We start from the raw sequence: 49,727 nt of genomic DNA on the forward strand, positions 1-49,727 counted from the left end.
TTAGGGGAATCGGGTCTCCCAATAACCACTGGGCTAAATCCGCCGGAAACGTCTCAGCTAGGAACTTACAAACATTGTCGAACATATTAGCATTATATCCCAATCTACGGGCGGTTGTGGGGAGTCTGTAGGGAGTCAGAAAAAAGTATTTTTCAAGCCTGTTATAAATTAGCTGTAATCGCCATCATGTTGGGGTAATTAGTAAATTACCCCTAGGCGGAAATTCCGGTTGATATTTATTCGGGCTGATGGCTTTGTAGCCATTCCAGCAAATCATCTATCTCCGAAAAGTCTAGTAATGCTTCTCCTAACTCCTCTAATGCGGGTAATGGTAACTGATTGATTTGACCGATGACCGTTTCTGGTAAACCGCCTAATCTCCTATTTAGCAGCCGGAAAATTAGGGATTTTTCTCCTTCGGTTGCCCCCTGTTGTAATCCCTGTTGTAATCCCTGTTGTAATCCTCGTTGTAATCCTCGTTCAAGGGCTTCTTCCCAAATGTCTTGATAAATTACTGATTCTTGCATAATTTCTTGCCTCAATAATCGTTTAATCAGCACTTTGTCTAATACCAAACCCGCCAGAATCGCTGTCGATGCTGCCACGTTATTTTGGGTTCTCCGGTCAGCGATCGCATTAATTTTTTCAGCCACCCGCTCTAATAACTTTTGGCGATCGCCCGTTTGAGCTAGTATCGCAAAAGGTAATAATCCCGGCACATTTATAAACGTATCTACAGATTCTTCCCAGAGTCTAATTACCTGAAATTTATGGCGAGTTTGAGCTATTTCTAGCTGGGTTTGGTAGACTAAATCCGAGGAACTTTCCCTTAAATAAATCACCACTTGCCGCATTTGGCACTCCGGGAAACGACGATAGACCCGCACCCAATAATCTAACATCCTAAACGGAATAGTTGGGTCTGGTTGCGTCTGAAATTCCAGATGAAGGATGACTCCCTCTGATTTCAGCAAGATGAGACTATCAGCCCGAATTGGTTCTAGGGAAAGTTCCGACGGGCTGAGTTCAGTTAGGGGAATCGGTTCTCCCAATAACCACTGGGCTAAATCCGCCGGAAACGTCTCAGCTAGGAACTTACAAACATTGTCGAACATATTAGCATTATATCCCAATCTACGGGCGGTTGTGGGGAGTCTGTAGGGAGTCAGAAAAAAGTATTTTTCAAGCCTGTTATAAATTAGCTGTAATCSYSATCATGTTGGGGTAATTAGTAAATTACCCCAAGGCGGAAATTCCGGTTGATATTTATTCGGGCTGATGGCTTTGTAGCCATCCCACCAAATCATCTATCTCCGAAAAGTCTAGTAATGCTTCTCCTAACTCCTCTAATGCGGGTAATGGTAACTGATTGATTTGACCTATGACCGTTTCTGGTAAACTGCCTAATCTCCTATTTAGCAGCCGGAAAATTAGGGCTTTTTCTCCTTCGGTTGCCCCCTGTTGTAATCCCTGTTGTAATCCCTGTTGTAATCCYYGTTCAAGGGCTTCTTCCCAAATGTCTTGWWAWMYWTKTAGTAATCCTTGTTGTAATSCCTGTTGTAATCCTTCTTGTAATCCCTGTTGTAATCCTTCTTGTAATCCTTCKTGTAATCCCTGTTGTAATCCTTGTTGTAATCCTTGTTGTAATCCTCGTTCAAGGGCTTCTTCCCAAATGTCTTGATAAATTACTGATTCTTGCATAATTTCTTGCCTCAATAATCGTTTAATCAACACTTTGTCTAATACCAAACCCGCCAGAATCGCTGTGGATGCTGCCACGTTATTTTGGGTTCTCCGGTCAGCGATCGCATTAATTTTTTCAGCCACCCGCTCTAATAACTTTTGGCGATCGCCCGTTTGAGCTAGTATCGCAAAAGGTAATAATCCCGGCACATTTATAAACGTATCTACAGATTCTTCCCAGAGTCTAATTACCTGAAATTTATGGCGCGTTTGAGACTAGCCATCCCACTAAATCATCTATCTCCGAAAAGTCTAGTAATGCTTCTCCTAACTGCTCTAATGCCGGTAATGATAACTGATTGATTTGACCTATGACCGTTTCTGGCAAACTGCCTAATCTCCTATTTAGCAGCCGTAAAATTAGGGCTTTTTCTCCTTCAGTCACYCCCTGTTGTAATCCTTCTTGTAATCCCTGTTGTAATCCCTGTTGTAATCCCTGTTGTAATCCTCGTTCAAGGGCTTCTTCCCAAATGTCTTGATAAATTACTGATTCTTGCATAATTTCTTGCCTCAATAATCGTTTAATCAACACTTTGTCTAATACCAAACCCGCCAGAATCGCTGTSGATGCTGCCACGTTATTTTGGGTTCTCCGGTCAGCGATCGCATTAATTTGTTCAGCTACCCGCTCTAATAACCTTTGGCGATCGCCCGTTTGAGCTAGTATCGCAAAAGGTAATAATCCCGGCACATTTATAAACGTATCTACAGGTTCTTCCCAGAGTCTAATTACCTGAAATTTATGACGAGTTTGAGCTATTTCTAGCTGGGTTTGGTAGACTAAATCCGAGGAACTTTCCCTTAAATAAATCACCACTTGCCGCATTTGGCACTCCGGGAAACGACGATAGACCCGCACCCAATAATCCAACATCCGAAACGGAATAGTTGGGTCCGGTTGCGTCTGAAATTCGAGATGAAGGATGACTCCCTCTGATTTCAGCAAGATCAGACTATCAGCCCGAATTGGTTCTAGGGAAAGTTCCGACGGGCTGAGTTCAGTTAGGGGAATCGGTTCTCCCAATAACCACTGGGCTAAATCCGCCGGAAACGTCTCAGCTAGGAACTTGCAAACATTGTCGAACATATTAGCATTATATCCCAATCTACGGGCGGTTGTGGGGAGTCTGTAAGGAGTCAGAAAAGAGTATTTTTCAAGCCTGTTCTAAATTAGCTGTAATCCTGATCATGTTGGGGTAATTAGTAAATTACCCCCAGGTGGAAATTCCCGTTGATATTTATTCGGGCTGATGGCTTTGTAGCCATTCCAGCAAATCATCTATCTCCGAAAAGTCTAGTAATGCTTCTCCTAACTCCTCTAATGCGGGTAATGGTAACTGATTGATTTGACCAATGACCGTTTCTGGTAAACTGCCTAATCTCCTATTTAGCAGCCGTAAAATTAGGGCTTTTTCTCCTTCAGTCACCCCCTGTTGTAATCCCTGTTGTAATCCTCGTTCAAGGGCTTCTTCCCAAATGTCTTGATAAATTACTGATTCTTGCATAATTTCTTGCCTCAATAATCGTTTAATCAACACTTTGTCTAATACCAAACCCGCCAGAATCGCTGTCGATGCTGCCACGTTATTTTGGGTTCTCCGGTCAGCGATCGCATTAATTTGTTCAGCTACCCGCTCTAATAACCTTTGGCGATCGCCCGTTTGAGCTAGTATCGCAAAAGGTAATAATCCCGGCACATTTATAAACGTATCTACAGRTTCTTCCCAGAGTCTAATTACCTGAAATTTATGACGAGTTTGAGCTATTTCTAGCTGGGTTTGGTAGACTAAATCCGAGGAACTTTCCCTTAAATAAATCACCACTTGCCGCATTTGGCACTCTGGGAAACGACGATAGACCCGCACCCAATAATCCAACATCCGAAACGGAATAGTTGGGTCCGGTTGCGTCTGAAATTCCAGATGAAGGATGACTCCCTCTGATTTCAGCAAGATGAGACTATCAGCCCGAATTGGTTCTAGGGAAAGTTCCGACGGGCTGAGTTCAGTTAGGGGAATCGGTTCTCCCAATAACCACTGGGCTAAATCCGCCGGAAACGTCTCAGCTAGGAACTTGCAAACATTGTCGAACATATTAGCATTATATCCCAATCTACGGGCGGTTGTGGCTAGTCTGTAGGGAGTCAGAAAACAGTATTTTTAAAGCCTGTTCTAAATTAGCTGTAATCCTTTTGGTGGCTGTTTTTTTTGATTCACCATCTTCTGTGTAAACCCAAATGGGAGCGCCAATTTTTACCTTAACTCGCGTTCCTTTAGAAATGGGAGGTTGTCGATCATAACCAATGGCGATGGGAATAATTGGTAACTTACAATTGGGTTGATTAGCGATCGCTTGTAGTGCAATTCTGGCTACACCTGATTTAATCGGGTGAATTTGATTATCTTGAAAAATATGTCCCTCTGGAAACAGCACCAACATTTCCTGATTTTGGAGAAGTTCGACACTATATCTAATGCTGGCGGTTCCTGGATTTTCGCGATTAACCGGAAATCCTCCCAACTTTTTGACAAACCACCCCTGGAGTCCTTGGGTTTGCTCCGATAAAACCATCGATCGCAAATCTCGCCCTGTAACTGACCTTCCCGCAACGTAGCCTAGGACGAGGGGGTCCCATCGCGAACGGTGGGTGGGGGCTAAAATTACTGGTCCTTCGGCTGGAATATGCTCTTGACCCTCTACTTCAATTTTTTGGAAATATAGAGGCATGAAAATTCGACCCATGATCAAGTAAGTTAGAGGGGTTAACCAGGGGGAAACTTGGGATTCAAAGGAGTTAGAAGAGTTGGAACTAGGGGATATTTGCTTTGACACTTGGTTTGACATTAGTATAGGCACCTGCAATTTAGCTTTCCTTAATCATAACCCTCCTGGGTGGATTAATAATTATGATAATTCTGGCGATCGCACTTCCGGTTATGTTATACACATAAACGTTATCATAGAATGTAATGATCTATTTAATTTAAGGATAATGAAACTGCGAAAATTGGCAATATCAATTCTACTCTGTATTGCACTGACCTGGGGATTGATGACCCCCGTCAATGCTGCCAATTTATCTGATCGCGATCGCTTACTTAAACAGAATGTCTGTGTCTCATTCTTGTGGAAAGTGTGTGATCTACAGGGTGCTGATCTCCAAGAACTTGATCTGACTGGTGCTAACCTAACTAGGGCCAATTTGCAAGGAGCCAATTTACAAAATGCTATATTACAGAGAGCGCGACTAGGTGGAGCCAAATTACAGGGGGCTAATTTACAGGGAGCCAAACTTTTTGAAGCCGACCTCAATCATGCTAATTTGATGAGTGCTAATCTCAGTAATTCCGAACTATTAAAAGCTAATTTAACCTTAGCTGATTTACAGGGAGCTAATTTAACCAGTGCTAATTTAATCGAAGCCACACTCTGGGGGTCTAACCTAATTAGTGCTGATTTACAGCAGGCTAGTTTACAAAGTGCCAACTTAGAATATGCTAATTTAGCTGATAGTAATTTGAGGGAAGCTGACCTGCATAGTTTCTATTTCCGAGAATTTCAAAAACCTACTAATCTCAGTCACGCTAACTTAGAAGGGGCTAATTTAGTTAATGCTAATTTACGGGGTGTTCTTTTAGAAGGTACAATTATGCCAGATGGTTCGATTCCCGATGAAAATACAGCCCTATAAATATTGTGGGTGTCCAGTTATGGGGGAGGTGCGTCATAGGTATCTGACGCACCAATTTTCCGGGAGACTAAGCTGATTTTAACTAGCGGTAACTAACCCCGAATGAATCAGTAATGGTTTGGTACTAGGTTCTCGCCCTCGGAAAGATTTAAAGACTTCCATAGGGTGCAAACTTCCGCCTAGGGCTAATACCGTATTGCGGAATTTTTCCCCAATAGAAACCACGGCGGAATCATTATCTAATCCAGCTTCCTCAAAGGCGGCAAAAGCGTCGGCGCTGAGAACTTCAGCCCATTTGTAGCTGTAATATCCGGCGGCATATCCTCCGGCAAAAATATGACCGAAACTACATAAAAATGCGTCTTCGGGAAGAGGTGGTAAAACCGTGGTTTGAGCCGCAATGCGTTGACGTACATCATTGACAGTTTCTTTACCACCGGGTTGGTAACGGTGGTGTAATTCCAAATCTACAGAGGAAAAATGAATTTGTCGTAACATGGCTGTACCACTCATATAATTGCGAGAGGCGAGTATTTTTTGGTAATAATGTTCTGGGAGAGTTTCCCCGGTTTCGTAATGTTTAGCCATCCCAAATAATGTAGAGCGATCATAACACCAGTTTTCCATAAATTGGCTGGGTAATTCCACTGCATCCCACTCTACATTATTAATACCGGATGCACCGGGATAATCAACGGTGGTCAGCATATGTTGTAAACCATGACCAAATTCATGGAATAGGGTTTCTACCTCGGAGAAGGTCATTAAACTGGGTTTTCCGTCTACAGGGGGGGTCTGATTACATTGTAAATAGGCGACGGGAAGGCGAATTTTAGTGATGCCATCTTCGATGATTTTGGCGCGGTTAATGCAGTCAGCCATCCAAGCGCCGCCTCGTTTTTCGGCGGGACGACTGTAGGGGTCTAGGTAAAAATAGGCGATCGCATTTTCCTGGTTATCAGCTACTTGAAAATAGCGGACATCAGGATGCCAAATTGGGGCTAAACCATCAGCGGGTGTAATGGTAATATTAAAGATACGCCGCACCAGTCCAAACAAGCCATCCAGAACTTGATTGAGGGGAAAATAGGGGCGCAGTTCTTCATCTGTATAGGCAAATTTTTCTGACCTTTGGCGTTCTGACCAAAAGCTAATATCCCAATGTTTCAGGTCGGCTGTTTCTCCTTGGGATTTAGCATAGGCTTTAAGGTCTTCAAATTCCTGAACTCCTGCATCATAGCTAACTGTTCGCAATTCTTCTAAGAGTTCTTCAACGGCGGCGACATCGGGAGCCATTTTACTAGCTAAACTCAGTTCTGCATAACTGGAAAAACCTAGAATTTCTGACTTTTCTTTACGCAGTTCTAAAATCCGTTCAATTAAGGGAAAATTGTTAAGTTCTCCCTCGGATGCGCGACTGATATAAGCGCGATATACGGTTTCGCGTAAATCTCGGCGGGTGCTATATTTAAGAAACGGCCCAAAACTAGGAAAGTCTAGGGTAATTCGCCAGGGTCCGTTTTCTGGGGTGGCGTTTTCTTCTCCGGCTTCTCTGGCGGCTTGGGCGGCGAGACTGAGTAAGCTGGGGGGTAAACCGTCTATTTCTTCTGGGGTGGTTAGGGTGAGGCTAAAGGCTTTGGTTGCGTCAATAACTTGGTTAGAAAATTGGGTAGCTAGTTCGGCTAATTCTAGTTGAATAGCGTTGAAGCGATCGCATATTTCTCCGGTTAATCCTACCCCAGATAATTCAGCATCCCTAATAGTGGCTTCTACAATCCGTTTTTGGGCGGGTTCTAGGGAGTCCCAATCGGGTGATTCTGCTAAGGCTTTAAATGCCTTGTATAGGGGTTGGCTTTGGTTCAGGCGGTTGATAAATTTAACTACTAGGGGTTGTACTGTTTGATGGGCTTCTCGCAGTTCTGGGCTATTTTTAACCCCCATCAGATGATTAATTATACCCCAACTCCACAACAGACGTTCTTGGAGTTCCTGGAGAGGTTCCACTAATCCTGACCAGGTGGGTTCGGGGTTTTCTTCTAGTTGACTAAGGGTGGTTTCTAGTTCCTCTAAAAGTTGGGTGATTCCTGGGACTACATGATCTGTGGTAATATCTGCAAAGGGGGGAAGTCCTTTTCCGATTAAAAGCGGGTTTTGGGTCATAGTGTTATGATTCATCAATTTACATCAATGCTATCGCTACTTTTGGTATAGCATAATAATCTAATCTCTGCTTGAATAGTTATCAATTATCTCCTCAAAGCGGGAATTAATGGACAATGGACAATGGACAATGGACAATGGATAATTAATAATTAATTATCTGGTTGGGTGGGGCGGGTTTAGGGGCGGGTTTAGTAATGTTATTTGTGGGAAATTTAATTGACAGTGGAACCCGCCCCTACAAGGGTCTTTGATTTCAGGTGGTTAATTATTAAAAAATGGTAATTTAACACCCAGGGCGGCTTGGGCGGCTTCGATTAATTTCATGAAAAAGGGGTGCGAAATATCAACAGTTTTGGCTTGTGAGCGACTAATTCCTAATAACCCGGTTTTTTGTCCAGTTTGAATAGCTAGAACCTCTCCCTTTTGGTTGCGAATTCTTAATTCCCAGTTGTCTCCAATAGGAGTTATATTACACTTGTAAGTGCGATCGCAATAATTAAATTCAGCCAGGCGGCGATTTAGAGGAACCGGGTTTTCCGGAAGTCTCACCCCCACAATTTCTAACTCGATCGCCGTTTGATTATTCCAGGTATTTTTCCGTAATTTATAAGCAAAATCCAGGAGGGAAGGGAGGGGAAAATAATCAGCCCACCGCCAGGCGATCGCAGATATAGTAGGTAAAACAGCCATAGTTATTTCCGGTGGCAAATCTTGAGATAAAGTTAGTTTAATATGACTTTTCCCCACTATTTTTTGATGAAGGACTCGCAGCTTAGGAGTCCAAAAAACCGGCTCACTATTGGCAACTCCACATGGTTGTATTTTATCAATGTGGTCATATAATTTATCTTTAATATCCATCAAATTTATACGGACATCAACATTAACTAAAGGTCGAAGATGTTCCACTTGCAGACATTGATGAGCAAATTCACTCAAACGCTGTTTAAACTTAGGCAAATTAGCCGCCGGTAAAGAAAAGCCACCAGCCGCTTTATGTCCGCCAAATTTACCGAGGATATCTTGACAAAATTGCAGTGCTTCAAACACATGAAATTCCGGAATACCCCGCGCCGACCCCCGCAGATTTTCCTCATCTTCATAAGTACAAATAAACACCGGAACTCCGTAGCGTTCCACCAGTCGGGAAGCCACAATTCCAATAACTCCATGATGCCAATTTTTTTGACAGGGAACTAAAACCCGTTCTTGTTCAAGATTAATATTACTATTTTCATACCAATCAATAGCTTCCTGTTCAATATCAGCACAAAGCTCTTTGCGTAGTAGGTTAGTTTCTTCGCACTCTTTCGCCTGTTCTAATGCAGTTCCCATGTGGTCAGTAGTTAAAAGTTCAATCACCACCTGGGGATTCCCAATGCGTCCGATCGCATTAATCCGAGGTCCGAGGCGAAAGCCGATATCTTCTGGTTTCATCGGAGTAGTAGAATTGGTTAAATTCGGCTGTTGGTTAGCCAATCCTGCTATTTGAATTAATGCTTGAACTCCCGAAATTTTAGACTGCGGCAAAATTTTCAAACCCCGTTTTATCCAACGGCGATTTACTCCATTTAAAGGAGCCATATCAGCGATAGTTCCTAGGGTAAATAGTTCCAATAACTGCCAGCGCAAACTCTCCCTTTCTCCTCGGAGTTTAGCTAAGGATAGGGCTAATATATAAGCTACACCAACTCCAGCCAAGCCATAATATGGGGAAATTTTTGGCAGTAATTTGGGATTGAGAATAGMATCAGCGTTAGGGAGTTTGGGGGGAAGATCATGGTGGTCTGTGATAATCACAGTTAGCCMCAATTCTTTCGCCCTAGCCACCGGACCGACGGCAGAAATACCATTATCCACAGTGATAATTATGGAGATACCCTGCTCGTGAAATTCCTCGACAATGCGATTATTAATACCATAGCCTTCTTGCATCCGACTAGGAATTGCTGATGTAATATCTGCGCCTAATTGAGAAAGGGCTCTAATTAATAAGGCTGTACTCGTCATCCCATCAGCATCATAGTCCCCACAGATGGCAATTTTTTGTTGATTTTCAATGGCATTTTGCAACAATTGGAGGGTTTTGGGTAAGTCGGGGAACTCCTCCATAGGTTCCGGGAGAGTTTGGGATTCGGGGTTAAGGAAGGCTTGGGCTTGTTCTGTGGTTTCGATTCCCCGGTTGATCAGGATTTGGGCAATAATAGGGTGAACCCCGGTGGTTTCAGATAGACTCTGGGCAATTTCGGGGCGTTCTGGGAAAATATGCCAGCGCTGTTTTGGTAGTAGTGCTTCTGTGGTGATGGTAGGTTGGTCTTCCACGGTGACTCAAATTGCCAATGTTTTTATCCTTGATGGTAATGATTATACCAGGGGTTCGGTGTTGAGAAAGTCAGTTAAAGCTCAGTTAATAGCATAACTATCTTTACCACGACCAAGGGCAAATCGGAAAGATTCGCGCGGGTTGCGACTAGACTGGGTGATAAATAATAGTAGGGCTAGGGTGGCTAAACCTGTGTTGATGGTGAATAGGTTACGATATCCTACAGCGTCGGCGATGGAACCGAAAATCGGCCCAGCTAGGGCTAATCCTAAATCAAATCCCCCTAAACAAATTGAGAAAAATTGGCCTCTTTCCTGGGGTAAACAGCGATCGGCGATTAGGGTTAACATCATCGGAATGGTAATTCCTGCGGCTGTACCTTCAAACAAGGCAGCCAGCAAGACATCAAAATTGTTATTGGCGATCGCAAGGATGAACATCGAAACTAGATAACATATCAGACCTGTGGTGATAAAAATACCCCGACCATAGCGGTCAGAGGCGCGACCCATGGGTAGACGGACGGCAAAACTGGCGATCGCTTTCATGCTATAAAATAGCCCTGGATTAAGATTTAGCCCAGAATCTTGGATATATAGCGGGATAAAAGTTACTAAAGTGCCAAAAATTAGCCCCACCATCAACAGAACTAAGGCTGGGATTTTTAATGCCGGACTTCCCAGACGCTGGAGATAATTAGCGATCGGTGATCCCTTACCTTGTGACTGGTCGCTAAGTTCTGGGTTCCTTGAGGCTTCTAATACCTGAGAAATTGCCAAAAGTGATAATAGCCCAAAAACAGTACCACTGATAAACAGAGGAGCATAACCCATTCCCGCCTGGATAAAACCGCCTAAAGCTGGACCAATAGCCATACCAATGGGGGCTACCAAGCTCATATAACCCACTATTTCGCCGCGACGGTTTTCCGGGGCTAAATCTGTGACTAAGGCTGTGTAGCCAATGGTAAAGGCTGCTATGCTGATGCCATGAAAAGCCCTTAATAAAGCCATTAACGGCATCGAATCAGCGAATAAATAGCCAAGGGGTGCTACCGTCGCGACTATTGTCCCGATCAGCAATACTAGCTTTCTGCCTCGTTTATCTGCTAGGGGACCTAGGAAGACGCGGGAGGGTAGCAGTCCGAGGGCAAAAGCCCCCATAACTAAGCCTATTTGTTGCTTAGTCCCCCCCAGATAGGCAATATACAGAGGGAGGGTGGGTAGCAATGTAGTAATCGCAGACCAGAAACATAGACCCGCTATAAACAGCATCAGGAGGCTGCGTCGCTGTCGGGTTTTAATCATAAATAAGATATTCAAGAGAAAACTCCATAAGCAATGGTGATTAGTATAGAGTCTTCACTGGGGGATTGAGGGGGATTAAGGGGATCTGAGATTTTTGATAGAGGCTATCTCAACTCAGAGGTAGCTTAATCATAAATTCGCTTCCTTCCCCCAACACTGAGGTAAAATTTAACTCGCCTCGGTGATTTTGGGTGATAATCTGATAGCTGGTGGGTAATCCCATACCTGTGCCTTGACCAATGGGTTTGGTGGTGAAAAATGGGTTAAAAATTTTGTCTTGAACTTCTGGACTCATACCGATGCCATTATCTTTAATGGAAATGAATATAGCCAGTAAATCTAAAGATGTAGTAATGGTTATTTTACCAGCATAATCGGGGTCTTTGTGATGGGATTTTCGCTCCTCAATAGCCTGTATAGCATTGGCTAATAAATTCATAAATACCTGATTTAATAAGCCGATATAACATTCATAATGTGGTAAATAACCATAATCTTTAATCACTTCTATGGGGGTATTTCCGGCTCTCCCATTTAACCGATTTTGTAAGATAATTAGGGTGCTTTCTAAATTTTCATGAAGGTCTACTGCTTTTAATTCAGCTTCGTCTAAGCGGGAGAAGGTTCGCAGGGATTTGACAATATCACGAATTCGCTCGGCTCCGGTTTTCATGGAATTAATGATTTTTGGTAAATCTTCTTTAATAAAATCTAAATCAATGTCTTGGATACAATCGTTAATATGGGTGGGAGTTTCTGGATAAGATTGTTGATATAATTGGAGTAAGGATAATAAATCATCGGTATATTGACAGGTGTGGGTTAAGTTGCCATAAATAAAACTAACCGGGTTGTTGATTTCATGGGCAACCCCGGCAACTAATTGACCCAAACTTGACATTTTTTCTGATTGAATTAACTGGATTTGGGTATTTTGAAGTTCTCGATAAGCACGTTGAATTTCTTGGCTTTTGGCTTCGGATTCTTGATAAAGTTGGGCTTGTTGAATAGCGATCGCCACTTGATTAGCAATGTTTTTTAATAGGTCAATCTCATCATCCTGCCAAGGTTCATCTCCCTGGCTACGACCTAATTCAAAAGCGCCGATTTTGCTGGCTGTATGAATGGGTAAGGCTAAATAAAGCGTAATCCCCATACCCTGACAAAAATCCACTTCTTCTTTATCTTCTGATTTTCTAATATCCAAACTATAGAATTCTTCCTTAATTATCATTTCAAATAGCCGGGGAAAATTTGTTAACTGATAATGACCAATCCAACTGGCAAATTCCGGCTTTTTCTGCTCCTTTACTACTTCCCATATGGTGGAATCAGAATGATTGTTATACCAACCAAAGCTACAAATATCTACTTTCAGTTCCACAAAAATTGCATTAACTGCATTTTGTAAAATTGTGTCTAAGTTGAGGGAATTGCGAATTTCTGTGCTAATATGATTTAACAGTTGAGTGCGGGTGAGCAGAGAACGTAAGGCTTCCTCTGTTTGGCGATCGCTTATATCTATGACAATGCCAAACATCCGCACCAGTTGACCATCTCTAAACTCTAATTCAATGCGACTATTAATATAGCGAATTTCTCCATTAGGACGGATAATACGCGCATCAAAGTTTTGAGGAATACCTTGGTTAGCTTCCGCAACTCTCTCTAAAAAGAAGTCACGATCTTCGGGGTGATAAAGTTGGAGATTTTGCTCAAAATTTGGCTCTCCTTGGTCGGGGTCTAAGCCAAAAATGTGAAAAACTTCTTCCGACCAACTAATTTTTGGGGTGGTAATATCAAAAGACCAGTAACCTAAATGGGCAACTTCTTGGGCTTTTTTTAATTGTTTACTAAGTTCGGAAAGGGTGATTTCATTGGCTTTGCGTTCGGTAATGACTTCTGTATACATCAGTAAGCCACCAATGCTCCCATTCCCATCAATCCAAGGACGAATTTCCCAACATACCCAGTCTGAACCTCCATCATCACGCATCCATAAATCGGCGGCGGATTTCTCGGTTACTCCTGTTAAACAACGGCTATGAATATCTTTCCAACGTTGGGGAATATCGGGGAAAATTTCATAGTGCGATCGCCCGATAATTTCTTGATTTTCTAAGCCATATTGTTGATACCAAGCCCGGTTAGCGACTAGGTATCGCATCTGGGTATCAAACATGGCGATCGCCGCAGGAGTTACATCACATAGAGTTCGCCAAATTCCTTGACTCTCACGCAATTTATTTTCAGCTTCTTTGCGATCGGAAATATCATAATTAATGCCAATAAACCTGATGGGTTTTCCTTGCTGATTCCACTCTACCACTTTACCCCTGGCAAAATTCCATCTATAGGAACCATCTTTGCAGCGCAGGCGATGTTCATTTTCATAAATTGGTATTTCACCTCGGATGTGTTTTTGGATTTGTTCATGAACTAACTCTATATCCTCTGGATGTACACGACTTTCCCATGATTCTAAGGAATCATTAATTTCATCATCTTGGTAGCCTAATATGGTTTTCCAACGACTATCAAAATATACTTGTTGGGTTTGTGGGTTCCATTCCCAACTGAGGATATTGGCAGATTCTAAAGCTAATTGTAATCGTTCGCGTTCAGCTTGGTTAGCTATTTCCTGACGAGCGATCGCTCGACTGAGAAGCATTCCGGCTAAAGATGCGATCGCTACCGATAATAGCAGGCTATTGGTAGCAATATAATTGCGAAAATTTTGGGATTGTGCTAACTCTAATTCCGCCAGTTGTAGCTGTTCTTGAGTACGATTAGTTACATCAGTTAGCTGGTCGGGGAATCCGATAAAATCAGCAAATTCTGGGCTTTGGATAAGTTCTATTAACTCTTGCTGTGCTGCTTGTATTTGGTTATCTGCAAAATTCAATCGTTCTACTGCTATAGAAAATTTGTTTAATCTTTCAGCAAAAATAGCTACGGTTTCCTGATATTCAGAAAATAGTAATTCCAGTTCAGGCGTTTTGGTATCCTGAGCAAGTTTTTCATATTCTATTAGCAAATTCCTAATTTCATCTAACCTTTTCATAAAGGCATTAATAGCTTCCCGAAACCCCTCTGGATATGGCAGATAGGGAGACAGTTGTTTACCAGGTCGGTTGTACAATATCTTAACTTGCAAGTGGTTCAGAAGTGCGTATTGTTGAACCACAGCATCCCGGTTGATTATAGCCTTTTTTTGATAGTAATGACCCACCATTAAACCGATAGTAGTTCCGGTGATAGCAATGGATAGGGTAGCGATATAGGTGGCGGCGATTTTTTGCTTTAATTTCATCGAAAAATATCTGGGATATAGGACAATTGGCAATCATCAACCATCTGAAACAATTAACAAGGAATAGAAATCACAAATTCTGTACCTTCACCTACAGTCGAATTTACTTCCAGCATCCCAGAGTGTTTATCAACTACAATTTGTCTAGCGATCGCCAATCCCAAACCAGTACCTTTACCAACATTTTTGGTAGTAAATAAATGCTCAAATATTTTCACTTTCACATCATCACTAATACCTACCCCATTATCTTTAATCCGAATCCTCGCATAGTTTCCGTCACCTGATAACTCAGTTTCCACTAAAATTTGATTATTAATTTCCCCATAATCTCGCCCTTTATTGGATTCATCTAAAGCATCAATAGCATTACTCAAAATATTCATAAATACCTGATTTAACTGTCCAGCATAACATTTAATATTTGGCAGATTACCATATTCCTTAATTACTTGAATTTCTGGGCGCATCTGGTTGGCTTTTAAGCGATGCTTCAGAATCATCAATGTACTATCAATGCCATCGTGAATATTGCAAGCAACAGGGCGATCGGTATCCGCACGGGAGAAAGTTCTTAAACTCACGCTTAGGTCTTGAATCCGTCCCACAGCCTCCCGCATTGATCTAATTAATTTCGGCAAATCTTCTCGGATATAATCCAGTTCTATCGTTTCTATTTCATCTTTAATATCCTCATCAGGATCGGGATATTTTTGTTGGTATAAATCAATTAAACCTAACAAATCTTTAATATAATTAATCACCGGGGGAATATTGCACTTAATACAACCCACTGGATTGTTAATTTCGTGGGCAACACCTGCCACCAAATTTCCTAAAGCTGACATTTTTTCATTCTGTACCAGTTGCAGTTGCATAGTTTGTAGTTCCTGTAAAGTTTGCTCTAACTGCTGAGATTTTTCACGCAGTTTATTTTCAGCACGTCTGCGCGCATCAATATCAGTGCAAGTGCCCATCCATTCTTTAACACTGCCATCTTCTGCCAAAATAGGGACTCCTTGAACAGCAAAATAACGGTAAATACCATCAGCGCCACGAATGCGGTATTCGGTCTTATATAAACTCTTAGTTTCCACCGCTTTTTGCCACACTTTAGTAGTGTGAGGGAGATCATCAGGGTGCAAAGCGTTCAGCCATCCCCTTCCCTTGACTTCTTCCAGGGTTTGTCCAGTATATGCAATCCAGTGAACTGTATCTAGGTTTTCTCCTTCAGGACTAGCCAGCCAGATAATTTGAGATGTAGCAGTGGCTAAATAACGATAACGCGCTTCACTTAATTCTAGTTTTTCTACATATTGTTTCAATTGATGATTATAATTCTGTGATTCCTCATAAAGTCGCCCGTTTTCCAGAGAAATAGCAGCTTGAGAACAGAGAAATTTGAGCAACTCAACGCGATCGCTCGTAAAGGCTCCCACAGTTAAATTATTTTCCAAATACAAAATTCCCATCAACTTACCTTGATTGAGAATGGGGATACAGATAACACTTTTAGGATGGTTATTTTGGATATAGGTATCCGCATAAAACCTGGAATTTATTCTGGCATCTACCAGCACTAAAGGATTGCCAGTACGTTTGACATTATTAACTACACTAATCGGCAAATCTTGACTAGATTCTAGGGGTATTGATGGCAATATTCTAGGTGGATTTCCTGGTTCTAATATGGCAACCACATTAAATTTATTATCTTGTTTCAGCAGCAATACACACTTATTAGCACCAGCATTATTAATGACTATTTTTAACAAATTAGTAATCAGTTTATCTAATTCAATTTCACTAGAAATAGCTTGAGATGATTGCAGCAAAGTTGCTAAATCTAAGATTTCGGAAATGCTACTAGAAGTATTGGTGGAAGTCATCATACCCCTGGCAATAGTTTCCTCAAATAAATTAGTAGCACGAGGTCGTTGTAAAATCGGGGTCAGCAGTTTAGGATAGCATTTTTCTAAATCGGTAATTTTAGCTTTTGCACCCCATTTAGCATAACCATAATAGGCATCTTGCATATACCCAGCGGCAACTTTAGCTTTACCCCAATTTAGGTAAAATTTAGCCGCTAGTTCATTAGCTAAGGCTTCTTCTTGGATATACTTGTTCTCTTTGGCTCCGGTAATAGCGCGATCGTATAAATCAATAGCCTCGGCTTTTTCTCTCAATAATCGACATTTTTCGGCTGCTAACAAATCAACTTTATGCTGATGATTTGTGGGGGAAGACTCTGCCCATTCAGATAATTTTTCCTGATGAATTTTGACCATATCCAGACTATGCTGTTGGTCAATTTTTGAATTTGTGGAACATAAAGCCAAATAGGTTAAACCAGCATAGAAATGGAAAACCGGAATATAAATTGTCCCCCCTACTGCCATCAAATATTGGTCAGCTTGAGAAATATATTCCTCAGCATTATGATATTCACCAAACAGATAAGCAAGAATCAATTTATAAATATATACCACAGCCAGAGCCGTTAATTCATTATCATGATGATGCTTAGGAATCATCACTATTTCATTGTAGTCGTTCCCCTTCAATAAATCGGGTGAATCGACAATTTCCCTAAAATTATACACCATCTGCTTTTTAATCTTCAGGTAGGTCAGGGGAGAATCTTGTTTGGCTTTCTCTAAAACTACACAGTAATTATCAATTTCTGGTTCCCAATCATCTAGCCGCACTCCCGCGAAGAAATTATCATAAAAGTAGTTAAATATATTATAACCCGCATAGAGAATTTGACCAGTTTCTATGGCTGCCATATAACCATCTTTGAGGGTGGGAATGGCGGATATTAATGGTTCTTGACGATGCTGAAGAAAAGTCCCAAATAGCAGTAAGGTGAGGGATTTTAATTTTCGGACATTAAACTTATCCAGTAATATTAAGGCTACTCGCCCAAATTGATAACCTTTTTTTACCTCTCCTAAAAATGCAGAAAGTACCATACCATAAATTGCATAACCAATGGTTGATATAGGTGCATTACCAAACCTCAGAGATAGATTAACCATAGTGAACCCCAGCAAGGGTAGTATAGTAGGATTTCCTAAGAAAATGGGAGGAAACAAAATTCCTAAGATTTCCATAGCCGCCAAGGTTTCCGGATCTTCCATAACTGGCAAGTTCACTAAATCCTCAATTTTTTTACCTTCTAGTTGCTGAGAAATACTTTCTAATGTTTTCGCGGTTAAGGCTTCATCAGGTTGGGATGAAAACTCAACTCCTAGTTCTTTAAGTGCATTTTCCGCTACAGTGATCGCTTCTAACATCCGACTTTGAGCCGTTAGTGCATTGATTTGAATCTCGTAAATTTTAACCTTATCAAGGATATCTTTAGCAGATTTTATCACTATAGTTGACAGCTTTTCCATCCTCTCAAAATCAGCATTTAAGTAGGCGACTTCGGTAGCAGAAACATAAATATTTAAAGTTAATTTATACTGACTTTGCCAACAGTCAGCAGCCAGTAACTCTAGTCCTGTTTCGACAAAATTTCTCGCAGCCACATAAGCTGTAGAATTTCTGGCTTTTTGTGCTGCTGATAAGTTGAGTTTGGCTAAGGTTTCCCGTTCTTGGGTATCGGTTATTAAACCATGACCTAAATTCAAATGACCGACAATATCAAACAATTTTTCTTCTGCTTCTGTCGGTGATAAATTGTGCTGTAGTAATTGTCCAATTTGCAGATGAGTGGCTTGTTTTTGGTCGTCATGAATTAAAGAATAACTAGCTTGTTGAATGCGATCGTGCAAAAATCTATAGGTAGGATTAGCTGCACTATTCAAAACTTCTTGCTCTTCAGATTCAGCCAAAAATTTATAAACTTTAGTAGTCGGAATGATTAAACCTTCTTGTAGTGCTTTCCATAAAGCTACAGCCGTTACATTGGTTGGCTTCTGACTAACAATTGCTAAAGTATTAAAATCAAAATCTGCCCCAATACAGGCGGCTAACTTTAAAATATCTTGAGTATCTTTAGGCAATTTCTGTAATTGTAATGCCATGAACTCTACCACATCATCAGTGAGAGTTAAGGCTTGCACTTTAGCAATATCATATTGCCATCCTCCTTGACTGACTTCCGGTTTAAATGGTGACTTGGATGGCTCAAATACAATTAAATTTTCATCATGTAAAGCCTTGAGTAATTGGGTAGCAAAGAAAGGATTACCATGGGTTTTTTGATAAACCAACTTAGCTAAGGATTTAGCTATAGATAATTGACAATTCAGGGCATCTGCTACTAACTGATTTATATCTAATTCTGGCAGAGGTGACAAGGTAATTGTATTAACTGTGGCTCCAGTTTGGATGATCTCATTAACTGTTAAAATAAACGGATGTACTGGTGAAACTTCATGATCTCGATAGGCTCCTAAGATTAACAAATATCCTTGAGTCTCTTGCATTAGCATCTTGAGTAGGTTTAATGATGCTGAATCTGACCATTGCCAATCATCTAAAAATATCACTAGGGGATGTTCTTTATTAGTGAAAACTTGCAGGAATTTGTGAAACAGTAGATCAAAGCGATTTTGGGCAGCATTACCTGATAATTCTAGGGCGGGTGGTTGCGGACCAATGATATGTTCTAACTCAGGGATAACATCAATCAAAACTTGACCATTTTCTCCCACTGCTTCCAAAATATGGGTTTTCCAGGTTTGGATTTTAGAATCAGATTCTGATAAAATTTGACCCATTAAATCTCGGAATGCCTGCACAAAGGCAGCCAAAGGTATATGACGATTAAATTGGTCATATTTACCTTTAATAAAATAGCCTCTTTGTCTGACTATGGGTTTATGAACTTCGTTGATAACGGCAGTTTTACCAATTCCTGAAAAACCCGCCACTAGCATCATTTCAGTTTGATTCATATTGACTCTATCAAAGGCGGCTAATAGTTGCTGAACTTCCGCTTCTCGACCATAGAGTTTTTCGGGAATCATAAAGCGATCGCTTATGTCTTGTTGTGCGATCGCAAAGCTCTCAATATTACCTGTTTCTTGTAATTGATGTAAACATTGCTCTAAATCATATTTAATACCCAAGGCACTCTGATAGCGATCTTCCGCATTTTTCGCCATCAGTTTACTAACAATTTCTGAGATAACTATAGGAATATTTGGGTTGATTTCGTGAATTGGTCGGGGTTGTTTGGCAAGATGACAATGTACTAACTCCATCACATCTGACGATTTAAACGGCAGTTTTCCGGTCAGCAATTCATAGCAGGTAACTCCCAGGGAATAGAAATCGCTTCGATAATCTATCCCTCGATTCATCCGACCTGTTTGTTCTGGAGAAATATAGGATAATGTCCCCTCTAAAACATTGGGATTTTCAACTTCTGGCGCTTCCCAAGGTAGTAATGAAGAAATACTAAAATCAATTAATTTAACTTGTTTAGTATCTGGATTAATTAGAATATTAGCCGGTTTAATATCTTTGTGGATTACTCGATTTTGGTAAAGATAATTTAGAGTTTCCGCAATTTGAATAGCAATTTTCAGAACATCCTCCAAATTAAAATAGTGATATTTACTATGTTTATTTTGCGATGTTTCTAAATATTGGGATAGGGAAACTCCACCACCATCTTCCATAATTAAAGCATAGCTATTACCATATACCTCTAAATTTAAGGGTTTAACAATACTGGGAAAGTCGAGATTTTTGCCAATAGTATATTGATGGCGAAATTGGACAATTTCGTTAAAATTAGGGTATTCGTGTCGTAAAATTTTGATAACTACAGGTTGCTGATCACTACTACGAATACCTCTATAAACTAGGGTGCGACTCCCTGTATATAACTCTTCTGTGATTTGATAACCGGGTAAGTTGGCAATAATATTCATAACCTAACCTGAATGTCTCTGCTGTTTCTCTAGTTGTATGGTTGTATCAATAGTGAAATAGTGAAAATGGCGATCTATATCTATGCTGCTACTCAAAAAGGCGTGAAGCTATCTAACTGCATGGCAGGGTACTGACTTACGCGCTAGGTTCTCAGCTCGATTTTGGCGAGCCGTAATACTTTAATTATAACCATACCATCTCCTATAGCTGTTGGGTTTAGGCTGGTGGTGTAAATTAACCAAAACCAATCACAGCCTAAACTCCTAGGCACGATTTTAGCTTTTAGCCCGTCGCAGAAGGGTAAAGATTTGTTTCCGTAAAGGCTGAGGAAGCACAGAAATAGCCAACCCTGTCCAGGCTTTGGGTAGTGACGCTGATTGTCCGGCTACAATTAAGGCTCGTCCGGCTTGCGTTTCGCCTGTTTCTACCAGTCGCAACCCCAATAAAAGTTGAGATTCAGATAGGCGCGATCGCCTAATTTTTTCCAGCTTTTCTGATGTAAATTGGAAATTTTCTAAATAGGTGATTTGATCTCGTAAATAAGGAATAGCCCGGTTTAACCCTTGTTGTTCAGCATGAACCCGATACTCCATCAACCTTTGGGGAAGATAATATCCCTGCTTTCCGGCTAAGGCGAGACGCACTAATAAATCATTATCTTCGCAGTTTTGAATATTTGGGCGCATATACCCCACATCAATTAAGGCTTGGCGACGACAGAGGGTAGCTCCTATTTGAAAACTTTGCTGAATAAATACTACTTCTAACAGATTTTTAACTATACCTTCTGGGAGTTCGCTGCGTCCCCATTTGACCGAGTTAATATCTGTGGCGGCTTGGTCTCGGTTATTGTTAATATCAATTATCCAGTGGTCAGTACCCACCAAATCAACGGTAGGGTTTTGGTCTAAAATTGCACTGGTTTTTTCGAGAAATTCAGGAGTCAGGCGATCGTCATCATCAAATTTAATAAAATAATCCCCCGTAGCTGCATCAAAACCCGATCGCATATTATTACTTTTGCCAATATTTTTCTGATGGCGAATATAGCGCAATCGCGGGTCTTCATAGCGAGACATAATCTCCACCGTCCCATCAGTTGAACCGTCATCACAGACAATTAACTCAAAATCCTGTTCCGTTTGGTCCAGAACACTGGCGATGGCGATCGGCAACAGGTGAACCCGGTTATAAGTAGGAATACAAACAGTAATTTTAGCCACAGAATTAGCTTAACTTTCACTCGACATTATCAAGTTTAATATGTCCTCGTCTTTTCCACTAGGGATTAATTAGTTCTATATCATAAAGACCAAATTCTTGTCGAATTTCCGGGGTTAATTTCCGGTAATCTAATAAACTGGCTTTCAAGTTCAGCAGTCTAACTTTCAGAGACATATTTTTCCGTTTTTCGATATTAACGACATCTTCAGAAGATAGATTTTCACGATTTCCTAAAATATAAATAGACCCAACAAAAGGAAGCGGCTCAAGGTGGGATCCTTTCGACTCTACAGCCCTCGCAAAATATCTATGACAATAGTAGAAATCATGAATATCTTGAGGAATTTGATTAGGGGATGTTATGGACTCAGGAATTCTTGCTAACGTGGCTTCTGACACATCATATAAATCACTTCTAATAATATGAGTTGTGCCACAATAATGATGGAATCCTTTACGCATTACCTTAATAACATTGCTATTATTATTATAGCAATAGCCTCTTTTAAAGAAGTAGCCATCAACTGATTTATTTTTGGCTACCAAATCAGCTAAACATCGGCTCACACAATCATCGCCATCAGCCAGCATAATGTGATCACATCCGATTTCCTTAGCCAAACGAACTCCGGCGATAATTTTATGCATTTTATCCACCCGTTTTTCGACTATTGTTGTCGGTACAGGTAAACCTAAATCCACGGTCAGGTATTGTAAATTAGGATGTTTAAACTTAATATTAGGCTGATCTTGACAAACTACAATCATCCGAAAATCAGGATGAGTCTGATTGCACATTGACTTAGCAGTTCTTTCAAATAAGAGAGAAAGATTATCCCAAGATTTAGATATCTTACGACTTTTAATCGGTACGACAAAACCCAACATCAACGATTAACCTCTTTCATATTTTTAACAATCAAAAAAATTCCACAATTTATCAGTTAACTAAGTGATAGCACGTTTGATTTTTTTCAGGGCTTTATCTTTGAAACGTCCGATTTTAGTAAATAAATCTGGTTCGGCAAAATTACTGGGTTTGGCGTTGGGTTGTTTCAGAAAACGATAATGCAGAAATACATCACGATGGGGAATATTAACATCTTCTCCTTTACTAACTCTGGCAAAATCAGCAGCGGCAAAATTCATGTAGTGGATGCGATGAATAGGTTTTAAGCCTTGCTCATTATACAAAACATTATCCTGGTTCACAAACGGATCAGCATCAGCACAGTTTCCGGTTCTATCTTGAGCGTTGGGACTGAGCGTATAGTTAAAAATAGAGTAGCCTCGCAGGGTTAAATAGCTAAATAAAAAAGCCTCTGATATACTATTTATCCACTCAATTTCTCGCTGTTCAATCAAACGCATTTTGATGTCAGCTACATCTTCGGGGGTAAATAAGCCCTTTTTAGAAGCAAAAAAACTTGCACAGTGCAACTTAGGTCTAATCTGGGATTCCGTCAACTCTCCTGTCGCCTCAATCCGAGGAATATCAAGAGCCGTTAATCTAGTTTTGGCGTGTTCCCAATCATCAAATACAAAATCATAGGTATCTAGTTTCAAAAATATATCATCTACCGGTTTCATGGCTAAAGTATCAGCATCATAAAGGACAAACTTATCAAAGTCTCCTTTAAAAGCCACCATTTTCCTCTGAAAACGCATCCTTGATTCAATGAGGCGAGCATCACTTTTTTCGGATGCTAGGGGATGGTTTAGCCACACTTCTTTAGCAAAATCTTCCCAGCGCTGAATCTCTTGTTGATCTTCATAAATGCTAACATTGGGGCGATCGCCAATTTCCTTTTGCACTTGCTCCATACGGTCATCATAGGGAATAATACAAACAGGTATATCTGGACTAACATTAACCTCTACGCTATTTAAAAAAGCTACCAGTTGATCAAAAACTACATCATTTGCTAAAGTATAAATACCACAAGATGCCATTGAGGTAACTCCTTAATCAGAACTAATTGGAATTAACAATTACCCAGTTAATTACCGAGATTTTCCCATCAACCCAAATGCCGATGAAAATTTTAATGATTTCTTCCACATTCCCCTATCCTCCTACCAAAGGAGGAACCCAAGTCCGTACCTTTAACTTACTCAAATTTTTGAGCCAGACACACCCTATTACTCTTGTAACACAACGCACCCCAGATGTCACTGATGATGACATTGAAGAACTCAGTCAGTGCGTAGATCGGCTCCAGGTATTTCCCAGAAGTGAACCCACAGAAGCAAACTGGGGTATTTTCGGCAAAATCTCTCGATTTGGCCAATTTCTAGTCAGTGGCAGCCCTCCCAATGTTAGATCAATCTACTCGGTTGATATGCAGGAGTGGATTGATCAAGTAGTTGAAGACCAAGGCTGTGATGTCATCACCTGCGAACATAGCATTAATGAGAGTTATGTGCGTCCCCAATGGAAAGACCGCTTAAAAACAGTCGTTAATGTCCACAGTTCAGTTTATGCAACCTGTCGGCAACAGCTAGAGACCCAAACGGCAGAGAAACCGCTACGCGATCGCCTTAACCTTCCCCTACTCTATCGTTATGAGCAACAATATTGTACTAAATTTTCCTCAATTGTTGCCACCACTCCAGAGGACGGCGAACAGATGCAAAACTTTAACCCCATAGCGAACGTCGAAATCATCCCAAATGGCGTAAACTTTGAGCAGTTTCCCTACCGAACTTTCGACCCAGGTGGACATAAACTCATCTTTGTCGGAGCCATGGACAACATCGCCAACATTGACGCAGCTAGATTTCTCGCCCTAGAGATATTACCCGAGATCCAAAAACGCGCTTCAGATACGACCTTATCTATCGTAGGATCTAGACCCGTACCAGAAGTGTTAGAACTAGCCTATTGTCCAAGAGTTAATGTAACAGGTCGTGTACCTTCAATGGCAGAATATTTACATCAAGCGACAGTCTGTGTAATCCCAATGCGAACCGGGTTCGGCATCAAAAACAAAACCCTAGAGACTATGGCTGCCGGAGTTCCCCTGGTAGCCAGCGATCGCGGTTTAGAAGGTTTAGCCGTCGATGGCGAAGGAGTCGAACTGCGGGCTTTACGAGCCAACACAGTTGAGGAATATGTCCAACAGATTGCCAGACTGTTTGAAAACGCTGATCTGAGACAAGAACTTTCTCAAAAAGCGCGATCGCTCATCGAAACTGAATATACTTGGGAACGAGCAGGTCAGCGCTATGAACAAGTCCTCATCGGTTGAAGGTGATCACCATAGAGTAGGGGAGTCAGTGGCAAAATATGAACAATAGACCAATCCGAGCTAATCGACCCATAGACAATAAATCCCAGGGGACTAATCAGAAACGCCAAGCCGGACCGCCCCGCCAGCAGAAACAACCATTACCACAGCAGCCCTCCAAGCAGCCCTTAGCCAAAAAGCCCAAGGTAGCTGGTAGGGGCGAGGGTGTAGGGGCAGGTTCTAGATCCGCCATTGGAAAAACCAGCCAACTAATATCACCCGCCCTAAGCCAGAAAAAACACAAGCCAACTGTCAGCAGCCGTCGGTCTCCAAACCCCCTATCAGTAGCACTAAAAAAGTGGTTAGCCGATAGTCTAGCCTTTAGCCTGCTATTTGGTGGTTCAGCCCTATTCAGCGTCAGCGCTTGGTTTAGTTACCAACTGATTCTCAATCCTGACGTAGGCATTTGGCTCAATCAATTTCTACCCGCAAGTACCCAAATTCCCCTACAACCAAATGATTACCTTTATAGCCTAGAGGAAATCCGAGAAGAACTAAAAGCGGTGGGTCGTTTTTTTGGCGAACCCCTACCCCTTCCTAATCGAGAAGTTTTAGGGGATATGAGCAATAGTGTGACCACAGCCAGGCTAGAGGAAAGGTTATTCGCCCAAAATCCCTATCTCAAACCTTGGCGCTCATTCCTGCTCCCCCATGAATCCCTCGTACAAGCACCCGTAGATCTGTTAATTCCAGTAATGCAGACCCGCGAATCTAGTACAACCACTCCCTGTCCCACAGGTTGTAAAGAAATTGTGGAACTGCGAGTTTATAAATCAGTACAAACGCCCTATCAAGCCGTAGGGACTCCTGAGTTATACCGCCTAGTTTATCAACTACCTGTTAACGGACCAGCAGAGTCTTTTGTACTGGCATCTTTGATTGGAACTCGTGCTAATCAGCAGGGCGGTAATAGACCACTGCCCTTAACTGATATTACCACCTTCAAAAATAAAGTTCCTGAATCAGGGGTATGGTTTAACCTATATGGAAACCGTCTGGTGGGGGATACCCAAGTTCCCTACGGACATATCATTCATTACAACCCCAAACATTATCATCTCAGTTCCATGTTGGAGTGGAAAAGTGCTGCTGGACAGCATCCTATCTGGGAAAACGTCACCGGGGGACCTTACCCAGAATTGTTAGTTGAACAAACCATGGGACTTGAGCCACAATTCAGCATTTATCAAGTCCGACCCCGTCGCTTTGTTCCTAACCCCATTGAGTTAGTTAGTATCTCCCTAGATCAAGAAGTTGTTGACCACTATGCCTATAGAAGAGCTATTAGACTAGCTCGCAGCGGTTTGTGGTCTCCGGCTTTAAGTTTGATGGAACCCCTCAAGAAAAATTCCGGTACTGGTGGCGATTATCCCCAAAACTGGCCAGCATTAGCGGAGGCACAACTGCAATTAATTCAGTTCCATGCCAGCATTACAGATGCTCAGGCCACCGCAGCTTGGGCAAGTCCTAGTCAAAAGGTACTCGCCGGACTCATTGATGGTCGTTGGAGTGAAGCCCTAAATGTGGTTCAAAGCTCCAGCCTTAATCAAACCGAACTGTTAAACCTCCTACAAGCTGACGGGGGAAGAATCAAAAACCGCATTCAAGCAGCCCTCCTGGAAAACCCAGAAGAACCTGATTTGCAAGCCTGGGGCGCTCTCATTTTAGTTGCCCAACAAGGAAGATCTGAAGCGATCGCATGGTTAGAAACCCAATCTCAAGCCTCCCCAGACAACAAAACCCGCATTCGCCAATTGTTAGATTAATCCATTGGCTCTGGTATCCGTGCGTCAGAGCAGCCAGATTCTCCCTTTCCCCATATTATTGATGTGTCTGACGCACCCTACGATAATGCGCTAAAATTCTCTTCGGGTTTTTTCGTAATTGTCAATCTGTGCCTTGCCAATCAATCCCGACACTGGTTTATTGGGATAAGGCAAGGCTTATCAAAAACCATTAGCGATAACCTCGAAATAATAGCTAAAAGAATACTATGTCTGATTCCCCAACCCCCGAAACCTCTTCAGAAGCCATCCCCAACTCCGGGTCAAAAACCCGCCAGTTACTAGGGATGAAAGGAGCCGCCCCCGGAGAAACCTCCATCTGGAAAATTCGCCTGCAACTGATGAAACCAATCACCTGGATTCCCCTAATTTGGGGTGTAGTCTGTGGTGCGGCTTCCTCTGGAGGCTATAGCTGGACACTAGAAGATATCCTCAAAGCAGCCGCCTGTATGCTGCTGTCGGGTCCTTTAATGGCAGGGTACACCCAAACCCTCAACGACTTCTACGATCGCGACCTAGATGCCATTAACGAGCCCTATCGCCCCATTCCCTCCGGTGCAATTTCCATCCCCCAAGTCGTATCCCAAATTCTGATTCTCCTAGGTGCGGGTATTGGTCTTGCCTATATCCTGGATATTTGGGCAGGTCATGAATTCCCCATGGTCACAGTTCTCTGTATTGGCGGCGCTTTCGTTTCCTATATCTACTCTGCGCCTCCCCTAAAACTCAAGAAAAACGGCTGGTTAGGCAACTATGCCCTCGGAGCTAGTTATATTGCCCTTCCCTGGTGGGCGGGTCATGCCCTGTTTGGAGAACTCAACCCCACTATTGTCGTACTCACCCTATTCTACAGCTTGGCGGGGCTAGGTATTGCCATTGTCAATGACTTTAAGAGTGTCGAAGGCGATCGCCAACTTGGCTTACAATCCCTCCCCGTTATGTTTGGCGTAACCACCGCCGCCTGGATCTGTGTATTAATGATCGACATTTTTCAAGCCGGAGTTGCCCTATACTTGATCAGCATTCAGCAAAACCTGTATGCCACCATCCTTTTATTACTCGTGATTCCACAAATTACCTTCCAAGATATGTATTTTCTTCGCAATCCCCTCGAAAATGATGTTAAATATCAGGCAAGCGCTCAACCTTTCCTGGTGTTAGGAATGTTAGTCGTGGGTTTAGCCCTAGGTCATGCAGTTTAGGGGGGAGCAATTGGTGCGTCAGATGAACCAGATTTTCCATTTCCCTATATCACTGATTTCTCTGACGCACCCTACAATCGTTTATCAATAAGGCTTTTCAAGATTCTATCTTAACTATAGCCACCAGTCGTTTTTCCTCCCCTTTTAGCAAGGGGCTTCCCAACTCAGGAGGTTTACGTGACAGAATTTTCCCCAAAAATTACCGACGAATCTAGGGATAGTCAAAATACTATACCCCCTACCTCCGTTTTGCATCAAGACTCGGAGGCGATCGCGCCACCCCCCCCTTCGGAAACCCCCCAGGGGGGAGGACCCCATCGCCGTATCATTAGGCGTTGGCAATGGAAACCTCGCCCTAAATTGTGGATAGGCGTTGGCATAATTACTATAGCCGGAAGTGCGATCGCATTAGCAGCTTATCACTTCCATCGCCTTGAACAGAGTTTACCGGAAATTTCTGATCTATCAGCCTACAACCGAGATGGAACCCTCACCATTCAAGCCGCAGATGGCACAATTATCATGCAAACCGGACCATCTACCCGGGAGCAGGTATCTCTCGACCGGATCCCAGAGCAGTTGCTCCAGGCATTTATTGCCATAGAAGACCGACGTTTCTATGAGCATCGCGGCATTGACTACCAAGGTATTATCAGAGCCCTATCCGCTAATGTAATGGCTACAGGTGTAGTCCAGGGAGGTAGTACCATCACCCAACAATTGGCTAGGATGGTGTTTTTAGACCATGAACGCAGCCTGACTCGTAAACTTAGGGAAGCTCTCCTCGCTCAAAAACTTGAGAAAACTCTCACCAAAGAAGAAATCCTCGAACGCTATCTTAATCTAGTTTATTTGGGTTCGGGAGCTTATGGGGTCGCTGATGCCGCCTGGGTCTATTTCAGTAAACCCGTAGAACAACTCACCCTCTCGGAAATGGCTACCTTGGCGGGTTTGCCTCCCGCTCCAAGTCAATACTCCCCCCTGGTGAATTTAGACCTGGCTACCGAACGCCGGAACGTCGTACTGCGCCGAATGCAGGAAATGGGTATGATTTCTGAGAATCGGGCAAATTTACTGATTCAAAGCGACCTAGTTGTAAATCCTAGCCCCCATAAACGTCTACAGGTTAAAGCTCCCTATTTTGCTAATTTTATTCAAAAGCAATTACCATTATATGTATCTTCAGAAGCCCTAGAAATTGGGGGCTTGGTGGTGGAAACCAGTTTAAATCTACAATGGCAGGAAATAGCCGAGCAGGTCGTTAAAGAAGCCGTAGAAATAGACGGGCGCGCGGCGGGGTTTGACCAAGCCGCATTAGTAGCGATCGACCCCACTACCGGTGAGGTAAAAGCTATGGTAGGGGGTGCTAATTATGGGGAAAGTCAGTTTAATCGCGTTACCCAAGCTCAACGACAGCCAGGATCGACTTTTAAAGGGTTGGTCTATGCGGCGGCGATCGCAGCAGGTTTCTCTCCCTATGATAGTTACAATGACGAACCCTATCGAGTTGATGGATATCGCCCCCAAAACTATGGTAACCGTTACGGGGGTTGGCGATCGATGCTTAACGCCCTCAGTAATTCCACTAATGTTATTGCCGTTAGAGTCCTAATTGATGTCGGCTTTGAACCCGTTATTTCTCTCAGTACCAGCATGGGTATCAAATCTGAACTCCAACCCACCTATTCCCTCGCCTTGGGAGCCTATGAAGTTAATCTTTTGGAACTAACTAACGCCTACGGAACCCTCGCCGCCCAAGGCCAATATATCCCCGCTCATGGTATCCGCCGAGTCATCAACCAGAAAGGCGAAACTATCTATCAGGCTCAGTTTACACCTAAACAAGTCCTTGACCCCGACAGCACCGCTATTACTACCTGGATGCTAACTCATGTGGTACGCAACGGCACAGGTGGGTCCGCTTACCTCGCCGATCGCGATGTCGCCGGTAAAACTGGCACTTCTGAACAAGCTAGGGATCTGTGGTTTATTGGTTATATTCCCCAACTGGTGACCGGAGTATGGCTAGGAAACGACAACAATGATCGCACTTGGGGCGCTAGTAGTACCGCCGCCTTTAATTGGCGTGAGTTTATGAAACGAGTAGTTGAGGATTTACCCGTTGAGGAGTTTCCCCAACTTCCCGACCTCGACAGCCACCAGGGAACCATTAAAGCCCAACCCCATCAACCTAAATGGGTACAAACTGGACCGGCCGCCATTCGTCGTGATGATGATGACTACCACAAACATATTAATAACTCCAGCGACTATGGAAATGATGGCTATTACTACTAACCACTCCCTGTGCGTAGGCAGGCCGGTTTACTGATTTTTGCCGATTCAGCTAAAATTCAGTCAGAATAACAATAAATCTCTTTACAGGAGCTTTCTCTAATCATGGATGAACTGACACCCATCTTCAAAGAATTTACCCAAGATCCGATCTCGTTTTTGGGTGGCTTTGTCTCTAGCGTCCTGCGACTCAACTTATCAGAAGACCCAGTGAAAAGCTGGTTAGAAAAGGAAACCGGAACCCCAGTCTCTTCCTCAACCTCTGACCGAGACAATAATGGATCGAGTAATGGGCCTCAATCAATTACCATTGACTAAACAGCCGGCTATATTTTCACCGAGAAACTATTGTCCCTGAGCGCTAATGTTCAACCTCTGCGCCTTGAGTACCAGCAACCCTCTTTGATAGCCGAGGTTGGCGTAGCTCTCGCATACGGCTTAATATGTTGGGGTTAATCCGTCAAAGCGCGTTAACTATAAACCCTTATCCTGACAGCGATAGCGGGTTATTACTCAACCCCTATATCCTATTGAATTACTCAGATATTACTCACAATCTAGTCCTAGCACAGGAAAATAATTCTGTCAATAGGATGATTACTCAGTCAACAAGCACAACTTAATTAATCTGTCAAACACTCATACCACCCCCCAACCAAACACCGATAGGGTAACTCTCTCGTGATACCCGTCAATGGCAAGCCTATCGGTTCGTTCCTCACCATTGACTGCTATCACATCGTTAGTTTCCCCAATAGTGCTTGTTTCGGTTAGGGGGAGGGTATGGCTCAAATCAACCCATAGTGGGTTCCCTATGGGAGTCAGATTATTGGTGAAATCTTGAGGAGCCTACTCGCTACCAACAAAATGCGATCGCATAATCACGACTAACCTAACTATCTCCTACCGGAATCAACCCGATACCCTCAAACAACTTTTCAACTGGTGACTTGTTTCGTCATCTCTCGCTGATACCTACATAATCCTAGAGAATTGATTCCCCATCGAAACCGATACCTACATNANCCGCTAGACAAGTCTCCAATTTATAGGGGTACTGGGTTCCGCACAGGATGATTACCCCTAATAGACGGGTTAAGGTTTTGGCTTAGGGTGTTTATTGTGGGTAAAYTAGGGGTAAGCATTCATATAAATGATTTCCTTTAAAGGAAATCCTTTAAAGGAAACGAAAAATATGAATGAACCCCTACAGTCAGAAACCATAGGGGGTCATTTAAGTTATTGGGGTAGCTGTTATCTGTTAGGGTTTAGGCTGACCCCATGTGTTAAGTAGGCAATTATAGACCTCTGAGTTAATTAACTCAGGAAGTTGATTAAAACCGTCTAAGTTACTTTTAACCCATAACACTTCAGTTCGTTTCTTTTTTACATCTTTCTTGTGACTAGCTGACATGACTGTATTTATTTCTATTTTTTGTGTAAATGATTGAGGTTCAATCATCTGATGATAATTCGATACAATGTAATTGCCTGTTATGCAATCTAATGTATGACATAGTTTTGTCCAATCTTTAATCGTGTAGCCGCTATAGTGACCTTGTGTACTACCGGGRTAAGGCGGGTCACAATAGAATAGTGTATCAGGTGAATCCCACCTTTCAATACACTTAATAGCATCCTCGCAGGAAATGTGAACCTTTTCCAATCTTTCCAACGCTTCAGATAGCCTAGCTTTTTTAGCTATAAACGTAGCCGCCTGACTCTGAGCTGTCTTTGACGCACTCCATCCTGTATTTAATCTATGACTAAATCCTTGAGTAATATTAATATAATAAGCCCATGCTATTTCAATATCGCTATACTTAGTTGGATTCTTACAAATTATTTTTGCCTTATTATGCTCTGATTGACTATATAATGTAGCTTGAATTTCATTATTAAGTTCAATAGGGTATTTTTTGGCTACTCTATACAAGTTGATTAAAAGGTTGCTTGTATCGTTAATGCACTCTCTATAATCGCATTGATTTGTTACGGTAGGTAATGGTTTTAAAAATAACAAAGTAGCTCCACCGGCAAAAGGTTCTACATATATTTTGTGTGGTGGGAAATATTGCAATATTTTAGAACCTATTCGTTTCTTTCTCCCGTAATAACTTAGTAAAGGTTTCATTGTTGTTTCTTTCATTAATTAATAGTTGATGTTAGGGTTTACGCCAACCATCAACATCATCTCTGTTAATTGGAATATGGGGTGATTGCTTTTTGTCTTCTGACTGTTTTTTACCAACTATTGATCTCATAGAATCACTAACATATCTAATCAAATAATTTAGGCTATTTTGGAGACCGTCTAACCTACTCTCAATCATTAGGTTTCCTGTATGCGTAATGAACATACTGATAATAATTGCGACAATAATTAATCCTAATTCAACTATTACCAAGTTCATTTATATTAATTTCCACAAATGAAGTGTAAACCATTTAATCCTTTCTAGTGGAGAAAATGAAGCGTAAAAATTGCTGTACGGCGGTGATTCAATTATTTGATATTCATTAAGCCATATAGTCTCTTTTTTAACYAKCATAGCTTGGTTAACATCATTGTAGGCATAGAATTTAAGCCATCCTGCCATTTTCCAGTACACGGGTACACTGTCAGCGTCAAATAATATCCTGATAAATTTACTGCCAGAAATGTCAGGTAATTTTTTAGTACCGTGTAGCTATCATCTTCTATCCTGAAATTAAGTTCATAAACTTTAAACCAATTACTTTCAGATATATCAAGTGCATTAGGCATTATCTGTTAATTTATTGTTGAGTGTTTAGCATATTTTCCAATTTGTCGATTTTTTCTGATAATTCCTGAATTGCCGCAATCACTAATGGTATCAGTTTATCATACATGATTGTTAAGTAATCTATTTTTTTGTCGTCAACTTCAGATCTATCTGTATGGTTATTTTCAACCACTTCAACTGCGTTATGGTATATATTTTGTACTTCTTGAGCAATTAAACCAAATTGTTCTGTACTTGGATTAAAGCCATGAAATGCTGCAAGTTCTTTATACTTAAACCACGTGACTGTCAATGCGTTAATTTCGCTTAACCCTATAGTTGGTTTTGATAAAAGTGTTTTGAATCTAATATCAGAGCTACCGCTAACATAATTTCCATTAGTGGCAATATATGCTATGCTAGTTGGTCCATATCTAAACCTAGCTAACGCTTGACTTTCGATAGACGCGCTAAATTGCCATGTATTGTTAAAATATTCTATTTTGCCTGTTGCATTAACAGGAGTACCTCCCCAAGTTGTTGTGCTTTTTTGCTCAAAAAATGAATTTTGCGCTCCATTTAGTGTAAATCTACCGGCAATATTGATATTGCCGTATCGATTTAAAGTAATTGTTGTATTATCATAATTACTAACAGTTATTGCTTCCGGTACATGATTTTCACTAAATCTAAAGTTAAAATTGTTATTTATCCAATTTGTATCTATAAGCCCTGAATTGGGGTTATTAAATCTTAATTTATTTATTGTTTTTATGTCGTCAATAACCTGATTACCTGTAGTTCTAACAACAGTTGAATCTACATTAATTGTTCTATTAGCTGCTAAAGTTCCTCCTCCTGATAAACCATCTCCTGCTGTTAATGTAATATTTGAATGTGTGTGCGTTGTGGGAGTCCTAGCGTTAGATAATCTACTATCATTACCTTGACAGGCTGTGCCTGCTGTAGTGCCATAAGCAACTGCCCATGTTGTTGCAGCACTCCCATTAAAATTATTTCCAGTTAATCCCGTACCATTTGTTAATGTATTAGGAGTATTGGCAGTTATTGTTATATTGGCACTACCATTAAACGAAGTCCCATTAATTGTTCTAGCAGTTTGAAGCGTGGTTGCAGTTGCTGCATTACCTGTAATATTAGAGCTTGTAAAAGCTAATTATTGCCAGCTACTCCAGACTCCATTTACACGATTTCTTTGATAAATACCTTCTCCTCCAAAAGGTATCATTGTTTGAGAAATCCAAGAATCATTATGTCTTTGTACAGTACAAAAACGCCATGAACCTCCCGGACTTTGATTTAAAAGAGAACTCCCTTGATAAAAACCTGTTGTTAACACATCATTCCAATCTCCTGTTACAGTTATTGAAAGATTTGGTAAAGCACCAATTCCTGCTAAACTCCAACTTACATTTCCAGAGCCGTTTACTGATTTGCCTGTAGAACCAATTGTTAAAGTCCGAGCAGTTCCCCAGTTTACAGTAGTAATATTTACTGTTCAGGTTAATGGTAAACGATTTACAGCGTGCAAAAAACTCTCAATCAATGGTTTTACCTACTGGAACCTCAAAGGGTGGGATGGTAGCGTCAATCATCACATTTACATAGGGAAAGCTGACCAAGTCACTGTAGATAAGCTAACAGACGTAGCGTTAGCTATGATTACTAAGTGCAGAATGAGTAACAGCTAAACCCTAACACCTAACAGCTACCCCAATAACTTAAATGGCCCCTATGGTTTCTGACTGTAGGGGTTCATTCATATAAACCATTTACTAGACAGTAAATACTAGACAGTAAACAGATAATATGAATGCTCGCCCCTAATTTACCTACAATAAACACCCTAAGCCAAAACCTTAACCCGTCTATTAGGGGTAATCATCCCGTGCGGAACTCAGTACCCCTATAAATTGGAGACTTGTCTAGCGGTATGTAGGTATCGGTTTCGATGGTAAGGCAATTCCCTAGGATTATGTGAATAACCGATGTCGCTGGTAAAGCAATTGTCTAGGATTATGTAGGTATCAGCGAGAGATGACGAAACAAGTCACCAGTTGAAAAGTTGTTTAGGGGTATCGGGTTGATTCCGGTAGGAGATAGTTTAGGTTTTGCGATCGCATTTTGTTGGTAGTGAGTAGGCTCCCCAATATTTCCCCAATAATCTGACTACCATAGATAACCGGATAGGCAGCCTAATATCTTTGTACATTGATAGGGGTATCGTTGTACATTGATAACCTAGTGGGTTCCCCCTACGGCTACCTACGGCTATCATGTTGACTTTGAGCCATAGATAAATCCCACTGCGATCGCACTCATACATTTCTATGGTTAGCACTGGTAGCTTTAGGTAATACCCTGCAAAATTGAACCCATACCCTCCCCCTAACCGAAACAAGCACTATTGGGGAAACGACCGATGTGATAGCAGTCAATGGTGAGGAACGAACCGATAGGCTTGCCATTGACGGGTATCACAAGGGAGTTACCCTATCGGTGTTTGGTTAGGGGGAGATAGTAGGCATTTGACAGATTGATTGAGTTGTGCTTATTGATTAACCCGTCAATAATTAAGATTTGTTGCTAAGGGATATACACTAATCGTCCCGTGTGCTAAGACTGAATGGAGTGCATATTAAGTGTAACGGTACGACTATCGGGTTAAAGCAATTCCCGCGATAGTAGTCAGGATAAGGGTTTAAGTTAATCGGAGATGGCGGGTTTAAAACCCGCCCCTACATTTCCACAACAGAAACCCGGTTTCTTTTTCGCAGCAAAAGAGCGATCGCGCAGCGTCCCGGAGGGAATCGCCTTTCTTGCCAATAAAAGAGCGATCGCCTCTTGGAAAATAAAAGAGCGATCGCTTTTTACTCCGTTACCAAATATCAAAAAATATCAAATAAAATGCTTATAATTAAAATAAAATATGTAATTACCAATAATTATAGAATATATTTATCGTCAATAGTATATGACAATTTTAATAATTAATTAAAGCTGCTTAAAGCAAGATAATTCATGTAAATAGATAAAGTAAAAGACATAATTGTAATATTTATGTCCGTTTTTTTTTGAATAAAGTATTGGTTTTTTAGAAAAAATTAGATAACCTGAATAGATAGACACCGACTGGTGGTTTCTATGTCATGGATATACTAGAGGTGGGTTTAGATGAAGTTGGTCTTAAGTTCTCAAAATGTCAATGAGTATCTGATAGAGAATGGGTTATGCGATCGCTCCCTAGAAAATCCGGGAGTAGAGCAGATTCAGGCTAAAAATTTTAACTTATTGGTGACTTTACCAGAAGGTCGAAAGCTACTGGTTAAGCAGGAACAATTTATCAATTCAGAAAAAGAAACTGTGGGGGAGTTTTTTGGGGAATGGCGAATCCCCAAATTTCTACAGAACTTTCCTGAACTTGACCATTGGCGTGCTTTTCTACCAGAATTACTGCTGCACGATGCTGAGAACTCGATTTTAGTTTCTACTTATCTGGATAATTATCAGGATTTAGCAGAGTTCTATTCTAAAAACAATCTCTTTCCTACTCAGTTTGCTGCTCAAATTGGCAGTTGTTTGGCGACAATTCACCGTGATACCTGGAATCAGAGTATTTATAGGGAGTTTTTTGCTCAAGAAGAGGTTGCTGGAAAACCTAAAGTATCTCCGCTATTATTAGAGAGTTTAGAACGAATCGGACCAGAAATTTTTGGCATGGCTCCGATGGGTGGATTAAAGTTTTTTGCGCTCTATCAACGATATGATAGCTTAGGGGAAGCAGTTCATCAAGCCAGTGAGACTATCTCTCCTGTTTGTCTGACTCACAATGACATTAAGCTGAATAATATTCTTCTGAATCGAAACTGGGAAGATATTAATGGAAATGCGATCCGGTTGATTGACTGGGAAAGGTCTGATTGGGGAGATCCAGCGTTTGATTTGGGAATGGCGATCGCCAGTTATCTACAAACTTGGTTGGGTAGCTTAGTGATTAGTAATTCTCTTAGTATTGAAGAATCTTTGCGACTAGCCACTACTCCTCTAGAATTAGTTCAGCCATCTATCGGGGGGTTAACTTTAGCCTATTTAGAAACCTTCCCAGAAATCTTAGAATATCGGCCTGATTTCTTAAAGCAAGTCGTACAGTTGGCAGGTTTTTCTTTAATTATCGGAATTTTGGCGATGGTTCAGTATCAAAAAACCTTTAATAATACCGGAATTGCTATGCTTCAGGTAGCCAAGGCTTTGTTATGTCGTCCTGAATCATCAATGCCCACTATTTTTGGGGCTACTGCTACTCAGTTAAATCAGATCGGTTCTTCTGTTGTTGAAAAAGTTTAATATCGTTTAATATCTTGAAAGATTATGTCATTACTTAATTCTCAATCCCATCAATTAGCTTCTGAGGTCAAAGGTCGCTTAAAGGAAGTTTTGTCAGACATTGTTGAAAATGTCGAAATTTCCTCTGATTTTTCAATTCGTCATCCGAACTATCAACCCTGGGAAATGCCTGCTGAGATGTTATCTCGCATTCAGGCTTTACCCAAGGAAATGCAGAATAAGTATATGAGTTTACAGTTGCGGAGTTTTCTCTATGGCATTTATTATAATGGTTCCATGCAAGCATCGCAAGCATTGGGTTCTGAAAATAAGGGTCAGCAATTAGATTTGGAGAATAATAGTTTTGCTGGCGTAGCTATGGATTTTTATGTGCAGTTAGAGGAAGCGAATAAGGGTGAGGGTTATTTTGATTCGGGTTGGTCGGTTTTGAGAGAGGAAACCGATGGCAGTTTGGCTGTAACTAAGGGGGATTTGCGGCTGCATATTCAACGGGAAAAGCATCTTCAAGAGTCTGAACAAGCTGCGGCAGTGGGTGATTTTGTGTCAATTATGATGCCGAAAAATTTGGTGCAAAATGGCTTTTATATGGCGGTGGGTAATGCTGGTTTACAGAGAGAGGAATCTATGGTGCGAGTCTATTTTAATGTTACTCCTGAAGGTGCGGTGGCTGTGATGGCTGGGTTGACTGAAAAGTTGAATCAGACGGGGATTCCTTTTAGTTTTAAGGCTTTGTATAATCCGGTTGATTATCAACGATATGATGCTGGGGTGCTTTATTTTGGGAAAACCGATTATGAGTTGGTGAGACAGGTTGTAGCTAATGTTTATCATCAGAATCAGTCTGTTTTTAAGCCAGAAATACCTTTGTTTACTCTGGAGTTAGCACCGGGTTTGGGGTTGGCGGAAGAACCGGACAAAAAGTTTGGTAGTGAGGAAAGTTTTGGGATGAATCGCTGTCAGATTATAGCTAATGGGTTGTTGATGGCTTGGCAACAGGGGGATAATTCTGCAACGGGTAGAATGGCTGCTATTTCTGAGCAGTTTTCTGGGTTGGGGATTGATTGGCAGCGTCCTTATTTGAATGCTGATTCTCAGGATGTTTATCGGGGATTTTGCCCGGTTGATGCTAGGTATCAGCGATGACCAGAAACCGGGAAAACCGGATTTCTATGGAAAATCTCTGTAATCCCACCATTCTTGTCATATAAACCCGGTTTCTTTTACCTCAAAGCGCCACCAGAAACCGGGTTTTTACTATTTTTTCCGGCAATTGTGGGTTAAGCACAGAAAAAAACCCGGTTTCTCATGTTTGGTGAAATCAGAGAGCGATCGGTATTTTGGGCAGAGTTCCGCTGGCCGCCAACGACAACTATAAAGCGATCCACTCATCAAGAGAGATGGCGCGATCGATAATTTCCTCAACTTCTCGAATCATCATTCGCAGTTGTGCGACAGAATACTCATCGTTGGAAGGAATCGTTAAGCGATTTTCACCGAAGACCATAAACTGATGTCGAGTTCCAGAAAAAGGTCCATCAAATCCTAGTTGCCGCAACTTTTTGATAAAATCTCTACGCTTACAGGGTATCGACCGGCTCACGAATTGGCTCCTTGTTCAGATCGATGTTGTTGATGATTGGCAGAGTATGACCGAGTTTTAACCCTACTAAAATCCACTCTTCTAGGATTTCGCGTAATTGGCGATCGCACTCGCGTAATGTTGATGCAAATGCGATAACTCCTTTGCAAGATGGAATTCGAGCAACGAAGGTGCCGTCTTCGAGTTTATCGTAAGTGGCCATAGACATTGCTGACTCAATGTATTGGCTTAAAATGTAATTTACGCTCATCGCCAAACCTCGTTTAATTTCTTGCTGTCCATTGATTGTCTTTGAGGGATCGCTACAATATCAGTTGTAGCATGAGGTACACCGTGGGGGACAGGAAATTTTAGCGCGATCGCCCATCTCACCAAAGAACAGCCAGAAACCGGGTTTCTTGAGTAAATCTCTGTCATCCCACCATTCTTGTCATAGAAACCCGGTTTCTTTGGGAGCTATTTTTTTGACCCGCCACCACYTGAACCCAGGGGAGGGAAATATTAAAAAAGACATAATTGTGTTAGTTATGTCTCGAAAACAAAGCTCGGTGATACGAGATTATGGGAATTTGCGGTTAGAATCTGCGTAAAATTACGGTGTTTTAGTTGGTAAATTTGAGACATAATTATGCTAGTTAGATGAACTTTAAAGTTGCTAAAACTATTGTCATTGTTCGAGAGTTAGGCAATAATAAGAGTCATAGGGAAAGGCAGATCATAAATCTGATTACCTCAAAGTCAAACTTATTCAAAGAGGAAACAAAAATGGCTAACATTACTATCTCTGACTTACGTCCTGCTGGTGCAGACCTGTTCTCTGATTCTGAAAGCTATCTTCAGGATTTGACCGATCAGGAAATGACCGATGCATTAGGTGGACGGCGGCGGGGGGGGTTCATCATCCTTTGGACGGCTGTGTGCGTATGGTAAATAGCTAAAGAAATAAACCGAGATAATTTCAAAACTATCTCGGTTTATTGCATATAATTCTTTAAGATTTAATTGCAAATATCAATGTTTGTATTAGCTTTGAAAGCAATCAGGGATTTACTAAGCCAATCGTCAAATAAATCAGCCGCAAGTTTATTTCGTAGCCAGTTGTCTAGCTTCCTTTCAATAATATCCTCGACTAAAATCAAATGCACCCCCTTAGAAGTCACAATCGGTTTAAGGATCTCTGGTGGTGTCACTGCAAAAACAGCCGCTGAAATTTCTGGCTTCAAATCCTTACGAGACAATACCCCTCGATATCCCCCTTTTCGGCGTAACTCTTTATCCTCAATATACTTGTGAGCTACATCATAGAAACTCATTTCCCCTTCCTGAATAGAATAAAATAATTCCATCGCTAAATCTTCATCGTCTAACACCACTTCATACATCACTACCCCAGTATAATCTAATTTATGCTCATAAAAGTAAGGCTCAATTTTATCCGCAAAAAGATGAATAGCTAGTTTTGTGGACAGACCTTTATAGTACACAAACTCTTCAAAATCATCTAAAGAAAGATGATTTTTCTTCATCCAAGCCCAGGTATCCTCTTGACTAAAAAGTTTATACATTTTTCGGTATTTGTCTGCCATTTCTTGAAGCTCCTCAACTTCTAGTTTTATTCCTAGTTCTTCTGCGGTATTTGCGATCATTTTATGGGTAATAATTGCTTCTATGAGTTCAGCAGTTGTTAGAGATAGCTTAACTTGTTTCAGAATATCTTCAGCAGTAATCGTAATTGATTGTGACATGATTTATTTTTTCCTTAAAAAACTACAACATCGAAAGATTGCCAAAAGCTTTCTAAAATTCTAACCCTCCTTTTTGTAACTTTTTGAATGGGTCAAGAATAAAATCAATAACGCGACGCTGGCGCACCACCACCTCCGCCGTAGCCGTATCTCCCGGACGTAATTGAATACAGTCCTTTCCACTAGGAATACAAGTTTTATTTAACTCAATTTCTAGCTCATAAATTGCTACTCTTCCCTGAGATGTTTCTTGCATTTTCGTAGTTGGAGAAATTTTGATTAAACTTCCATCAACTACCCCATAGTCCTGAAAAGGATAAGCATCAAACTTCATCTTAACCGCCATTCCTTTCTGTAATGAACCACTTTGTGTAGTCGCCATTTCTGCTTTCAATAAAATATTCGCGTCTTGGGGCGCTATTTCTACAATCATTCCTCCTTGTTGTACCACATCTCCCACCCCAGAAATCGGCAAACTAAAAATGGTTCCTCCTTCTTGGGCTCGAACAACACGTTTTTCTAATTCAAAGTTTAAAGATTCAATATCTTTATCCCCTTGAGCGATTTCGGATTGAAGGTTAATTATCTGACCATCTAAAGTTTTGAGTTGTTCTTTTATTTTAGAAACAGCAAGTTCACCGGAATGAAGAATGGTTTGAGAACTACTCTCTTGCTCGGCTAAACGTAACTCAGCCTGCTGAATATCCGCCTGAGCTTGATGAATAACCCGCTCATAACTGCGTCTCTGTTCCGCCAACCGCAACTCAGCTTGTTCAATATCTGCATCAGCTTGATGAATAATTCGCTCATAGCTGCTTTCCTGCTCTTCTAGTCGCAGTCTGGCTTGTTCAATATCTGCTTGACTTTGCTCCCAAATTCTTTGTCTTTCCTCTTTGATATCTTCCTGTTCAATTACCCGAACTTCTGTGACTACACCATCGTCTGAAAGATTTTGATATCGTTCAACTTCTCGGATTGCTTTTTGCCATCGCATTTCTGCCAAGGTATATGCAGTTTTGCTATCCTGTAGCTGTCGTTTTGCTTGCCGAATTTGAGCCAGATTTTCTTCTCTCTGTAAATTTAATATTCTCCTGAGAGCAGCTAAATTTTGTTCTGCTTGATGAACCTGGGTCAGTTTTTCCTGCTCCTGTAAATTGTATGTAGTTTTCAGCGATTGAAGGTTCCTCCTTGCTTGCTCCACCTGGGATAGTTTCTCTAATTGTTGAGACTGATTTTGCCGTTCTTGGGTAAGCAGTTCGGTTTCTAGCCGATTTTTTTGTTGCTCTAGTGTATTCAGTCGATTTTCTTTACTTTGCTGCTGAAGTTGTAGTTGAATAATTCGTTCACGAATAGGGAGACTGTCCAGTTCCATTAAAATATCCCCGGCTTTTACTATGTCTCCTTCTTCAATATTTAGCATTTCCACTTTAGCAGTTTGGGAATTAAGAACAGCAGATGTATAGGCTAAATTTAGCTTCTGCTTAATCGTACCTCCTTGCGGTTCTAACCGTCCCCTAGCACTGCCGGTTTCATCTACCTGAGACAACATCCCCCAAGGCAGAGCGATCGCCACAAAAACGATTAAAAAATAGAGAAGTCCTCGCGTCCACCGCTGAGGTAACGCATCTAATAGTTCCTTTGTGGCAAAAGACCAATCCGCCGAAGGATTTAGGTCGCTTGCCGGTAGATTTGGGGAGGTCAAAGGATTAGACCCAGCTTGTGTGTTGTCTGTGTCTAAACTTTTATGACCATTTAAGTCTGCTTGATAAATCTCATTAAACTGTGGCATAATTTATGAAAATCTTGCTCAGATTTAAGAACATTAGCTAAGTTGCTGGTGATTTAAATAGTAGTAATGCCCTTTTTTGGCCATTAACTGCTCGTGATTTCCTTGCTCGATTAATACTCCTCTATCTAAAACTAAAATTACATCAGCATTTCTAACGGTAGATAAGCGATGGGCAATAATTAATGTTGTGCGGTCTTTCAGAATTCTATTCAAATTAGTTTGAATAATTCGCTCCGACTCCACATCTAAGTGGGAAGTCGCCTCATCAAAAACCAATAAACGAGGATTGCCCAATAAAGCCCTAGCGATCGCTAATCTTTGCCGTTGACCACCAGACAATAACCCCCCACCTTCACCAATCTGGGTTTCATAACCCATCGGTAACTTTTGAATAAACTCGTCAGCACCCGCTAATTGAGCCGCTTCGATAATTTCCGCCTGAGTTGCAGAAGGTCGCGCTAGAGTCAGGTTGTCCCGAATTGTGCCACCAAATAAAAAAGTATCCTGGTCAACAACACCAACCCTTTGACGCAAAGAAGGTAAAGAAATGCTAGTTATGTCATAACCATCAATTAAAATCTTGCCGTCTGTAGGGGGATACAGCCCCAAAACCAGCTTAGAAATCGTGGTTTTTCCTGAACCAGAACGCCCCACTAAAGCTATAGTCTGTCCGGCTCTGATTTCAAAACTGAGATTCTCTAAAACATTAGTTTCGCTCTCTGGGTGGTAACGAAATGTCACCTTGTCAAAAATAATATCTCCTCGTAAGTTTGTTAAATAATAACGAGCCTGCGATTGCAAATCTTCCTCTGGTTCTGTATCGATTACATCATTAATTCGCTCTACTGCAATAATTACCTCCTGGAACTCATTCCACAGAACCGTTAACCGCTGAAAAGGGTTAATTACATTGCCAATTAACATATTAAAAGCCACCAACTGCCCAATGGTTAATTCTCCTTGAATCACTAACCAAGCCCCAAACCAAAGTAACCCAGTCGTAACTATAGATTCAATGGTTAAGCTAAATACTTGGAGTCGGTTGCTAATAATCTGCCCAGAAAAAGTCTTGCGGATTGACTTGTTGAGAAACTCCTCCCAACGCCAGCGCACCACTTGCTCAATTGCCAGAGATTTGACCGTGCGTACACCAGTCAGAGATTGGATTAAATAACCACTTTCTTCCGCTAATGCGGCAAATATTTCTCGGGATATCTTTTGTAGGAAAGGAGTAGCAATGATAGCGAGCAAGAAAAATGGTGGCACAATTACTAATGCCAGTAAAGCCATTTTCCAGCTATACCAGAACATAAGTCCCACATAAATAAAGATTGTGAGCAAATCTAATAAAATAGATAGGGCTTCACCCGTTAAAAAACGCTCAATTTTGCGGTTTTCCTGCACCCTAGCCATGATATCCCCCACATAGCGAAACTCAAAAAACCGCAGGGGTAATCGGAAAGTGTGGGTAATAAATCCCACAATCATGGCTAAATGTACTTTGTTGGCAGTGTGGTCGAGGAGATATTGTCGTAACCCGGTCAGAGCAACCCTAAATAAACCAAAAATGACTAACCCTAATCCCACAGCCGTTAAGGTTAATGTACTGCCTTGAACAACTACCCGGTCGAGGAGTAGCTGAGTAAATAGGGGGGTAACTAATCCAAAAATTTGAATGGCTACGGAGGCAATAAATACTTCTAGCAATACTTGACCGTGAGGACTGGCTAAATTAAAAAACTGCCAGAAGGGGGTAGTGTGATTTTTGAGTTCTTTGATTAAAGCTGTTGGTTGTAGGAGTAATGTATAACCCTGCCAACCTGTTTTAAATTCTCGGTATGTTAAACTACGTTGACCAATAGCAGGGTCAGCAACAATTACTGTATTGGGAGTGATTTCATAAACCACTATATAATGTTTGCCTTCCCAGTGAGCGATCGCGGGCAATTTTTGTTTAGCCAGTTGGTCAATACTTGCTTTCACAGGTCTAGTGGAAAATCCGATACTTTCCGCCGCAGCGGATAATCCTCGCAAGGAAGCCCCATTTGCATCTACATTAGCAATATCTCGAATGCGGTTGACACTAAAATTTTTGCCCCAGTAACGAGCAACCATCACCAAACAAGCTGCACCGCAGTCCGAACCGCTTTGTTGCTCAAAAAAAGGATAGCGTCTAGTAATATGCTGCCAAAGATGAGTAACTCGCTGAGTGGGACTGGGAAAGTAGGCTTTGTTAACTTTTTGCTGGTGGGTTTTTAGATATATTTCATCTTTGATTGTGCTAATTTCTGCGATTAGTTCCTGGTCGGCGTTTACTGATAAATCCGGTTGATTATTGATATTAAACTTGGCTTTTTGTTCATTATCTTTAGTTGTGGCTAAATTGTACAAATACTCCTTAAATTTGGAATTTTTCTGAATTATAGAGTGCAAAAGTTGACCGGAAATATAGCAAATCTCTGCTTGAGGCGAAACCCTGACAGCATAATCTAAAAAACCGGCTTCAGGAAACAAAGTACATTCCCCAAATAGTTGATCGGGATGCAGGGTGGTAATTAAGTCCTTGCTACTGTTAACCAGTCTTACTTTACCCGCTATGACAATATATAAGCCATCGGATTCTGAGATATGTTGCAAAAACAAACCGGGTTCAGGTTTTTTGAATTCAGCCGACTTAACTAAAATCGCTAACTCCTTTTCTGATAAAAATTCACCGATTAGACCAGATAGATATTCTTTGGTAGTCATTTCTTAAACGAGAGTGGTTCCAACGCTTAATAGCAGTTAATAAATTTTGGGTTATAGTTTAAGAAAACGCAACATCTTCTGGAATGTCCCTAATCACAATGCCGCTTTTACTGGACTGGTTAGTTTCTGATTTTTTTGGATCGTTTTTCTCAAGGTTATTCGATTTAGGTCTAGTAGATAAACCAATTTGTTTGAGCAGTCTGTTAATATGGCGATCGCTGATTTTAATCCCTAATTCCGCCCATAAGTGTTCACTGAGTTTCTTTGCTGTCCACTGTCGAGTATGATAAGTAAAATCACGGTTAGGCACTTTAACTTCTCTAGGGCTTTGAGTGACCAACTCCCTCAACCGCTGCAAGCATCGATCATTTACAGTTTGAGGTCTGCCAATTGCGTTACTATTCCACTGGTGAGCCTGACCAGACTTGGCGAGGGTTATCCAATGGCGTGCTGTACTATGGGAACAGCCCAACTCTTGGCAAATTTGGGTTTGGGTTTTACCCTCATCTGCCAGTAACATAATTTTAATCCGCTTGAAATACTGCTTGGACAAGCTTTGTTTAAGGCTTTTTTCCAAGTATTTACGCTGAAAAACAGTCAAAATTTGACCGGAGTTATTAGAAAGATTTAGATCTTTTTGAGATGATTCCATAAACAACCCTGTATACAGTACAATAGAATCTTGAAGCTAGACTAAATACCGACCCTGATTCGCTCGTCTATAAAGATTTTAAAATGATATGATTGATGAAAACAATACTTCAGAGTGGATTCACCTTGTATTTTATCATACTCAATTATCCTTCAACAGTAAAAAAGTGGGATTTAGGGGGTATTCCTGATGTATTTATAAAATAGTATTTTGTTTTCAAATCGTTAAAAATGTGGGATAATGGGGGGCTATGGATCATTAACTGGCAAAAAAGAAGATAGAAAGAGGTTAAGTGTAGAGACAGGGCTTTAAGGAGTCTGACAAAAAGGGAGGAGAGCCAGAACTCTCAATGGTAGATAACACTCAAACCCTTGAGAGTCTGTGAAATATAACCCCCCGCTCTAAAATGCACTGAATCCGTTTATCACGACCGTGACCCGGCTATGGCTTATCGACGAAAGCATCAGGCTCGCTCCTCTCGCCTTGAGTTCCCGGTTCTCTCTTACCCTCCTACGGCTCACGCTTAAATTTTTGCCAGTCAATCAGGCCGACTTAGATTAATCAATGCCTAGTATCTCAACTTATTTTCCATTTGCCAACCCCAAAAAAGTGAGACTTAGGGGGACTTTAAAATCACGCCCCAAAAACAGGATTGTGAGAAAAAATAATATAACGTACCTAAAAAGGTGAAAATGTGGGAAAATGGGGGGTGCATAAACAACAAAACTACAACCTGGGTGAGCAGCTATGGAGATTCAGGAAGCGTTGCAGTGGACCGATCGCCTGCTTCTAAAGACTACGGGAAAATACCTAGATAGCCTGCAACGCGCCATCTTAGAAGGTGCATGGCAAGGTAAAGGATATAAAGACATAGCAGACGAATACCACTGTACGAGCGATCACGTCAGGAAATCAGCATCCGACTTATGGAAACTCCTCTCGGAACTACTGGGAGAGGATGTAAAAAAAAGAATGTACGATCGCTCATCGAAAACGGAATATTCTCTTATCACAACGATGGCGTACATATTAGTAATCACATAAATAATGTCTGTAACGACTTATACAACGAGCCAAAAATCTCAACCAACCCATCATCCAGCAGTAGCGAATCCGATACCATACCCCGCCAGGATCTTAGCCAAGCCCCCGAATACGATCGCCTCCACCCCCGTCACGACGAACTCACCACCCTCAAACAGTGGATAGTCAGCGAACATAGCCGCATCATCACCCTAACTGGATTATCGGGAATCGGTAAAACCGCCCTCGCCAGACAACTCGTCGAACAAATAAAAGACCACTTCGATCGCCTCCTCTGGTGTAGCCAGCGAAAATTCCCCAACCTAGAAACCCTACAAAACCACATCAGCCAGTTTGTCGCCACAACCGCCACCCCCCAGCCATCCCTCCTAGAGTCTCTGAGAACTCACCGTTGCTTCATCATCCTCGACGACTTCCAACACAGCCTAACCTCCGGTCACTTCGTCGAAAGCTACCGTCGAGACTATCAAGGCTATAGTCAACTCATCCGTGAACTCGGGACTTTCTCTCATCAAAGTTGTGTTTTGCTGCTGACTTGGGAACACCCCCCAGACATCGCCGCCTTAGAAACAGAAACCCACCACTGTAAAACCCTCGCGGTTCAAGGCGTTCCTCAACTGGCCAGCCAAATCCTCCGCGATCGCCAACTCCAAGACCCCAAACAATGGCCAGAACTCAGCCAACTCTTCAACCATAACCCCTTATGGCTAAATATCACCGCCTCAACCATCCATGAATTATTCAACGGTAGCGTCCAACAATTTCTCTCCTACCCCAGCCTCTTTTTAGGAGACTTAGAACCCATCCTCAACCGACATTATCAACGCCTCAGCGACTCGGAAAAAACCCTGCTGCATTGGTTAGCCCAGCAAAACCCGCCCGTCACCATCAACCAGAAACCCCCCAATCTTTTATCGAACCGAGAGTTCTTAAAAGCCGTCCAATCTCTCAAACGACGTAGCTTATTAGACTCCTCATCCCATTTAACCCTACAGCCCGTCATCCGACAATACATCCGAAACTTAGCTGAATGCGGGGACTCAAACTAATCCCAGGACCCGAATACACCTCACCCCCAATTATCGGGGTGGGTAGGTTTCCTCTCGTTCACCCTCAAGGGATGGCTGACTCCAACGGTTTTTTAGACCCGGTTGGCGGGATAAATTGACAACCTCTCGACCGCTTTCTGCTTCCTTTTGACGTAAGTCTTCAAAGATAGGATTCAAGTCGTAGTCGAAAGACACTGACAGGGGAATAATCGGTTCAAAATCTCTATTAACGATTCCAGTAATCATCCAATTCTCTTGGTTCGTCCACCGAAGCGACGGACATAGCCCGAACCGATTCGAACAATCCAGATTTGAGCATCAGGGTGAGTAGCTTCAAGGCGATCGCCGGCGGCAATTTCACTCACATCGACTTCAAAATCTCCAGTTTCTAAATCAATCACCACAATAGAAACCGGGTTGATGGCAAAATCCCTGTGAGAAGGCAAAACTCCGGTAGAAGCCCGGTTTCTGAGTCTCCGGCGATAGGTTATCCGCAATGGTGGGCGATCGCTCCCCCGGCTGCTAAGATTTAAGCAGGAGATTTCAGCCTAGGAGAGTTACCCATGAGTTTAGTAATTTCCGATGACCTAGTAAAGGCGAGTGGCTTTTTATGAAAATGAGCTATTGTTGGAAATTGTGCTGATGTTATTTCAGCAAGATAAAATTAGCTTAGGGAAAGCCAATGAGTTATTATACGGAATCCAGGTTTGAAACAGCCTAATATCGCAGCTTTGTTGGAGCATTTTAATTCCCGGTGCGGTGCATGAGGAATTATGGGATTCCAGGGCTGGGGAAACTGTGATTACAGCAGTGCGATCTACACTTTGGATAGATCTTCAATCTGTACAAAATCAAGGAGTTGTTCGGCTTGAGACAAAGGATAAACCTCATCCTGACGTTTTCAGAGAAATTCCCACCGATTTTGAATGGCTGGGGGCAGTTGAAAACGAGTAATTTCAAAGGGAATTTAGACGATTTCGGGTATAAATTTCGTTAGCCTAAGTCTGTATTTATGATGATTATATTCTAATCAATCAATCTGAGAAACCGGGTTTATTTAATAAGTATTGGCTAAAATGCGCTCATTATTGTGGAAACCCGGTTTCTTTTTCTGTTGGTTAACCATCAGTTGGTTACGGGGTGTTATGGTGCGTTACGAGGCGGATTTGTAGGATAATTATTAGTTAATTAAATTATCGCCGATCCTCAAACACCCTACCGATGAAGTTATCGCCATTAAAAACCATTATAATATTTGGCTAAGTGTTTAAGTTTCAACCGCAACAGATGTACTCACTAAATTGTAAACGGGAGTGTAAATGTCCACTTCAACTTCCGGGACTCGAATGGAAACAATCATTGAATAGGGTGCCATTTGATCGTAACGATCTAAATATTTTTTTTCTTTCCACCATCCCCCTACTGGATATACAGCGATCGCATCTTTTGGGGCTAATTCAGCAGCAGTACCATACCAAATATCAGAATGTAGAGAACCGCCATCCCTGGTATTTGGGCCAAGAAACCAGTTATTATCATCAGAATGACTTGAACTTCTTCTGTCCTCTTCCTCTTCTCGAACAGCTTCATTAATTCGCCGTCTGAAATCATTATCAGTTTCTAAAGAGTCTTTGACCTTGAAGCGCAACCCGTGAGAAGGATAACGATGGCGATATGCCCATCCCCGCTCTCCTGGATTGGGTTCAATAAAATAGGATAAAGTAATTTTTAACTCTAGCTTTGCTTCTCCTAAGATTT

The 49,727-nt window shown here is 41.6% G+C and carries 37 protein-coding genes and 5 pseudogenes; 13 read left to right on the forward strand and 29 right to left on the reverse strand.

All coding sequences use genetic code 11. From position 1 onward, the window contains the following. Positions 1 to 236: 236 nt before the first annotated feature. From B9T16_RS04350 to B9T16_RS04370, 5 genes are all read right to left on the reverse strand, one after another. Complete coding sequence (locus tag B9T16_RS04350) at positions 237 to 1,115, reverse strand: Rpn family recombination-promoting nuclease/putative transposase (protein WP_410244177.1); 879 nt, start codon at positions 1,113 to 1,115, stop codon at positions 237 to 239. Between the two features lie 151 nt (positions 1,116 to 1,266). Then, positions 1,267 to 1,893: a DUF4351 domain-containing protein gene (locus B9T16_RS04355; protein ID WP_410244178.1), complete on the reverse strand. Its 627-nt coding sequence runs from the start codon at positions 1,891 to 1,893 to the stop codon at positions 1,267 to 1,269. A gap of 49 nt (positions 1,894 to 1,942) precedes the next feature. Continuing rightward, positions 1,943 to 2,830, reverse strand: a complete 888-nt coding sequence (locus tag B9T16_RS04360) for an Rpn family recombination-promoting nuclease/putative transposase (RefSeq protein WP_062945633.1) — start codon at positions 2,828 to 2,830, stop codon at positions 1,943 to 1,945. A gap of 151 nt (positions 2,831 to 2,981) precedes the next feature. Further along, positions 2,982 to 3,836, reverse strand: coding sequence for an Rpn family recombination-promoting nuclease/putative transposase (locus B9T16_RS04365; RefSeq protein WP_410244179.1), 855 nt, complete (start codon positions 3,834 to 3,836; stop codon positions 2,982 to 2,984). Positions 3,837 to 3,855: 19 nt separating this feature from the next. Next, entirely contained in the window at positions 3,856 to 4,587 is a 732-nt protein-coding gene (locus B9T16_RS04370) for a lysophospholipid acyltransferase family protein (RefSeq protein ID WP_410244180.1), read from the reverse strand. Between B9T16_RS04370 and B9T16_RS04375 the strand changes: the two genes are divergently transcribed. Then, positions 4,547 to 5,434, forward strand: a complete 888-nt coding sequence (locus B9T16_RS04375; protein ID WP_410244181.1) for a pentapeptide repeat-containing protein — start codon at positions 4,547 to 4,549, stop codon at positions 5,432 to 5,434. The genes B9T16_RS04370 and B9T16_RS04375 overlap by 41 nt on opposite strands. Before the next feature lie 78 nt (positions 5,435 to 5,512). Here B9T16_RS04375 and B9T16_RS04380 read toward each other — a convergent pair whose 3' ends face one another. From B9T16_RS04380 to B9T16_RS04415, 8 genes are all read right to left on the reverse strand, one after another. Further along, positions 5,513 to 7,609, reverse strand: coding sequence for a M3 family metallopeptidase (locus tag B9T16_RS04380; RefSeq protein WP_410244182.1), 2,097 nt, complete (start codon positions 7,607 to 7,609; stop codon positions 5,513 to 5,515). Positions 7,610 to 7,858: 249 nt separating this feature from the next. Next, entirely contained in the window at positions 7,859 to 9,919 is a 2,061-nt protein-coding gene (gene recJ / locus B9T16_RS04385; protein ID WP_410244183.1) for a single-stranded-DNA-specific exonuclease RecJ, read from the reverse strand. A gap of 81 nt (positions 9,920 to 10,000) precedes the next feature. Next, positions 10,001 to 11,227 carry an MFS transporter gene (locus B9T16_RS04390; protein WP_410244184.1) on the reverse strand — a complete coding sequence of 409 codons (1,227 nt, stop codon included), beginning with the start codon at positions 11,225 to 11,227 and terminating at the stop codon, positions 10,001 to 10,003. 109 nt (positions 11,228 to 11,336) lie between these two features. Further along, positions 11,337 to 14,540 carry a PAS domain-containing protein gene (locus tag B9T16_RS04395; protein ID WP_410244185.1) on the reverse strand — a complete coding sequence of 1,068 codons (3,204 nt, stop codon included), beginning with the start codon at positions 14,538 to 14,540 and terminating at the stop codon, positions 11,337 to 11,339. A 53-nt stretch (positions 14,541 to 14,593) separates the two neighbouring features. After that, on the reverse strand, positions 14,594 to 20,434 hold the full coding sequence (locus B9T16_RS04400; protein ID WP_410244186.1) for an AAA family ATPase: 5,841 nt from the start codon (positions 20,432 to 20,434) through the stop codon (positions 14,594 to 14,596). Between the two features lie 276 nt (positions 20,435 to 20,710). Beyond that, entirely contained in the window at positions 20,711 to 21,658 is a 948-nt protein-coding gene (locus B9T16_RS04405) for a glycosyltransferase family 2 protein (RefSeq protein WP_410244187.1), read from the reverse strand. Between the two features lie 58 nt (positions 21,659 to 21,716). After that, a complete protein-coding gene (locus tag B9T16_RS04410) occupies positions 21,717 to 22,547 on the reverse strand; it encodes a glycosyltransferase family 2 protein (protein ID WP_410244188.1) in 831 nt (276 codons plus the stop codon). Positions 22,548 to 22,607: 60 nt separating this feature from the next. Beyond that, positions 22,608 to 23,612, reverse strand: coding sequence for an Npun_R2821/Npun_R2822 family protein (locus tag B9T16_RS04415; protein WP_410244189.1), 1,005 nt, complete (start codon positions 23,610 to 23,612; stop codon positions 22,608 to 22,610). A gap of 83 nt (positions 23,613 to 23,695) precedes the next feature. Here B9T16_RS04415 and B9T16_RS04420 point away from each other — a divergent pair, with 83 nt between their 5' ends. The 6 genes from B9T16_RS04420 (at position 23,696) to B9T16_RS04445 (ending at position 30,853) form a co-directional block, all read left to right on the forward strand. Continuing rightward, a complete protein-coding gene (locus tag B9T16_RS04420) occupies positions 23,696 to 24,910 on the forward strand; it encodes a glycosyltransferase family 4 protein (protein ID WP_317271392.1) in 1,215 nt (404 codons plus the stop codon). A 38-nt stretch (positions 24,911 to 24,948) separates the two neighbouring features. Beyond that, positions 24,949 to 26,715, forward strand: a complete 1,767-nt coding sequence (locus B9T16_RS04425; protein WP_410244190.1) for a hypothetical protein — start codon at positions 24,949 to 24,951, stop codon at positions 26,713 to 26,715. A gap of 227 nt (positions 26,716 to 26,942) precedes the next feature. Further along, a complete protein-coding gene (gene chlG, locus B9T16_RS04430; protein ID WP_006619293.1) occupies positions 26,943 to 27,935 on the forward strand; it encodes a chlorophyll synthase ChlG in 993 nt (330 codons plus the stop codon). Positions 27,936 to 28,112: 177 nt separating this feature from the next. Further along, positions 28,113 to 30,233, forward strand: a complete 2,121-nt coding sequence (locus B9T16_RS04435; protein ID WP_006619292.1) for a transglycosylase domain-containing protein — start codon at positions 28,113 to 28,115, stop codon at positions 30,231 to 30,233. 102 nt (positions 30,234 to 30,335) lie between these two features. After that, complete coding sequence (locus tag B9T16_RS04440) at positions 30,336 to 30,548, forward strand: hypothetical protein (protein ID WP_006619291.1); 213 nt, start codon at positions 30,336 to 30,338, stop codon at positions 30,546 to 30,548. Positions 30,549 to 30,673: 125 nt separating this feature from the next. Then, positions 30,674 to 30,853 carry a hypothetical protein gene (locus B9T16_RS04445; protein ID WP_410244191.1) on the forward strand — a complete coding sequence of 60 codons (180 nt, stop codon included), beginning with the start codon at positions 30,674 to 30,676 and terminating at the stop codon, positions 30,851 to 30,853. 638 nt (positions 30,854 to 31,491) lie between these two features. Here the strand turns inward: B9T16_RS04445 and B9T16_RS04450 are convergent. The 4 genes and pseudogenes from B9T16_RS04450 to B9T16_RS04465 form a co-directional block, all read right to left on the reverse strand. Continuing rightward, positions 31,492 to 32,379, reverse strand: a complete 888-nt coding sequence (locus tag B9T16_RS04450) for a DNA adenine methylase (protein ID WP_410244192.1) — start codon at positions 32,377 to 32,379, stop codon at positions 31,492 to 31,494. Between the two features lie 16 nt (positions 32,380 to 32,395). Beyond that, positions 32,396 to 32,590 (reverse strand): hypothetical protein, encoded by a 195-nt coding sequence (locus B9T16_RS04455; RefSeq protein WP_410244193.1) that lies wholly within the window; start codon positions 32,588 to 32,590, stop codon positions 32,396 to 32,398. Positions 32,591 to 33,008: 418 nt separating this feature from the next. Beyond that, on the reverse strand, positions 33,009 to 33,761 hold the full coding sequence (locus B9T16_RS04460) for a tail fiber domain-containing protein (protein WP_410244201.1): 753 nt from the start codon (positions 33,759 to 33,761) through the stop codon (positions 33,009 to 33,011). Then, positions 33,737 to 34,142, reverse strand: a pseudogene (locus B9T16_RS04465) (hypothetical protein); the annotation flags it as partial. The pseudogene B9T16_RS04465 and the gene B9T16_RS04460, both read right to left, overlap by 25 nt. 346 nt (positions 34,143 to 34,488) lie before the next feature. On the opposite strand from B9T16_RS04465, the pseudogene B9T16_RS04470 reads away from it, so the two are divergent. After that, a pseudogene (locus B9T16_RS04470) lies at positions 34,489 to 34,689 on the forward strand (hypothetical protein); the annotation flags it as partial. A 413-nt stretch (positions 34,690 to 35,102) separates the two neighbouring features. On the opposite strand, the gene B9T16_RS04475 reads toward B9T16_RS04470, so the two are convergent. Continuing rightward, positions 35,103 to 35,339 (reverse strand): hypothetical protein, encoded by a 237-nt coding sequence (locus B9T16_RS04475; protein ID WP_410244194.1) that lies wholly within the window; start codon positions 35,337 to 35,339, stop codon positions 35,103 to 35,105. A 365-nt stretch (positions 35,340 to 35,704) separates the two neighbouring features. Further along, positions 35,705 to 35,890, reverse strand: coding sequence for a hypothetical protein (locus B9T16_RS04480; protein ID WP_410244195.1), 186 nt, complete (start codon positions 35,888 to 35,890; stop codon positions 35,705 to 35,707). A 282-nt stretch (positions 35,891 to 36,172) separates the two neighbouring features. On the opposite strand from B9T16_RS04480, the gene B9T16_RS04485 reads away from it, so the two are divergent. Further along, positions 36,173 to 37,342 (forward strand): phosphotransferase, encoded by a 1,170-nt coding sequence (locus B9T16_RS04485; protein WP_410244196.1) that lies wholly within the window; start codon positions 36,173 to 36,175, stop codon positions 37,340 to 37,342. Positions 37,343 to 37,366: 24 nt separating this feature from the next. After that, entirely contained in the window at positions 37,367 to 38,485 is a 1,119-nt protein-coding gene (locus tag B9T16_RS04490; RefSeq protein WP_410244197.1) for a T3SS effector HopA1 family protein, read from the forward strand. A 226-nt stretch (positions 38,486 to 38,711) separates the two neighbouring features. On the opposite strand, the gene B9T16_RS04495 is transcribed toward B9T16_RS04490, so the two are convergent. Genes B9T16_RS04495 through B9T16_RS04505 form a run of 3 tightly spaced genes read right to left on the reverse strand, consistent with a single transcriptional unit; the run spans position 38,712 to position 39,359 of the window. Beyond that, positions 38,712 to 38,942, reverse strand: a complete 231-nt coding sequence (locus tag B9T16_RS04495) for a type II toxin-antitoxin system HicA family toxin (protein WP_315642779.1) — start codon at positions 38,940 to 38,942, stop codon at positions 38,712 to 38,714. Then, positions 38,920 to 39,192: a type II toxin-antitoxin system HicB family antitoxin gene (locus tag B9T16_RS04500; RefSeq protein ID WP_172973467.1), complete on the reverse strand. Its 273-nt coding sequence runs from the start codon at positions 39,190 to 39,192 to the stop codon at positions 38,920 to 38,922. The genes B9T16_RS04495 and B9T16_RS04500 overlap by 23 nt, the downstream gene beginning before the upstream one ends. Next, positions 39,189 to 39,359: a hypothetical protein gene (locus tag B9T16_RS04505; protein WP_014274164.1), complete on the reverse strand. Its 171-nt coding sequence runs from the start codon at positions 39,357 to 39,359 to the stop codon at positions 39,189 to 39,191. Before B9T16_RS04505 ends, B9T16_RS04500 begins: the two co-directional genes overlap by 4 nt. Before the next feature lie 222 nt (positions 39,360 to 39,581). Between B9T16_RS04505 and B9T16_RS04510 the strand changes: the two genes are divergently transcribed. Further along, positions 39,582 to 39,872 (forward strand): hypothetical protein, encoded by a 291-nt coding sequence (locus tag B9T16_RS04510; RefSeq protein WP_410244198.1) that lies wholly within the window; start codon positions 39,582 to 39,584, stop codon positions 39,870 to 39,872. Positions 39,873 to 39,940: 68 nt separating this feature from the next. Here B9T16_RS04510 and B9T16_RS04515 read toward each other — a convergent pair whose 3' ends face one another. From B9T16_RS04515 to B9T16_RS04530, 4 genes are read right to left on the reverse strand one after another with little or no spacing between them, the layout of a single operon-like run. After that, on the reverse strand, positions 39,941 to 40,687 hold the full coding sequence (locus tag B9T16_RS04515) for a peptidylprolyl isomerase (protein ID WP_152088643.1): 747 nt from the start codon (positions 40,685 to 40,687) through the stop codon (positions 39,941 to 39,943). Between the two features lie 52 nt (positions 40,688 to 40,739). Further along, positions 40,740 to 42,476, reverse strand: a complete 1,737-nt coding sequence (locus tag B9T16_RS04520; RefSeq protein ID WP_410244199.1) for an HlyD family efflux transporter periplasmic adaptor subunit — start codon at positions 42,474 to 42,476, stop codon at positions 40,740 to 40,742. A gap of 33 nt (positions 42,477 to 42,509) precedes the next feature. After that, positions 42,510 to 45,224 (reverse strand): peptidase domain-containing ABC transporter, encoded by a 2,715-nt coding sequence (locus B9T16_RS04525; RefSeq protein ID WP_410244200.1) that lies wholly within the window; start codon positions 45,222 to 45,224, stop codon positions 42,510 to 42,512. A 58-nt stretch (positions 45,225 to 45,282) separates the two neighbouring features. After that, positions 45,283 to 45,876 (reverse strand): helix-turn-helix domain-containing protein, encoded by a 594-nt coding sequence (locus B9T16_RS04530; protein WP_006619044.1) that lies wholly within the window; start codon positions 45,874 to 45,876, stop codon positions 45,283 to 45,285. 747 nt (positions 45,877 to 46,623) lie between these two features. Between B9T16_RS04530 and B9T16_RS04535 the strand changes: the two are divergent. After that, positions 46,624 to 47,969 (forward strand): annotated as a pseudogene (locus B9T16_RS04535) (NB-ARC domain-containing protein). Between the two features lie 30 nt (positions 47,970 to 47,999). Here B9T16_RS04535 and B9T16_RS04540 read toward each other — a convergent pair. After that, positions 48,000 to 48,215 carry a hypothetical protein gene (locus B9T16_RS04540; protein ID WP_006619042.1) on the reverse strand — a complete coding sequence of 72 codons (216 nt, stop codon included), beginning with the start codon at positions 48,213 to 48,215 and terminating at the stop codon, positions 48,000 to 48,002. Continuing rightward, entirely contained in the window at positions 48,212 to 48,466 is a 255-nt protein-coding gene (locus B9T16_RS04545) for a hypothetical protein (protein ID WP_006619041.1), read from the reverse strand. The genes B9T16_RS04540 and B9T16_RS04545 overlap by 4 nt, the downstream gene beginning before the upstream one ends. A 66-nt stretch (positions 48,467 to 48,532) precedes the next feature. Here B9T16_RS04545 and B9T16_RS04550 point away from each other — a divergent pair. Further along, positions 48,533 to 48,662: pseudogene (locus tag B9T16_RS04550) on the forward strand (UPF0175 family protein); the annotation flags it as partial. A 574-nt stretch (positions 48,663 to 49,236) separates the two neighbouring features. Here the strand turns inward: B9T16_RS04550 and B9T16_RS04555 are convergent. Next, a pseudogene (locus tag B9T16_RS04555) lies at positions 49,237 to 49,727 on the reverse strand (hypothetical protein); the annotation flags it as partial.

It is taken from the genome of Arthrospira sp. PCC 8006 (assembly GCF_046480465.1).
Lineage (GTDB): Bacteria > Cyanobacteriota > Cyanobacteriia > Cyanobacteriales > Microcoleaceae > Limnospira > Limnospira platensis.

Bases quoted from the DNA above. Each gene is read 5' to 3' on its own strand.
- B9T16_RS04350 (WP_410244177.1), bottom strand. From the start codon at position 1,115: ATGTTCGACAATGTTTGTAAGTTCCTAGCTGAGACGTTTCCGGCGGAT.
- B9T16_RS04370 (WP_410244180.1), bottom strand. From the start codon at position 4,587: ATGTCAAACCAAGTGTCAAAGCAAATATCCCCTAGTTCCAACTCTTCT.
- B9T16_RS04380 (WP_410244182.1), bottom strand. From the start codon at position 7,609: ATGAATCATAACACTATGACCCAAAACCCGCTTTTAATCGGAAAAGGA.
- B9T16_RS04390 (WP_410244184.1), bottom strand. From the start codon at position 11,227: ATGATTAAAACCCGACAGCGACGCAGCCTCCTGATGCTGTTTATAGCG.
- B9T16_RS04395 (WP_410244185.1), bottom strand. From the start codon at position 14,540: ATGAAATTAAAGCAAAAAATCGCCGCCACCTATATCGCTACCCTATCC.
- B9T16_RS04400 (WP_410244186.1), bottom strand. From the start codon at position 20,434: ATGAATATTATTGCCAACTTACCCGGTTATCAAATCACAGAAGAGTTA.
- B9T16_RS04410 (WP_410244188.1), bottom strand. From the start codon at position 22,547: ATGTTGGGTTTTGTCGTACCGATTAAAAGTCGTAAGATATCTAAATCT.
- B9T16_RS04415 (WP_410244189.1), bottom strand. From the start codon at position 23,612: ATGGCATCTTGTGGTATTTATACTTTAGCAAATGATGTAGTTTTTGAT.
- B9T16_RS04420 (WP_317271392.1), top strand. From the start codon at position 23,696: ATGAAAATTTTAATGATTTCTTCCACATTCCCCTATCCTCCTACCAAA.
- B9T16_RS04425 (WP_410244190.1), top strand. From the start codon at position 24,949: ATGAACAATAGACCAATCCGAGCTAATCGACCCATAGACAATAAATCC.
- chlG (WP_006619293.1), top strand. From the start codon at position 26,943: ATGTCTGATTCCCCAACCCCCGAAACCTCTTCAGAAGCCATCCCCAAC.
- B9T16_RS04440 (WP_006619291.1), top strand. From the start codon at position 30,336: ATGGATGAACTGACACCCATCTTCAAAGAATTTACCCAAGATCCGATC.
- B9T16_RS04445 (WP_410244191.1), top strand. From the start codon at position 30,674: ATGTTGGGGTTAATCCGTCAAAGCGCGTTAACTATAAACCCTTATCCT.
- B9T16_RS04455 (WP_410244193.1), bottom strand. From the start codon at position 32,590: ATGTTCATTACGCATACAGGAAACCTAATGATTGAGAGTAGGTTAGAC.
- B9T16_RS04485 (WP_410244196.1), top strand. From the start codon at position 36,173: ATGAAGTTGGTCTTAAGTTCTCAAAATGTCAATGAGTATCTGATAGAG.
- B9T16_RS04490 (WP_410244197.1), top strand. From the start codon at position 37,367: ATGTCATTACTTAATTCTCAATCCCATCAATTAGCTTCTGAGGTCAAA.
- B9T16_RS04500 (WP_172973467.1), bottom strand. From the start codon at position 39,192: ATGAGCGTAAATTACATTTTAAGCCAATACATTGAGTCAGCAATGTCT.
- B9T16_RS04505 (WP_014274164.1), bottom strand. From the start codon at position 39,359: ATGACAGAGATTTACTCAAGAAACCCGGTTTCTGGCTGTTCTTTGGTG.
- B9T16_RS04510 (WP_410244198.1), top strand. From the start codon at position 39,582: ATGAACTTTAAAGTTGCTAAAACTATTGTCATTGTTCGAGAGTTAGGC.
- B9T16_RS04515 (WP_152088643.1), bottom strand. From the start codon at position 40,687: ATGTCACAATCAATTACGATTACTGCTGAAGATATTCTGAAACAAGTT.
- B9T16_RS04520 (WP_410244199.1), bottom strand. From the start codon at position 42,476: ATGCCACAGTTTAATGAGATTTATCAAGCAGACTTAAATGGTCATAAA.
- B9T16_RS04525 (WP_410244200.1), bottom strand. From the start codon at position 45,224: ATGACTACCAAAGAATATCTATCTGGTCTAATCGGTGAATTTTTATCA.
- B9T16_RS04530 (WP_006619044.1), bottom strand. From the start codon at position 45,876: ATGGAATCATCTCAAAAAGATCTAAATCTTTCTAATAACTCCGGTCAA.
- B9T16_RS04540 (WP_006619042.1), bottom strand. From the start codon at position 48,215: ATGATTACTGGAATCGTTAATAGAGATTTTGAACCGATTATTCCCCTG.